At 70.4% G+C, this 55,836-nt stretch carries 56 protein-coding genes (2 of these 56 cut by a window edge); 31 read left to right on the top strand and 25 right to left on the bottom strand.

Annotation, left to right across the window (positions count from 1 at the left end; genetic code table 11):
* From AB0K10_RS10480 to AB0K10_RS10465, 4 genes are all read left to right on the top strand, one after another.
* A protein-coding gene (locus AB0K10_RS10480; protein ID WP_363681987.1) for a discoidin domain-containing protein crosses the window boundary here: on the top strand, positions 1-1,526 show its 3' portion. The gene continues 862 nt to the left of window position 1, outside the view; the window shows 1,526 of its 2,388 coding nt (coding positions 863-2,388); its start codon lies beyond the left edge, outside the window; it ends in the stop codon at positions 1,524-1,526.
* A gap of 116 nt (positions 1,527-1,642) precedes the next feature.
* The gene (locus tag AB0K10_RS10475; RefSeq protein WP_363681985.1) at positions 1,643-2,305 is read left to right on the top strand and encodes a tetratricopeptide repeat protein; all 663 of its coding nucleotides are present in this window, start codon (positions 1,643-1,645) and stop codon (positions 2,303-2,305) included.
* 16 nt (positions 2,306-2,321) lie between these two features.
* Positions 2,322-2,747 (top strand): NUDIX domain-containing protein, encoded by a 426-nt coding sequence (locus tag AB0K10_RS10470; RefSeq protein WP_363681983.1) that lies wholly within the window; start codon positions 2,322-2,324, stop codon positions 2,745-2,747.
* 160 nt (positions 2,748-2,907) lie between these two features.
* Entirely contained in the window at positions 2,908-3,657 is a 750-nt protein-coding gene (locus AB0K10_RS10465; RefSeq protein ID WP_363681981.1) for a DinB family protein, read from the top strand.
* Between the two features lie 584 nt (positions 3,658-4,241).
* On the opposite strand, the gene AB0K10_RS10460 is transcribed toward AB0K10_RS10465, so the two are convergent.
* Positions 4,242-4,658, bottom strand: coding sequence for a GyrI-like domain-containing protein (locus AB0K10_RS10460; protein WP_363681979.1), 417 nt, complete (start codon positions 4,656-4,658; stop codon positions 4,242-4,244).
* An 826-nt stretch (positions 4,659-5,484) separates the two neighbouring features.
* On the opposite strand from AB0K10_RS10460, the gene AB0K10_RS10455 reads away from it, so the two are divergent.
* On the top strand, positions 5,485-6,375 hold the full coding sequence (locus AB0K10_RS10455; protein WP_363681977.1) for a hypothetical protein: 891 nt from the start codon (positions 5,485-5,487) through the stop codon (positions 6,373-6,375).
* 638 nt (positions 6,376-7,013) lie between these two features.
* Here AB0K10_RS10455 and AB0K10_RS10450 read toward each other — a convergent pair.
* The 3 genes from AB0K10_RS10450 to AB0K10_RS10440 form a co-directional block, all read right to left on the bottom strand.
* Positions 7,014-9,641 carry an NACHT domain-containing protein gene (locus AB0K10_RS10450; protein ID WP_363681976.1) on the bottom strand — a complete coding sequence of 876 codons (2,628 nt, stop codon included), beginning with the start codon at positions 9,639-9,641 and terminating at the stop codon, positions 7,014-7,016.
* A 696-nt stretch (positions 9,642-10,337) separates the two neighbouring features.
* On the bottom strand, positions 10,338-10,850 hold the full coding sequence (locus tag AB0K10_RS10445; protein ID WP_363681974.1) for an NUDIX hydrolase: 513 nt from the start codon (positions 10,848-10,850) through the stop codon (positions 10,338-10,340).
* Between the two features lie 39 nt (positions 10,851-10,889).
* Positions 10,890-12,248 carry a hypothetical protein gene (locus AB0K10_RS10440; protein ID WP_363681972.1) on the bottom strand — a complete coding sequence of 453 codons (1,359 nt, stop codon included), beginning with the start codon at positions 12,246-12,248 and terminating at the stop codon, positions 10,890-10,892.
* 221 nt (positions 12,249-12,469) lie between these two features.
* Between AB0K10_RS10440 and AB0K10_RS10435 the strand changes: the two genes are divergently transcribed.
* Together AB0K10_RS10435 and AB0K10_RS10430 are read left to right on the top strand one after the other, a co-directional pair.
* Positions 12,470-12,631: a hypothetical protein gene (locus AB0K10_RS10435; RefSeq protein WP_363681970.1), complete on the top strand. Its 162-nt coding sequence runs from the start codon at positions 12,470-12,472 to the stop codon at positions 12,629-12,631.
* Positions 12,618-13,769 (top strand): helix-turn-helix domain-containing protein, encoded by a 1,152-nt coding sequence (locus AB0K10_RS10430; RefSeq protein ID WP_363681968.1) that lies wholly within the window; start codon positions 12,618-12,620, stop codon positions 13,767-13,769. Before AB0K10_RS10435 ends, AB0K10_RS10430 begins: the two co-directional genes overlap by 14 nt.
* Positions 13,770-13,887: 118 nt before the next feature.
* On the opposite strand, the gene AB0K10_RS10425 is transcribed toward AB0K10_RS10430, so the two are convergent.
* The 3 genes from AB0K10_RS10425 to AB0K10_RS10415 are packed head-to-tail and all read right to left on the bottom strand — an operon-like array spanning position 13,888 to position 15,431.
* Positions 13,888-14,784, bottom strand: coding sequence for an alpha/beta fold hydrolase (locus tag AB0K10_RS10425; protein ID WP_363681966.1), 897 nt, complete (start codon positions 14,782-14,784; stop codon positions 13,888-13,890).
* A 57-nt stretch (positions 14,785-14,841) separates the two neighbouring features.
* Positions 14,842-15,126 carry a hypothetical protein gene (locus tag AB0K10_RS10420; protein ID WP_363681964.1) on the bottom strand — a complete coding sequence of 95 codons (285 nt, stop codon included), beginning with the start codon at positions 15,124-15,126 and terminating at the stop codon, positions 14,842-14,844.
* A complete protein-coding gene (locus tag AB0K10_RS10415; RefSeq protein WP_363681962.1) occupies positions 15,120-15,431 on the bottom strand; it encodes a hypothetical protein in 312 nt (103 codons plus the stop codon). Before AB0K10_RS10415 ends, AB0K10_RS10420 begins: the two co-directional genes overlap by 7 nt.
* Before the next feature lie 178 nt (positions 15,432-15,609).
* Between AB0K10_RS10415 and AB0K10_RS10410 the strand changes: the two genes are divergently transcribed.
* Complete coding sequence (locus AB0K10_RS10410) at positions 15,610-16,461, top strand: alpha/beta hydrolase (protein WP_363681960.1); 852 nt, start codon at positions 15,610-15,612, stop codon at positions 16,459-16,461.
* 84 nt (positions 16,462-16,545) lie between these two features.
* Here AB0K10_RS10410 and AB0K10_RS10405 read toward each other — a convergent pair whose 3' ends face one another.
* From AB0K10_RS10405 to AB0K10_RS10380, 6 genes are read right to left on the bottom strand one after another with little or no spacing between them, the layout of a single operon-like run.
* On the bottom strand, positions 16,546-17,562 hold the full coding sequence (locus AB0K10_RS10405; protein WP_363681958.1) for a methyltransferase: 1,017 nt from the start codon (positions 17,560-17,562) through the stop codon (positions 16,546-16,548).
* 42 nt (positions 17,563-17,604) lie between these two features.
* On the bottom strand, positions 17,605-18,234 hold the full coding sequence (locus AB0K10_RS10400) for a hypothetical protein (RefSeq protein WP_363681956.1): 630 nt from the start codon (positions 18,232-18,234) through the stop codon (positions 17,605-17,607).
* Positions 18,231-19,637 (bottom strand): selenium-binding family protein, encoded by a 1,407-nt coding sequence (locus tag AB0K10_RS10395; RefSeq protein WP_363681954.1) that lies wholly within the window; start codon positions 19,635-19,637, stop codon positions 18,231-18,233. The genes AB0K10_RS10400 and AB0K10_RS10395 overlap by 4 nt, the downstream gene beginning before the upstream one ends.
* Before the next feature lie 15 nt (positions 19,638-19,652).
* Entirely contained in the window at positions 19,653-20,384 is a 732-nt protein-coding gene (locus tag AB0K10_RS10390) for an ABC transporter ATP-binding protein (RefSeq protein ID WP_363681952.1), read from the bottom strand.
* A complete protein-coding gene (locus AB0K10_RS10385) occupies positions 20,357-21,190 on the bottom strand; it encodes an ABC transporter permease subunit (RefSeq protein ID WP_363681950.1) in 834 nt (277 codons plus the stop codon). The genes AB0K10_RS10390 and AB0K10_RS10385 overlap by 28 nt, the downstream gene beginning before the upstream one ends.
* A complete protein-coding gene (locus tag AB0K10_RS10380; protein WP_363681948.1) occupies positions 21,187-22,164 on the bottom strand; it encodes an aliphatic sulfonate ABC transporter substrate-binding protein in 978 nt (325 codons plus the stop codon). The genes AB0K10_RS10385 and AB0K10_RS10380 overlap by 4 nt, the downstream gene beginning before the upstream one ends.
* A gap of 192 nt (positions 22,165-22,356) precedes the next feature.
* Here AB0K10_RS10380 and AB0K10_RS10375 point away from each other — a divergent pair, with 192 nt between their 5' ends.
* The 7 genes from AB0K10_RS10375 to AB0K10_RS10345 all read left to right on the top strand — a co-directional run bounded on the left by AB0K10_RS10375 (position 22,357) and on the right by AB0K10_RS10345 (position 28,633).
* Positions 22,357-23,547, top strand: a complete 1,191-nt coding sequence (locus AB0K10_RS10375; protein ID WP_363681946.1) for an LLM class flavin-dependent oxidoreductase — start codon at positions 22,357-22,359, stop codon at positions 23,545-23,547.
* Positions 23,548-23,899: 352 nt separating this feature from the next.
* A complete protein-coding gene (locus AB0K10_RS10370) occupies positions 23,900-24,202 on the top strand; it encodes an urease subunit gamma (protein WP_007461188.1) in 303 nt (100 codons plus the stop codon).
* Positions 24,199-24,564, top strand: coding sequence for an urease subunit beta (locus tag AB0K10_RS10365; protein ID WP_363681944.1), 366 nt, complete (start codon positions 24,199-24,201; stop codon positions 24,562-24,564). Before AB0K10_RS10370 ends, AB0K10_RS10365 begins: the two co-directional genes overlap by 4 nt.
* Positions 24,561-26,264 (top strand): urease subunit alpha, encoded by a 1,704-nt coding sequence (locus AB0K10_RS10360; RefSeq protein ID WP_363681943.1) that lies wholly within the window; start codon positions 24,561-24,563, stop codon positions 26,262-26,264. The genes AB0K10_RS10365 and AB0K10_RS10360 overlap by 4 nt, the downstream gene beginning before the upstream one ends.
* On the top strand, positions 26,264-27,139 hold the full coding sequence (locus AB0K10_RS10355) for an urease accessory UreF family protein (RefSeq protein WP_363681941.1): 876 nt from the start codon (positions 26,264-26,266) through the stop codon (positions 27,137-27,139). The genes AB0K10_RS10360 and AB0K10_RS10355 overlap by 1 nt, the downstream gene beginning before the upstream one ends.
* Positions 27,129-27,908, top strand: a complete 780-nt coding sequence (ureG, locus tag AB0K10_RS10350; protein ID WP_363681939.1) for an urease accessory protein UreG — start codon at positions 27,129-27,131, stop codon at positions 27,906-27,908. Before AB0K10_RS10355 ends, ureG begins: the two co-directional genes overlap by 11 nt.
* Positions 27,908-28,633 (top strand): urease accessory protein UreD, encoded by a 726-nt coding sequence (locus AB0K10_RS10345; protein WP_363681937.1) that lies wholly within the window; start codon positions 27,908-27,910, stop codon positions 28,631-28,633. Before ureG ends, AB0K10_RS10345 begins: the two co-directional genes overlap by 1 nt.
* Before the next feature lie 155 nt (positions 28,634-28,788).
* Here the strand turns inward: AB0K10_RS10345 and AB0K10_RS10340 are convergent, their stop codons facing one another.
* Positions 28,789-29,298, bottom strand: coding sequence for a GNAT family N-acetyltransferase (locus AB0K10_RS10340; RefSeq protein ID WP_363681935.1), 510 nt, complete (start codon positions 29,296-29,298; stop codon positions 28,789-28,791).
* Positions 29,299-29,352: 54 nt separating this feature from the next.
* On the opposite strand from AB0K10_RS10340, the gene AB0K10_RS10335 reads away from it, so the two are divergent.
* Complete coding sequence (locus AB0K10_RS10335; RefSeq protein ID WP_363681933.1) at positions 29,353-29,955, top strand: TetR/AcrR family transcriptional regulator; 603 nt, start codon at positions 29,353-29,355, stop codon at positions 29,953-29,955.
* Between the two features lie 260 nt (positions 29,956-30,215).
* Positions 30,216-30,590, top strand: coding sequence for a cupin domain-containing protein (locus AB0K10_RS10330; RefSeq protein ID WP_363681931.1), 375 nt, complete (start codon positions 30,216-30,218; stop codon positions 30,588-30,590).
* A gap of 14 nt (positions 30,591-30,604) precedes the next feature.
* Here the strand turns inward: AB0K10_RS10330 and AB0K10_RS10325 are convergent, their stop codons facing one another.
* Positions 30,605-31,069, bottom strand: coding sequence for a MarR family transcriptional regulator (locus tag AB0K10_RS10325; protein WP_363681929.1), 465 nt, complete (start codon positions 31,067-31,069; stop codon positions 30,605-30,607).
* A gap of 96 nt (positions 31,070-31,165) precedes the next feature.
* Between AB0K10_RS10325 and AB0K10_RS10320 the strand changes: the two genes are divergently transcribed.
* From AB0K10_RS10320 to AB0K10_RS10290, 7 genes are all read left to right on the top strand, one after another.
* Positions 31,166-32,248: a substrate-binding domain-containing protein gene (locus AB0K10_RS10320; RefSeq protein WP_363681927.1), complete on the top strand. Its 1,083-nt coding sequence runs from the start codon at positions 31,166-31,168 to the stop codon at positions 32,246-32,248.
* Between the two features lie 405 nt (positions 32,249-32,653).
* Positions 32,654-33,898, top strand: coding sequence for an urea ABC transporter substrate-binding protein (gene urtA, locus AB0K10_RS10315; RefSeq protein ID WP_363681925.1), 1,245 nt, complete (start codon positions 32,654-32,656; stop codon positions 33,896-33,898).
* Positions 33,899-33,973: 75 nt separating this feature from the next.
* A complete protein-coding gene (gene urtB / locus AB0K10_RS10310; RefSeq protein ID WP_363681923.1) occupies positions 33,974-34,861 on the top strand; it encodes an urea ABC transporter permease subunit UrtB in 888 nt (295 codons plus the stop codon).
* Complete coding sequence (gene urtC, locus AB0K10_RS10305) at positions 34,858-36,045, top strand: urea ABC transporter permease subunit UrtC (RefSeq protein ID WP_363681921.1); 1,188 nt, start codon at positions 34,858-34,860, stop codon at positions 36,043-36,045. The genes urtB and urtC overlap by 4 nt, the downstream gene beginning before the upstream one ends.
* Positions 36,042-36,875: an urea ABC transporter ATP-binding protein UrtD gene (urtD, locus tag AB0K10_RS10300; protein ID WP_363681919.1), complete on the top strand. Its 834-nt coding sequence runs from the start codon at positions 36,042-36,044 to the stop codon at positions 36,873-36,875. The genes urtC and urtD overlap by 4 nt, the downstream gene beginning before the upstream one ends.
* Positions 36,872-37,567: an urea ABC transporter ATP-binding subunit UrtE gene (gene urtE, locus AB0K10_RS10295; RefSeq protein ID WP_266243402.1), complete on the top strand. Its 696-nt coding sequence runs from the start codon at positions 36,872-36,874 to the stop codon at positions 37,565-37,567. Before urtD ends, urtE begins: the two co-directional genes overlap by 4 nt.
* 40 nt (positions 37,568-37,607) lie before the next feature.
* Positions 37,608-38,075: a molybdenum cofactor biosysynthesis protein gene (locus AB0K10_RS10290; RefSeq protein WP_363681917.1), complete on the top strand. Its 468-nt coding sequence runs from the start codon at positions 37,608-37,610 to the stop codon at positions 38,073-38,075.
* 23 nt (positions 38,076-38,098) lie between these two features.
* On the opposite strand, the gene AB0K10_RS10285 is transcribed toward AB0K10_RS10290, so the two are convergent.
* From AB0K10_RS10285 to AB0K10_RS10265, 5 genes are all read right to left on the bottom strand, one after another.
* Positions 38,099-38,476 carry a nuclear transport factor 2 family protein gene (locus AB0K10_RS10285; protein ID WP_363681915.1) on the bottom strand — a complete coding sequence of 126 codons (378 nt, stop codon included), beginning with the start codon at positions 38,474-38,476 and terminating at the stop codon, positions 38,099-38,101.
* A gap of 146 nt (positions 38,477-38,622) precedes the next feature.
* A complete protein-coding gene (locus tag AB0K10_RS10280; RefSeq protein ID WP_363681913.1) occupies positions 38,623-39,048 on the bottom strand; it encodes an ATP-binding protein in 426 nt (141 codons plus the stop codon).
* On the bottom strand, positions 39,048-39,380 hold the full coding sequence (locus AB0K10_RS10275) for an STAS domain-containing protein (RefSeq protein ID WP_363681911.1): 333 nt from the start codon (positions 39,378-39,380) through the stop codon (positions 39,048-39,050). Before AB0K10_RS10275 ends, AB0K10_RS10280 begins: the two co-directional genes overlap by 1 nt.
* A 158-nt stretch (positions 39,381-39,538) precedes the next feature.
* Entirely contained in the window at positions 39,539-40,375 is an 837-nt protein-coding gene (locus AB0K10_RS10270; RefSeq protein WP_363681909.1) for an SDR family NAD(P)-dependent oxidoreductase, read from the bottom strand.
* A gap of 50 nt (positions 40,376-40,425) precedes the next feature.
* Entirely contained in the window at positions 40,426-40,818 is a 393-nt protein-coding gene (locus tag AB0K10_RS10265) for a nuclear transport factor 2 family protein (RefSeq protein ID WP_363681907.1), read from the bottom strand.
* Positions 40,819-40,959: 141 nt separating this feature from the next.
* On the opposite strand from AB0K10_RS10265, the gene AB0K10_RS10260 reads away from it, so the two are divergent.
* Positions 40,960-41,346: a DUF2267 domain-containing protein gene (locus AB0K10_RS10260; protein WP_363681905.1), complete on the top strand. Its 387-nt coding sequence runs from the start codon at positions 40,960-40,962 to the stop codon at positions 41,344-41,346.
* Positions 41,347-41,517: 171 nt separating this feature from the next.
* Complete coding sequence (locus tag AB0K10_RS10255) at positions 41,518-42,498, top strand: hypothetical protein (protein WP_363681903.1); 981 nt, start codon at positions 41,518-41,520, stop codon at positions 42,496-42,498.
* Positions 42,499-42,552: 54 nt separating this feature from the next.
* On the opposite strand, the gene AB0K10_RS10250 is transcribed toward AB0K10_RS10255, so the two are convergent.
* On the bottom strand, positions 42,553-45,375 hold the full coding sequence (locus AB0K10_RS10250; protein WP_363681901.1) for a ricin-type beta-trefoil lectin domain protein: 2,823 nt from the start codon (positions 45,373-45,375) through the stop codon (positions 42,553-42,555).
* Positions 45,376-45,745: 370 nt separating this feature from the next.
* A complete protein-coding gene (locus tag AB0K10_RS10245) occupies positions 45,746-46,546 on the bottom strand; it encodes a copper resistance protein CopC (RefSeq protein ID WP_363681899.1) in 801 nt (266 codons plus the stop codon).
* A gap of 135 nt (positions 46,547-46,681) precedes the next feature.
* Here AB0K10_RS10245 and AB0K10_RS10240 point away from each other — a divergent pair, with 135 nt between their 5' ends.
* The 3 genes from AB0K10_RS10240 to AB0K10_RS10230 are packed head-to-tail and all read left to right on the top strand — an operon-like array spanning position 46,682 to position 49,359.
* Positions 46,682-47,164, top strand: a complete 483-nt coding sequence (locus AB0K10_RS10240) for a hypothetical protein (protein ID WP_363681897.1) — start codon at positions 46,682-46,684, stop codon at positions 47,162-47,164.
* A gap of 5 nt (positions 47,165-47,169) precedes the next feature.
* On the top strand, positions 47,170-48,537 hold the full coding sequence (locus AB0K10_RS10235; protein ID WP_363681895.1) for a hypothetical protein: 1,368 nt from the start codon (positions 47,170-47,172) through the stop codon (positions 48,535-48,537).
* Positions 48,538-48,591: 54 nt separating this feature from the next.
* Positions 48,592-49,359, top strand: a complete 768-nt coding sequence (locus AB0K10_RS10230) for a nucleotidyltransferase domain-containing protein (protein WP_363681893.1) — start codon at positions 48,592-48,594, stop codon at positions 49,357-49,359.
* A 39-nt stretch (positions 49,360-49,398) separates the two neighbouring features.
* Here the strand turns inward: AB0K10_RS10230 and AB0K10_RS10225 are convergent, their stop codons facing one another.
* From AB0K10_RS10225 to AB0K10_RS10215, 3 genes are all read right to left on the bottom strand, one after another.
* Complete coding sequence (locus AB0K10_RS10225) at positions 49,399-50,793, bottom strand: FAD-dependent oxidoreductase (protein WP_363681891.1); 1,395 nt, start codon at positions 50,791-50,793, stop codon at positions 49,399-49,401.
* A gap of 260 nt (positions 50,794-51,053) precedes the next feature.
* Positions 51,054-52,808 carry a hypothetical protein gene (locus AB0K10_RS10220; protein WP_363681889.1) on the bottom strand — a complete coding sequence of 585 codons (1,755 nt, stop codon included), beginning with the start codon at positions 52,806-52,808 and terminating at the stop codon, positions 51,054-51,056.
* 211 nt (positions 52,809-53,019) lie between these two features.
* Complete coding sequence (locus tag AB0K10_RS10215; RefSeq protein WP_363681887.1) at positions 53,020-54,582, bottom strand: bifunctional NAD(P)/FAD-dependent oxidoreductase/class I SAM-dependent methyltransferase; 1,563 nt, start codon at positions 54,580-54,582, stop codon at positions 53,020-53,022.
* A 74-nt stretch (positions 54,583-54,656) separates the two neighbouring features.
* Between AB0K10_RS10215 and AB0K10_RS10210 the strand changes: the two genes are divergently transcribed.
* Complete coding sequence (locus AB0K10_RS10210) at positions 54,657-55,259, top strand: XRE family transcriptional regulator (protein ID WP_363681885.1); 603 nt, start codon at positions 54,657-54,659, stop codon at positions 55,257-55,259.
* Between the two features lie 63 nt (positions 55,260-55,322).
* Positions 55,323-55,836, top strand: the 5' portion of a protein-coding gene (locus tag AB0K10_RS10205; RefSeq protein WP_363681883.1) for an alpha/beta hydrolase. The gene runs 326 nt beyond the window's last position; only the first 514 of its 840 coding nucleotides appear in the window; its start codon is at positions 55,323-55,325; its stop codon lies beyond the right edge, outside the window.

Genomic DNA, 55,836 nt, shown 5'->3' with positions numbered 1-55,836 from the left:
TCGACTCGTACTACAACAACGTCAACGTCGGCGACATGGCCGACTGCGCGGCGCGCGGCATCGACTACCTGCCCTGCGTGATGCCCGGTGACCTGGCCGGTGGGCACCGCAAGCACGGCGACTTCTACTGGCGGCACATCTACAACATGGTCCGGCTCGGCTCCCAGGGCCTCTACGTGTCCATGTTCGACGAGTACAACGAGGGCAACCAGATCGCCAAGACGTCCGAGACGCAGGCCACCACCCCGGCCGGCGCGAACATCCGGGCTCTGGACGAGGACGGCGTCGCCTGCTCCTCCGACTACTACCTGCGCATCACCGGCGACGGCGGCCGGATGCTCAAGGGTCAGCTCGCACTCACCGCCGTACGCCCGACGCCGCCGATGGTCGGCACCCCGCCCCCGGCCACCGGAAACCTCGCCGCCGGCCGGTCCACCTCGGCGAGCAGCCAGAACGGCTCGTTCGCGGCGTCCAACGCGGTGGACTCCGACGCCGGCAGCTACTGGGAGAGCGGCAGCGGCTCGTTCCCGCACTGGTGGCAGGTCGACCTCGGCGCCAGCTATCCGGTCAACAAGCTCGTGGTGCGGCTGCCCGCCGGCTGGGGCGCGCGCACCCAGACCATCACCGTGCAGGGCAGCGTCGACGGCAGCTCCTTCTCGACAATCGCCGGGGCCTCCGCGTTCGCCTTCGACCCGGCGACCGGCAACACCGTCACGCGCACGCTGACGACCACCACGGCCCGCCACATCCGGCTGAGCATCGCCGGCAACACCGGCTGGGCGGCGGGCCAGCTATCCCAGGTCGAGGTGTACGCCTCAAGCGGCACCACGGACAACCCGCCGACCGCCCCGAGTGGCCTCACGTCGACCGGCCGCACGTCGAGCAGCGTGTCCCTGGCCTGGACGGCGTCGACCGACGACAACGGCGTGACCGGCTACCAGGTGCGCCAGGGCGGCACGGTGGTCAGCACCGTCACGGGCACCACGGCGACCGTGAGCGGGCTCAACGCCTCCACCTCGTACACCTTCACTGTCACCGCCCGCGACGCCGCCGGCAACACCTCGGCGGCCTCGAACGCGGTCACGGTCACCACCGACGCCCCGGCCAACTCGGACCTCGCCCGCGGTCGCTCCACGAGCGAGAGCAGCCACGTCCAGAGCTACGGGTCGGGCAGCGTGGTCGACGGCGACGCGAACAGCTACTGGGAGAGCGCCAACAACGCGTTCCCGCAGTGGGTCCAGGTCGATCTGGGCGCGACGCGCACGGTCGGGCGGGTGGTGCTGAAGCTGCCGCCGTCGTCAGCCTGGGCGACCCGCACGCAGACCATCGCCGTGACGGGCAGCACCGACGGGAGCAGCTTCGGCACGCTTGTCTCCTCGGCGGCGCGGACCTTCAACCCGTCGATGGGCAACCAGGTGGCGCTGACGTTCAGCGCCGCGCAGACCCGCTACGTGCGTATCACCGTGACCGGTAACACCGGCTGGCCGGCCGGGCAACTGGCGGCACTGGAGGTGTACGCCAGCTGACCGGTTGTGGGGGCGGCCGCCGGACGCCGACCGGCGGCCGCCACCCATGCGGCGAACGGGCGCAGCACTAAACTGCTGACCCGGGACGCAGTGGCGATGCCGGGACGGGGGCGGCGATGAGCGCCGAAGATCGCAACGAACGGGCCAGGGTCCTCTATGAACACGCCGTGTTCAGCGGCGATGCCGGCGTGCTGGTCGACGCCGAACGGGACCTGGACGCGGTGGAGGCCGACGCCGCGCTGGCCCGGGGGCGGATCCTGCACGCGCGATTCCTCAATGAACGCGCCGTCAGCGGCTCGTCACCCGTCGAGGATCCGGCCGAACTGCGGTTGTTTGAGCGTGCGATCGAGCTGTACCAGGCGCTGGGCGACACGCGTGGCCAGGCCGAGACGCTGTTCTGGATCGGCTGCCTGCATCAGGTGATCCGGCGCGACAACGAGACCGCGGTTCCGTATCTGGCACGGTCCCACCGGATGGCGGCGCAGGTCGGCGACAAGCCCACTCAGGCCGAGGCACTGCGACACCTGGGCATCGCGGCGCACACGGCCGGTCGACTGGACGAAGCGCGCGAGCGGCTGGAGGAGTCGTCACGGCTGCGCCGAGAGGTGGGAGCGCTGCCTGGCGTGGCCGCCAACATGGTCGGCCTGGCCTACATCGCCGCTGCCCAGGACCGCCATGCGGACGCGCTCGCGACACTCGACGAGGCCAACGCCATCGCCCAGGCCCACGGCGCCCATGCCATCGTCCGGCAGATCGAGCAGGCAAGAACACAGATCTAGGCACTAGCCTCGACTGATGTCGTCAATCCGCCCGGTCGCCCTTGCCGTGCCACGTCGTGGTGAGGACCTGCTCGTGTTCGAGAGTCACGACTCCGCGAAGGACGAAACCTTCTACCGTCCCCTGGGCGGCGGGATCGAATTCGGCGAGACAGCCGAGGCCGCCGTACGTCGCGAACTGCGCGAGGAGCTCGACGCCGAACTTCTCGACGTACGCCTGCTGGGCGTTCTGGAAAACCTCTTTCACGCGTTCGACCGCGCCGGGCATGAGATCGTCTTCGTCTACGACTGCCGCCTCACCGACCAGTCGCTCTACGAGCGGGACACGGTAGGCGAAATACTCGACGAGCCGGGCACGAAAGTCGTGTGGCGTTCCCTGAGCAGCTTCACCGCAGGCGGCCCGCTCTATCCCGCAGGTCTCGCCGACATGCTTCGCGGCCGCTAGATCGTTGACCGGTATTTCTCCTCTTCACTCGTGCCACTACTATCTCCTCAGCTCCCGGTCAATGGTCCCGAATGGAACCCCTGTCCGGAAACCTCCGGGCAGCCCAATGCTGGGATCTTGATTTGGTGGTCTTGTCGTACCGGGCCCCTACGGTGTGCCGATGACGCGATTCGTGCAGCAGCCCGACTACGAGGGTGCGGAGTTCATCGACCTGTCAATGGCCAGCGCAACCTTCCGCGAGGTGGATCTCAGCGGCGCCCGGATGCGTGGCGTGCTGCTGTTGAACGCCGACATCGACGGGGCGATCGACGGCCTGCGCGTCAACGGCGTGGAGATCATGCCATTGATCGAGGCCGAGCTGGATCGCCTGCACCCCGAACGGCTTCGACTGCAGCCAACCACACCCGAGACGATGCGCGATGCGGTGGATGTCATCGAGGAGCTGTGGCAAGCGACGCTGCGACGCGCAAGCGTGCTGCCAGAGGAAGCCGTCCACAGATCAGTGAACGACGAATGGTCGCTCGCCCAAACCCTGCGCCACACGATCTTCGTCGTGGACGCCTGGTATGGCCACGCGGCGGCCCTTCGCCCGAACCCGTTCCATCCGATCGGCGTACCCGCATCGTTCACCACCAACGGCACCGAGTTCGGCATCGACGAGTCGGCCGCGCCCACCCTCGGCGAAATCCTCGCCGTGCGCGCCGAGCGGATCGCCGATCTGCGCGCATATCTGGCGCAGGTCACGCAGGAGGAGCTGGACCGCGTGCGGGGGCCGAACACCGCGATCGGCTGCCCGCCGCCCGCCGAACGTACGGCGGTCAAGTGCCTGCAAGTCATCTTCAGCGACCAGTGGGCGCACGTGCAGTTCGCCGACCGCGACCTGGCCATCCTGGAACAGGAGTATGCGTGATGCTCCGGGAGGCCCACTGCTGAGGCCGCGATCTGGCACAACTGGACGATCGACGCACCCGTCGAACGCTCCTTGATCGCCTACGACCATTGATGACCTGCCCGGAATTACCGGTCAACGATCTACGGGTCGCCGTCCACGACCCAGCTGTGGATACCTAGCCGCGGGACCACCCGATCGCTGGCGCACTGGCGTGGTCGGGCCGCACATCCCCACGGATGGCCCCGGTGTCAGGCAGCAGCCGCCTCGGCACCACCGGGCCGCGGGTGCAACTGGGCGTGTGTACGCACCCCGGCCCACCCACCGCTGCCACTCACGGTGGTCCGCCCACTCGGCCTGCGCCTGCTCGTCGGAGATCGCGTGCAGCACGTAGCAGCGCCGCTCCTGACCGACGGGTACGCCCCGGTCATCGCCAACGGCGATGAACCAGTACTCCTGCCGTCGAACAGCGCCAGACCATCGGATGGCCCGTCGTAGTAGTCGGCGAACCACAGCATCCGCACGCCGGTCAACTCCGCCAGGCCGTCCAAAACGGAAGCGTCATGCACTGGTGGAGGGTAGGCGATTGTGGAGTGGAGGAACGGTCAGTCTCCGTCTCGCAGGGGCATCAACACATCGATCCGGTCGTGGCGACGGTAGTACTCGATGCACGGGCGAGAGTCGTCCCGACCGCCCGTGCGCTGCAACTGCTCGAAGGTCGGCGTGAGCAGGGCATAGGCGGCAGGTTGCGGGCCACGCACGGTCGCGCTCAGGTATCGGCCGCCCGGAACGATGCCCGTTCGTAGGCCGAGGTGGTCGGGGGCGTCACCGGCTCGAATCCGTACGCAGCAGCGGTAGATGCCGCTGTCGTCGAACACGCCGAGGAAAGTGCGCCCGCGCATCGACCCCAGCACCGTCTCCAGATGGTCCCAGGCCGGCCCGATCTCGTCGGACCCGTCTCTTGCCTCGATGAACATGACAGGTGTCTCGGTGCGCTCGACTCGCCTGACCGGCAGGTGCATCCTCGGCCCTCCTCCGTCACGTGGTCCGCGTCGAAGAGAAGCTACTCGCGACCTCTGACGCTGTCTGTCCCGCGAACCCGGTCCGGCGGCACTGTTGAGCCGCCGGCGAGGTACACCGGCGCCTGTTGGTCACGGGCCCTCGTCGCCGCATGGATTCGTGTGGCGACGTTGGCGGGAAGACGCTGCTCAGGTCCCCGGCGGTGGTCATCACGACCGCGCCCCCGGCCGGTGGCACGGTTCGCCAGGCATAGCCCGCGCTACACGAGCCAGACTTGGTGGAGACCGAATACGGCTGCGGCACCTACGCACCCCCCGTCAACACGAGCGTGGGCTAGACGAGGGTGCCGAGCCGGAAACACGACAGCGCCGGGTCGCGCCGCGCAGAGCTTGCAGCCCTTTTTGCTGTCGAGGTTGGCGGAACCCTGGTGGAACGGCGGGAGCCTGTACCCGAACAACGGGGCCGTCGGGACAGTGGCCAGAACCTAGCGCCTGCATCAGACGAAGCAATGAAACAACAAAGAACTAGCTCGCATTTCCGACCCGCTCTGAAAAGTGGACGCATCGGCCGCACGCGCCCGCCGCTTGGGCACGCCGGGCCGCTGCCGCTTGACGGGCGTCATGCTGACGCCCGGTAGCAGGCGCAGACAGCGGGTAGCCCGGAGGGCCGCCGCAGCACAATGGAACGTTGACCGGTGGGTTGGTGGGCCGGCAGCCGGACAAGCTGTGCGGCGTGGGGGAGCGGACGCCGGTCGAGTCGGGCGAGCTGGGGGCGGCCCAGACGGCGTGTCGCGTTGGAGCCATCTCGAAGGTGAGGCAGGTTCGATATATGAGCATGAACATCCCGCAGGACGGCACGCCTGTATTGCAGGACTTTCTCTACGTTGACGTGCCGCGCGTGCGGTCGTTGCTTGGACAACTATATCAGGGCACTCCGGATAAGGTCGAAGAGGTTACCGAACGTCTTAATCGGTGGGGCGTTGGAGTATCCCTCGGCATGACAAAAGGCGAAGCTGGACGCCAGTCGATTTCCCGGAATCAAGAGACCAGAAGTTTCGGAGAACTTCATTTCACGATGTTCGAGCAGTCCGCCGAAGCGACGGGTTTCCTTACAGATATCTCCGACATTGCTGCCGAGCCTCGGAACTGGGAATCCGATGGGATGGCAGGAGCCGCGCCCGAGGGTGCCATCGTGCGAATCGAGGCACCGTCAAATATTACTGACGGACAGCACTTCTCCGAGATGGTTGGCCACATGCTGGAGTCGGGAGTCCTTAAGAAGAACCAAGCACAGGCTAAGACGATCTTTCACATGGCCAAGATGATGTACCCGAAGGGCGTGATGATTCGAATAATGCCCTGTGGCCCAGCTAAGCCAAACCATGGATTTGTCGGCACCCTGCTAGAGCGATCTGACTACATCGGACCGGAAAGAAGTGCGCTCTATGGTCGTTATGGCAACGAGGCCCGGCATTGGGTAACGGTTGGCGTCGTTGCACGGAGGGGTGAACGACGCGCGGGTCCCGTCCCCTCGCTCCCAGATAACGCCATCAGCTCTCAGCCCGGGTTTGAGCGGGATAAGCTTGACGCGCTAGTCCAGCATTTCTCAAGAATTATGGAGGCGCACGGCGCAAACGAATCCCCCATCTATCCAGGGATGGCCATCATTCCTCTCGCTGTTTATCGCCCGATAATTCCCCGCTCATGGGTGTGCCCCTAGGGTGAGTAACGTGGTCGGGCGGTAGCGCGAGTCGACAATCCCAACGCGTGGCTCGCGCTTTCTTGCGCTACCGCCATTCCGGCCAGAAGGGTAACCACTGCACAGAGTGGGACTTCGGTATGGCGGCCAACTCAGGCCTTCCGGTCTTTAGCATCACCTACTAGGCATTGGTGATGAAATGCGAATGACGCGGTGAATCTCTTAACGGGGCCTTTTGTCAGCCACGCCCGCAGGGCATCCCAAGGCATCTAGCCCATGCCCTGAATGGGAGCCGCCCTGTCTCGAATATAGACGTTATCCTCGACCGTGTCTCCTATTCCAAGGACCGTGTTAATAATGATCTGAGAATCGGAATGAGAGACGGAAGCAGGCCGAGGGCGGCCATTGATCCCACAATGGAATATACCTTGAACGCCCAATGGGGCCAACGATCGCCGCCAAAATTTCGGTAGACCTCAAGTCGACGGCAACAATAACCAGCACGGGTATGGACACCAACAGGATGCCGGCAAGGTGCCACTCGTCAAATTTTGAAACGCTTCCAGTCTTCGACAATGCAAGACTGACGATTTCGGCACACGCCAACAAGAGCATAACAAAGCCATAGATGCAGACGAAACCGAAAGCATCCACCCCGCTTAGGAAGAGGGCTCCGAAAGCTCAAGCGACTCGCCTGAACCAGGCGACGCCCTGATAAGTGGGTGAACGGTGACGCGGCGACGAACCCGCACGGCGAATCCGATCATAAGAATTCCGGCAGCATAAGACAACGATACCAGTATCGACCAAACAAGGCCAAATGATTCGACCGACGCTATCGATACCATTGAAATACTAAAAAGCATCAACACTAGCACTCTTAGCACAGACCAGATCGTCACGGTTGTTCGGTTGCGTAGAATTATCCAAGTGACCAAAATATGCACGGGAATCACGATCACCAACAAGGGTGCGAATATCATAGCAGTCAGTTGCGGAATATCGGGCATAAATTGCTCAGAACTGGAACTGGCAACATACACTGCGGGAATTGCGAGGAGCGTGCCGGCAAAGGCTGAGAAAGAGCGCAAAACTAGGCGCTTGTACCGAGGCTCCGTGTAGCAATCGACAGATTGTTCGGGGATTGGAGAGTCAAGGGAAGGCACAAGGTATTCTTGGAGCAGAACGTGTCGGAACTGATATCGGGCTCCAGCCTGCCGCAATACGCCACGGCGATGAGCATCGTCTAAAAAACTCATCAGCCTGATCGGTAGCATGCCGCGCGCAGCGAAAACTAGTCGCGCCAGTAGGAAGGTGCCCCAATGCCCCGAAAGTGCGGATGTCAACCCGCCCAAGAAACCCGCAGCGAAGCCCCGCGCCCCTCCAACAACTGGACCGCCGAAGAAGCCTAAGCCAATGCCCAACGCTAGTCCAACCAGGATCGCCGAGACCAAACAAACTTTGCGTTCTGCCCTCAAGGTGGCTATGGGGCTACTCGCTCGTGCCGCATCCACCGGAGCTGTTAGCGACTTGTTCAGCCCGACCACAGCCCCCGTGACTAGCCCCATTAGGGAGTAGATCCAGACCACCAGAAAGTCCGGCATTACAGGGAGCTTTAGAATTCCAAGACAGGTCATCCCCGCGAAAACCTTCGCAAATGGCCGAGGGAAGCGCTTGAAATTTACTGCGACAATCGAAGGATGTTCCAGCACCCTAAAAGCAAATAAAGCCGATGATCCCATGGTCGCTATAAAATAGATGACAGCAAGTCCAAAGTTTTCAATTACATAGAAAACGCCTGCAATGATGCCCATTATGGCAAAGTAAGTCCAGCCCGTAGCTTTTTCAGCCGCTTCATGCAGTCGCCACCAGGAAATTTCTAAAGAATCGCGCTCGCGCAAATAATGCGCCAAGAAGAGGAGCCACTTATTCGCTTCTTTGCTAGTGCAACCCGAATCCAATGGCGGGCCGGGGAAAACCGAGGGAATCAGGGACTCGATCAAGTGAGATGAAATCCGCTCCTGCGACTTCAAATCGGAGCCAAGCAGGGCAGAAGGGTTGGCATCAGCATGAGCGTAGTTCGTGCGGGCTAAGCTGACCATGAGTGGAGTAGAAAGCGCGCGAGCCAATGCTCCTTGCGGCCTCTGAGTCATCCGCTTGAAGACCCGCTCCCAATTCGCTTCCAGCCGTGGATGCGTGGATCTCCGGAGGTAGGCGCAAACTGTGGTTGCCGCCAAATGCTCTAACTCAATGACGGCTGCAGCTGTCACCACGTCAGAATTCCGCACCGTATCACGATATTCTTGAGGTCGTGACGTTAAAACCATTGAACAAGAGGTGCCAAGGTGATTAATCGAAGCGATGGCGAGAGCGCGATTTTCGTGTGGCATCTCGTCAAGTCCGTCGAGAATTGGAAGTATTCCTCCCGCCTTCAGTAATCGCTCCACACGTCCTTTCTGGTGCATTGCAGGGTAGTCGACGGCCAGTTGGCCAGAAATCCATCCATTTAGGTCCTGCCTCTTGGGATCCCAAGTAGCAAGCGTCAATAGTACCGGAACGGGCGCGAGCTCATCTCGATTCTTGACTAGATCAAGCAGTAGGCGCGTTGCAATCACTGTTTTCCCGGAACCAGCATCGCCGAGAATTACGAGCCGCTGCCTGTGTAAACGTTTGAGAAAGACCTCAGCAATTCCCCCTAGTCTACCGTCCACTGCAAGAGGGTGCTGCTTCCCATCCGTGCGAATATTGCCCCAATAGTCACTTACGGGTGGGCCCACAGCATGCCATTGGACGGGCAGCGGCTCAGGGTCATGAAGCTTCCGCAGTTGCTCTTCTCCGCTCCACTGCTCTGCCACTGACTCAGCTAGAACTTGAAGAGTCTTAGCAAGATCGTCCTCACCGCTTTTGTGACCCAGCAACGAAGGGCCAAACGTCGCGACCAGCGTAATTGTGGCGATAAGAAGCGCACCAACACTTGCGATCTGGTCAGCTCGGTCCAACCCCTGCTTCAGTAGCAGCCACATCAGCGACGCTACGGCCGGTACCGCAAGCGCGCTGACGATGATCCGGTTCCGCATCTGGGGTATAGGGCGCACGGAAACATCTTGCCCCAGTGCCGCTAGTCCCCGGGGGAGCCGCACCTGCCCCGCTTCGACTGCCGATTTGCTGCTGTTCTGAATCAAGGCACCGCGCTCCGCGCGGTGCAGGGCGGCAAGCCCGGTCGGTGGCTCACCGCCCCGGCCGCCTGCGGCGCCGGGGCGGTGAGCCACCGACAGCCGCCGGGACACCGCCCCACAGTCGGATCTCAGCTCAGCGCGAGTTCGTCTGGGAAGCGTTCGTGAAGCGCTGTGACCACATGCCGCAGGCAGTAATCGAGGCTGTGGCCGTCGACCCTTATCGCCGCACCATCGAGCCGCTGACCCGAGATCATCACGGTTCAGGGTTTGCGCTGCCGCTCGCCGTCAATCTTGACCAGCCCGACCAGACCCATCTCCCCCAGGTGCTCCAGCAGCTCCGGCATGTGCTCATCCCACCTCATCCACGGATGGGACCACCAAGACCGCTACGGAAGCCAGCGGGTCGGCCTGGTCGTGCGTCGGGGCTTCCGTCTCTGCCAAGCCAGTCCAACCCCGGGACTGGCTTGCACCGGAACACTGGGTCGCGGCACTAGCTCCACCACCAGGACGTGCCAAACACACACAGTCGCCGGCCCTAGCCGGAACGGTCGGGCGTGGACCGGAGACGGTCCAAGGCGGTACTGCCAGCCGACCCGAGAAGAGGTCAACTGAGCCAGCGCTCAGGGCGTCTCCAGGGCGTCAGGGCGTCGTCAGGGCGTCAAACGCCGCCCAATGTTGACCATGAACGACCATCGACACCCGAACATAGAACCAGCTTAGAGCCTTGATCGAGGCTCTGGGCTGGTGGGCGACGGACGAGTCGACCTGTACGCCGGATTTTGTCTCACTCAGTCTGCGACCAAGGCTCTACTTCGTATTCGGCCCATCCTCAGAGGATGCTGGAACGGCCGAACCGCCAGCGAAGTACACCGGCGCTTGTCGGTCACGGGCACTGGTCGCCGCACGGATTCGTGCGGCGACGTTGGCGGGAAGACGCCGCTCAGCTTCTCGATGCGTGAAGAAGGCGACGTCCTCCAACTCCTGCCTCGGCAACGTGACGCCGTCGAGGCTGTCAAGGGACCCGCAGCCGAAGGTGAAGCTGATGATCGCGCGTGGTCGCTCCCCAGCGGGCGGCGCCCAGTCGACTACGAGAAGGTCGCCCACCACGACCGAGATCCCCAACTCCTCTTGGATCTCGCGGGCGCAGGCATCGTGGGGATATTCGCCTTCGTCCACGTAGCCGCCGGGGAAGGCCCAGTGGTCGCGGTAGGTGGGTTTGACGAGCAGCACGTTGCCGTCCGGGTCGGTGATGAAGGCGGCCGCTGCGGCGTAGAAGGACGCCAGGTTGGCGTACCACGTTGCGGGCTCCGTCCAGGTCACCTGGGTGACGCTAGCGGACGGGTCCAGGTGGCTCCGTCCCTACGTGGCTGCCGGCATGGCCGCGAGAGTATGCAGGACTTCGCTGACCTGGGGCGACGCCTGCTGAGCGCTGAGCGTTGCGGTGAGTTCGTGGACGCGCTGCTGGACACGCGCTGACTGGATGCCCGCAGTGTGCTGTGCCAACTTCCGGCCCCAGGCGCAGGCGGCGTCGGTGTCCCCGGCGCGGGCATGAGTCATGGCAACGAGCGCGGTGTGCAGGGCACGCGTGCGGGTGTTCTGGCTGGCCAGGGTGAGCGCGTCGGGAGCGTATCGAAGGGCCTGCGAGTAGAGATGCAGATCGCCCAGGCACCGCAGTGCGGCTCCGGCGAGGTGGGCGGGGCTGAAGTAGGCGACCCAGCGTGGGCCAGGGTCGGTGCCTGTGCGGTCGAGCGCGCGTTCGGCTCTGGCGAGCGCGAGCTGGCAGGCACGTCGTTCGCCTGACTGCCCGTACGCCGTGGCGGCGGTGGCGTGCAGTCGAGCGAGCACACTGGCTGGTGCACGGCCAGCTCCGTCGATGGCAGCCTGGGCGAGCAGGGCCGCTTCGCGGGAGTGGCCAAGCTGCACGGCCTGGGTGGCGAGGTTGGCCAGCAGGTGAGCGCCGTACAGGCGGTCATCGGCGGCCTTGGCGAGTCGCAGGGCGACGGTCATGTGTCGTTGGGCGGAAGCGTGATCTCCGGCGTCGTACGACATGAAAGCGAGCTGTCCGCAGAGTGTCGCGGCTGCGCGCATGAGGTTGCGTCCCACGGCTTCGGTGTAGGTGCCGTGCAGCATGAGGGTGACCTGGCGTACGAGGAAGTCGGCCATCAGCGACCGGGTGCTCGGAGAGCCGCTGCCGTGACGTCGGTCGAGATCGGTGAAGTGATCCGCCAGCGCGTACAGCGACTGGACGTCGGTGGAGGTGACTTGCTGCCGGCCGTTCCTGCTGACCGACGTGTCGGGCAGGTCATACCGCCACCCGAGCGCCGCTTGCAGGGCTTGTCCGCTGTCGAATACACCGGCGGCTTGCTGATTGAGGTGCTTGGTCAGCGTCGCCCAGATCCGCTCGGCGGTGTCGATCGCCTGATCGACGGTTGGCGGGTAGACGCACGGTCCGATGCTGTCGACGGTGCCAAATCCCAGCTCTGCGATGGCGACAGGGCGGTCGAGTTTGCGGGCAAGTGTTTCGGCCATGGCGGCCTGCACGTGCTCGCCTGGCCGGCGACCGCGCAACCACCAGTAGACGCTGGCGGCGTCGTAGCGCCAAGCGCCCTGGTCGCGGCCCGCGTGATTGAGCTGGCGAGCGAAGGCAGCGTGAGCGTTGCCGTAGCCGGCGGCAAGCAGCAGCCCCTCGAACGCTGCGTTCGTCACCGGTCGCGCCATGGTCAACCTCCAGGCATCAGTCAACTACAACTAGTGACGAGCCTATGGCCTTAGCCGGTCCTATGGGGACCGGCGCAACCCCGCGCAACCCACGTCCTGAGCAGCGCAATGGCACGCATCGCTTGCCATCTGGCCCGTATTCGCGCAGCGGGCTTCGCTGATCCCAGGAGTCGTGGGTGGCGGCGCAATCTGAGCGTCGTGCCCCGGGTGACGGAGGTGGCATGCGCGGCGACGAGACGGCGAGCAAGAGCGAGCAGGCCGAGGCGGCCGAGCGCGAGGCTGCCAAGCAGCGCCTGCTGGCACAGGCCGAGGCGGACCGCGTACCGGTGGAGGACACGACTCGTGCGGTCCCGGACCGGCGGTGGCGGCGTGACAAGCGATGACCTGCCGATCGGCCGCCGGGTCGCCCGCTGGCGGGTGCGGCGGTCGATGATACAGCAGCAGCTCGCCGATCGTCTCCGCAGGTCGAAGAGCTGGGTCGACAAGGTCGAGCGGGGAGTGCGGGCCCTGGACCGGTACTCGGTGATCCAGGAGTTGGCCGACGTGCTGCGGGTCGACCCGGAGGTGCTGCTCGGCCAGCAGCCGCAGCGAACGCCGGTCGGCGCTCTCGACGGGGTGGACGACATCCGCGCCGCTCTCGCCCGCTACGACACCCCGCATGCCACGCAGCAGACGACGGAGGAGGCGAGGAGGCAGGTCGGGTACGCCTGGTTGACCTACCAGCACGCGCACTACGCGCAGTTGATGCGGGTGTTGCCGAGTCTGCTCGATGTCGTGCAGGGCGCGCGGTCACCGGAGGTGCGGGTGCAGACGTACCGGATCACCTCCGCCTTGCTGGTGAAACTGGGCGAGGCCGACCTCGGCTGGCTGGCCGCCGATCGGGCGATGGCTGCCGCCGGTGACGATCCGGCGCTCGCGGCGACGGCGGCCGTGTCGGTCGGGCAGGCGCTGCGTGCGTCGGGCCGCGACCGCCTCGCCTTGGCCGCGACGCTCGCCGTCGCGAACCGCGTCCGGCCGCAGCGGTCGGCGGGGGAGTGGGCCGTGGGCGGGACGCTGCTGCTCCAGGCCGCCCTGGCCGCCGCCGGCTGCGGCGAGCACCGCCGCGCCGACGAGCTGACCGACCGGGCCGCGGGCGTCGCCGCACACCTTCCGGGGTACGACGATCAGCACCGCACCAGCTTTGGGCCGGTCGCCGTGGAGCTGGCTCGGGTGCTCGTGGCGGCGCAGCGGGGTGACGCCGACGAGGCGGTGCGACGGCATGTGAGCGTCGTTCGGCGGGACGGGTGGCGGCGGTTGCCGGCCGAGCATCGGGGCGCCTACCTGCTCGACGCCGCTGGGGCGTACCTCCACATCGGTGACCTGCGCGGGGCGGCACGCGCCCTGGTCGACGCGGACAGCGTCTCGCCCGCTGAGGTCCGGTGTCGGCCGTTGGCGCGTACTCTCATCGCCGATGTCGCCCGCGCGCAGCCGGCGCCGGCCGGCGTGACGCGACTGGCGACGCTTGTCGGCCTCACCCGTTGACGGACGCGCGCCGGGCCGTCGAGCAGTGCCAGACCATCCAGCGGGGCCTTCGTAGTAGTTGGCGAACCGCAGCATCGCACGCCGGCCAACTCTGCCAGGCCCTCCAACACGCTACGGGTCAGCCGGCCAGTGCCGCGCCGATCGCCCGCACCTGCGCCGGGGCGACCGACGCCCAGTAGTCGGCGTCGTGGCAGCCCACCCCGATGGTCACCATCCCCGGGTCGGGCAGCCGGTCCCGCAGTGTCTGGACCGCGTCCGCGAACGGGTCGGCCGCGCCGATCGCGATCCGCACCGGCAGGCCGGCGAACTGCGCGGCGCGGGCCGTCACGTCGTACCGGGCCCACTCGTCGGGATCGTCGAACGCGCCGGCGTTGACCCCCTCCGCGTCGGCGTACGAGCGGAAGATCGCCGGTGAGGTGGCCACCACCGCCCGGAACCGGTCCGGATGGGTCAGCGCGGCGAGCAGCGCGCCGTACCCGCCCATCGACCAGCCGGCCACCGCGACCCGGTCGGTGCGCAGGCCGCGCCCCTCCAGCAGCGGCAGGAACTCCCCGACGAGCATGCCGAGCGGGTCGTCCGTGGCGTGCGGATGCCAGTAGCCGTCGCCGCCTTCCGGTGCGGCCAGCGCGAACGGGGGCACCCCTGCCGCGAGCGCGCCAGCCAGGAACTCCGGATACCGGGCGGCGGTGACGGCGGAGCGGGCGTCGGCCCCGTACCCGTGCAGGGCCAGGCAGACGGGCAGCCGAGCGCCCGGGGCGTACCCGGGTGGGTAGGAGATGGCGAAGCCGACCTCCCGGCGGCGTGCCGTCGAGCGGAAGCTGCCGATGACCGGCGGCTGGGGCGTGCCCTGCGGTGCGGTCGGCGGCGCGGCATCGCAGCGGCCCAGCGCGTGGTCGAGCACCGACCGGCCGGGCAGCACCTCGGCGTCGACCAGGGCGATGCCGCCCGCGCCGAGCGCGGTGACGCCGCCAGCGGCGGCCACCAACTGGAGGAATCGGCGTCGACTGATCGGCATCCGGTCACCGTAGTCGCTGCGTTCGGGTCACCCCGATCCGGCCGCAGCGCCGGCCGGTCAGCAGAACCAGCCGTCCTGCACCCAGCCGCGCCTGTTGATGTGCCCGTAGGCGAAGCCGTAGATGTAGCCGCCGCTGCGGGGACCTTCGACCAGGAACGTCTGACCCTGGGAGAGGGTGCCCATCCAGGCGCCGTTGGGTTGCGTGCGGACGAACAGGTCGCTGGCGCACACCGTCTCCCGCTCGCCGACCGTGCCGTTGGCGGCCAGCGCGGGCGTCGGCGCGGCGAGCGCCGCGGCGGCGACACCGGCCAGCAGGCCGGCGACCACCCGGGCGCTCACCATGAGTCGTACCCGCCGATGCACTCGGCGCGCAGGTAACCCCAGTCGTTCGGGCCGAAGTCGAAGGACGCGGCCCACCCGTTGTAGACCGGGTGCGCGCCCGGGGTGTGACCGATCTTGTTGCCGTAGACGAGCGTGCGCTTCAGGCCGGTGGGGCCGCCCGCGGAGTCGTAGTTGGCGTAGAAGCTGGCGCTCTGGCAGACCACGATGGCGTGCCGTGGCACCACCGGGTCGGCCTGGGCCGGCGTGGCGCCCAGGGCGGCCACGGCCGCTCCGACGGCCAGCGTCGCGGGGATTCTTCGAAGCATGCCCACCTCCGGTACGCCGAAACTTTCCTACCGGCGACACTACCGAAGGTGTCGATAATTGTCGATGTTGGGCGCGGTTTTGCGGCCTGACCTGGGCAACGGCGGTCGGCCGCATATCCGGCGACCCGACGGGAAAGCGCGGGGCGTCCGACAGCCCACACCGGAGCAGGAGAAAAACATGCCTTTCATCACCGTGGGGACGGAAAACTCCGCACCCATCGACCTGTACTACGAGGACCACGGATCCGGTCAGCCGGTCGTGCTGATCGCAGGCTTCCCGTTCAACGGGGCGACCTTCGAAAAGGCGACAAACGCCCTGCTCAACGCCGGATACCGGACGATCACCTACGATCGACGCGGCTACGGTAACTCCGCCCAGCCGGCGTTCGGATACGACTACAACACGTTCGCCGCAGACCTGGACGTGCTGATGACCGAGCTGGACCTTCACGACGCGACACTCGTGGGTCACTCGATGGGCACCGGCGAGGTGGTCCGCTACCTGGCCAACTACGGCTCCCAGCGAGTGAGTCGCGGTGTGCTGCTCAGCCCGCTGCAACCCATGCTGGCCAAGGCGAAGGACAACCCGGAGGGCGTCGACACGAACCTCTTCAAGGGGTTCCAGCAGGCCATCATCAAGGACCGTTACGCCTACCTGACGTCGTTCTGCGACGCGTTCTTCAACCCGGACCAGAACATGGGCAAGCGGGTTAGCGAGGACGCGTACCGGGGGCACTGGCAGATCGGTGCGATGGCCTCCGCCAGGGCCACTCACGACAGCGTGGACGCCTGGCAGGAGGACTTCCGCCCCGACCTGCCGAAGATCGACGTGCCGATCTTGATCATGCAGGGTGACCAGGACCGGGTGCTGCCCTACCCGGTGACCGGTCAGCGGCTCGGGCCGATGATGCCGACCGCCAATCTGATCACGCTCAAGGGCGCGCCGCACGGCATCCCGTGGACGCACGCCGACGAGGTCAACAAGGCGATCATGGACTTCATGAAGCAGCCGGCCAAGGCTCGCGCCTGACGAGTACCGGTAGCCGATCGGACGCCAGCGTCACGATGACGCTGCGGCACCCGACCCCTTCCCGGGTCGGGTGCCGTCGGCGTTTCACGGTCGGCGGGCCACCACCGCGCCGTTCGCGCCGGGGGCGTCGAACGGCACGGTACGGACGTCGACGAACCCGGCGTCGGTGAGCCACGCGCCGTACTCGGCGGCCGAGTAGTTCCGGCCACCCTCGGTCTCGACAAGCATGTTCATGCCCATCAGAGCCGCCTCCGGTGGCCCGGTGCGCTCGTCGTTGAGCAGCAGCTCGCAGACGACTATCGCCCCGCCGGGCGGCAGCGCCTCATGACACCTCGCCAGCAGCGCCCGGTTCGTCGGCTCGTCCCAGTCGTGCAGGATCATGCTGAGCAGGACGACATCGTGCCCGTCCGGCAACGCGGGATCGGCGAGGAAGTCGCCGGCCACCGCGTCGATCCGATCGATCAGACCCGCCTCCGCGATCCGCTCCCGCGCCCGCACGCACACGTGCGGCAGGTCCAGGACCGTCGCCCGCAGCTCGGGCAGGCGGCGGCAGAACTCGATCGGGAACGCGCCGGCCCCGCCACCCACGTCGAGCAGCCGACGGTACGCGGAGAAGTCGTACGCGTCGGCAAGCGCGCTCGCCGTGAAGCTGGACGTCGAATACATGGCGTCCCAGAACTGCGCCAGCATCAGCGGGTCCTCGGTGTCGAACATGGACTGCTGCGACTCGGGGTCCCAGGTCAACGGTCTATCCGTGCGCAGCGCGTCGCCGATCCGGTGCCACGGCAGGTAGGTGCGCAGGTCGGAGTAGCGGATCTGGGCGCCGAAGTAGTAGGGGCGGCCCTCGACCAGGAACTGCTCGGCCAACTCGGTGTTGCGGTAGGCGTCGCCGGCCTTCTCGAGCAGGCCGAGCGAGGCGCACGCGGCGAGCAGCAGGTCCGCCGGCCGGTCGGGCAGCCCGAACTCGGCGGAGGCCTGTTCGACTGTCATCGTCCGCCCGCCGGCTAGCCGGGTGAACAGACCGAGGTCGACGCCGGCCGCGAGGGTCTTGAACCCCCACACGCCGGCCACGAGCTGCATGAGCGGAGTCGGAGTGACCATGGCGACATGAGATCACACATCACACGTTTCCACGATGGACGGTCACGCCCGGATCAGCGTCACCAACCCCGCGGCCACCAGCACCCCGGCCCAGAGCCTGTCGACGTTGAACCAGGCCCGACGCAGCACCCCGACCCCGAGCACCTGGTAGACGAGCATCGCCACGACGAACGCGGTGCCCAGCATTGCCACGGTGTGCACGCCCGCCGCCGCCAATCCGGTCAGCGCGCCGACCGGCGCGGCGGCCAGGTGCCCGGAGTGACCTCCGGGCACCGGCTCGGCGACCAGCACCGGCAGCAGCATCAGCCCCGCGCCGTGCGCCGACGACATGAGGAACGACCAGCCGGCGAGCTGTGCCGAGGACAGCCGCATCCCCGCCCAGCGGAAGTGCCGCTCGGAGAGCAGCCGCCACAACCCGAACCCGACCAGCAGCACGCCGCCGACCACCGCCAGGGCGGTGCTCGCCGTCACCGACCTGGTCGCGGTGACCAGGGCGGCGACGATCGCCACCGACGCGAGGTGCCCCGCCGCGATCGGTGGCAGCGCGCGCAGCAGTGCCGCCCGGTTGCGTTCCTGCAGGCCCCGGGCCACCGCGAACAGCCAGCCCATCGCCGGGTTCAGGCCGTGGAACGCGCCGAGCGCCGCGAGCGTGGCGAGGGTCCCGACGGTCACGGGAAGCAGTACGAGTCGGAGGACGCGTCCCCGCCCTGCAGGCGGGTCTGGTGCACCCGCCGGCCCCGGAACTCCTCACCGTGCGGGAAGAACCTCTCGTCGGGCGTGAGGCCGCCGGCGTCCACGTCGACGTCGAGCTTCGCCAGCCAGGCGCCGACCCCGTCCGGATAGAACTGGTCGTCCCACGCGCCGTAGAGGGAGTTGCTGACGTAGACCCGCCGCCCGTCCCTGCTCACCTCGACCATCTGCGGACCACCCGCGAGGGCCTCGTCCGGTGCGGACGGATGCGCGGTGCGGCGGACGATCCCGCCGAGGTGCACCGAACCGGTCTGCACCGGGTGCAGCGGGTCGCTGACGTCGTACTGGCGCAGCTCCCCGGTGCCCCAACAGGAGACGTAGAGGAACCGGTCGTCCACCGACAGGTCGATGTCGGTCACCAGCGGCGGCACCGCGCCGAACGGCTTGAGCAGATCGGGCAGATCCGCCGGGTCGGCCGGCTCGGCCGGGATGTCGATCACCTTGGTGACCGCCCAGGCGTCCCCGTCGCGGTGCCACAGCCAGACCGAGGCGGACAGGTCCTCGACGCTGATCACCACCCCGACGAACCCGTACGACTTCCTCGGATCGTGCGCCGGGCGCAGCTCCAGCGGCATCTGGTACTGGTCACCCAGGTCCACCCGCTGCACGTGCCGACGTTTCGCGAGGTCCCAGAAGTGGATGGCGTGGCCGTAGCGTCGGCCCAGCAGCAGCTCGCCGATGATCCCGTCCTCGATCATCGACGGGGTGCCCCACTCGCTGGTGACCAGCACGTCCTGGGTGAGGTGCCACCACACGTCGTACGCCAGGAACTGCGGGCCCCGGTCGGCCTCCCACGCCCCACGGACGTCGAACGTGGTGTGGTCCAGGATCGCGATGCCACCCGGGCCCTCGGCGCCGTCCGCGCCGCCGAGGGCGGACAGGTAGATGCCGTCCGGGCCGCAGTGCACGGTGTGCGGCCGGGAGTAGCCGGCCCGCTTCGACAGCTCTTCCGGCCCGATCACCTTGACGACCTGCGGTTGGCGCGGATCGGGCTGGGTGTCGAGCACGTGGATGCGCGACGAGCGCAGGCCGGGCACGATCAGGTAGCGCCGTTCGACGTGCGGGTGTGGGGCGGTCGGGCAGAGCGCGCTGCTGCACGCGTTCCACCCGAAGTGGTGCACCTCGTCGCCGAGGTGCGGCAGGTCGGTCCAGCCGACGACCCGGCCGTAGTCGGGGGAGTCGGGGTTGGTGTCCAGCACCGCGATGGCGTCCGGGCGGCTGGCCGTCCGGTCGAAGGCCGCCACGTAGGCGAGCTTCTCCGCCGGCGCGGTCGCCGCCTCACTGGGCGACGGGTAGAAGGTGGGGTCGGGCGTCCAGCGGGTCATCGGGTCTCCGCTCGTTCAGGTGGTGGGAACGCCGAGTCGGTCGAGCAGGTGGCGGCGCAGCGCGCCGAAGCCCGGGTCGTCAGGCGTACGGGTGGGGCCGAGGTCGACGGGCAGCTCCGCGGCGATACGGCCGTCGTCGAGGAGCAGGATCCGGTCGGCGAGCAGCAGCGCCTCCTCCACGTCGTGGGTGACAAGCAGGGCGGCGAAGCCGTGCTCGGCGCGAAGCCGGCGCAGCAGCACCTGCATCCGCAGCCGGGTGAGCGCGTCCAGGGCCCCGAACGGTTCGTCGAGCAGCAGCAGGTCCGGTTCGCGGACCAGGGCGCGCGCGACGGCCACCCGCTGCGCCTGCCCGCCGGACAGCTCGGCCGGCCAGGCCCGGTGCCGCTCGGCAAGCCCGACCTCCCGCAACGCCCTGTCGACGCGACCGGCGGTGTCCGGGCCGGACAGGCCGAGCCCGACATTCGCCGCCACCCGCTTCCAGGGCAGGAGCCGGTGTTCCTGGAAGACCACGGCAGCGGTGCCGTGCACGACCGTCTCGCCGCTGGCGTCGCCGTCCAGGCCGGCGAGGACCCGCAGGAGGGTGCTCTTGCCGGAACCGCTGGAGCCCAGCAGGGCCACCACCTCACCCCGCGCGATGGTCAGGTCGACCCCGGCCAGCACGACCGCCGGCCCGAAGGCCCGGTGGATCGCGTGGGCGGTCAGCACCGGCGTCGCGCCGGTCAGCTGGCTCGCAGTCCGCGTCGCCATGTCAACATCCTCCTCTCCGCAACGCGCAGGGCAAGGTCGGATATCAGCCCGAGCAGCGCGTAGACGAGCAGGCCGAGGACCACGACGTCGGTCTGACTGAACTCCCGCGCCTCCATCATCAGGAAACCGATGCCGGTCTGGGCATTGACCTGCTCACCGACGACGAGGCTGAGCCAGGCCGCCCCGATCGCGAGGCGCAGGCCGAGAAAGAGCGACGGCAGCGCGCCGGGCAGCACCACGTGGCGCAGCCGGGCGGCCTGCCCGAGACCGCAGGCGCGGGCCGCCTCCACCAACCGTTCGTCGATGTCCCGGATTCCGGCGTAGGTGTTGAAGTAGATCGGGAAGAACGCGCCCAGGGCCACCAGGCTGATCTTCAACGACTCGCCGATGCCGACCCAGATGATCAGCAGCGGCACGAGGCCCAGGTGCGGCAGCATCCGGGCCATCTGCACCGGCGGGTCGACCAGGTCGTCGCCGAGGCGCAACAGCCCGGCCACCGTACCCAGGACCAGCGCCAGGACGCCGCCGATGAGCAGCCCCGCGCCGGCCCGGGTGAGCGAGTCCAGGAGGTGGACGGCGAGCGTTCCGTCGCGGGACAGTCGCCAACCGGTGGCGAGCACGTCGCTCGGCGCGGGCAGCTTCTCCGGCGCCAGCACCCCGGTGCGGGCGGCCAGTTCCCAGCCCAGCACCAGCACGACCGGGCTGACCAGCCGTCGCCACCGCCGGGTCGGCCGGGGTCGTCGGAGGTCGGGCGCCGCGACGGCCGCGGCCTCCGGTGGCGTTTCCAACAGAGGTGTACGGCTCACTGGAACACCGCGCTGAAGCGGTCGTCCACCCGGCTTCTGATGTCCACCGGGCCCGGAATGAGGTCCAGCGCGATGAAGCTGTCGGTGATGGCCTGGAGTTCGTCGCCGATGGCCGGGGTGACCGGGGCGAGCGGCTTGGCGCTGCGGTCCAGGGCGCGGCTGGTGACGTCCTCCGGGATCTTCAGCTCCGGCGCGAGCGTGCGGGCCCGCTCCTGCGGGTTCGCGATGCCCCAGTCGGTCACCTCGCGGTAGCGCTGCAGGAACGCCCGGATGTCGTCCGTGCGCTTGGCGACCGCGTCGGGGGCGGCCAGCACGTACTCGCGGTTGCTGGCCAGGCCGGTCGCGTCCGCGAGCACCCGCACGCCCGGCTGCTCGGCCAGCGCGAAGTACGGGTCCCAGATCACCCAGGCATCGACCTGCCCACTGTCGAACGCGGGTCGCCCCTCGGCCGGCTTGAGGTACTTGACCTTGATGTCCTGCAACGTCATCTTGTTGGCCTCCAGCAGCCGGACCAGCAGCCAGTGCACGTTGGAGCCCTTGTTGAGGGCGATGGTTTTGCCCTTGAGGTCGGCGAAGCTGCGGTAGCCGCTGTCGGCCTTGACGAGCACCGCCTCACCCTGCGGAATCGGCGCCGAGGTGCCGATGATGGAGAACGGGATCTTTCCGGCGGCGGCGAAGACGGGTGGGGCCTCGCCGACCTGTCCGATGTCGATCGAACCGGCCTTGAGCGCCTCGGTGAGCGCCGGCCCGCTCTCGAACAGCGACCACTCGACGCCCGGGGTCTCGCCGCGCGCCTTGACCAGGCTGAGCCCTCCGAAGCGCTGGTAGCCGATCCGCAGCTTGCCCGCCTTGCCTTCGGCGTCGGCGGACTCGCCGCAGGCGCTCACGGCGGCGCCGGCGAGCAGGACCACTGCGGTGAACGCCGCCGTCAGCAGGCGGCGACGCGGGGGATGACTCGGCGAGGGGGTACGCATGGCGGCTCCTTGGATCGGGCAGGTGCGCCGGGCCGCATCGACCGGCGTGGGGTGGCGTGGGCGGTAGCCTACTAACCCGATAGGTTTTATGGGTAGGCTGTCGCCGGGATCGTCCCACCCCTCAGGAGGTGCCCGCCTCACCGCGCGCGCCGCCCGCACCCGCACCGCCGCGCACTGGAGGAAAGAGCCCCGATGACCCTCACCTTCCACTGGTTCCTGCCCACCAACGGCGACAGCCGGGACGTCGTCGGCGGCGGCCACGGCGTGCCGACGGGGGCCGCCGGAGGCGCCCGACCGGCCAGCGTGGCCTACCTGGGTCAGATCGCCCGCACCGCCGAGCAGCTCGGCTTCGTCGGCGCGCTCACCCCCACCGGCGCGTGGTGCGAGGACGCCTGGTTGAGCACGGCGATGCTCACCGAGGTCACCGAACGCCTCAAGTTCCTGGTGGCCTTCCGGCCCGGCCTGACCTCACCCACCCTCGCGGCTCAGATGGCCTCGACGTTCCAGCGACTGTCCCGGGGCCGTCTGCTGCTCAACGTGGTCACCGGCGGAGAGTCCTCGGAGCAGCGGGCGTACGGCGACTTCCTGGACAAGGACGCCAGGTACGCGCGGGCCGACGAGTTCCTGCACGTCGTCCGCGCGCTGTGGCGTGGTGAGACGGTCGACCACCACGGCGACCACCTGCGCGTCGAGCAGGCGCGGCTGCACCGGCTGCCCGACCCGACGCCGCCTGTCTACTTCGGCGGCTCGTCCGCCGCCGCCCTGCCGGTGGCGGTGCGGCACAGCGACGTCTACCTCACCTGGGGCGAGCCCCCGGCCCAGGTCGCCGACAAACTGGACCGGGTGCGGGCGCTGGCCGCCGACGCCGGCCGGGCCCTGCGGTTCGGCATCCGACTGCACGTCATCGCCCGGGACACCGCCGACGAGGCGTGGGCACAGGCCCGCCGCCTGCTCAGCGGCATCTCCGAGGCCGACATCCAGGCGGTGCAGGACGGCCTGCGCCGCAGCGAGTCCGAGGGGCAGCGCCGGATGCTCGACCTGCACGGCGGCTCCCGCGACAGCCTGGAGGTCTCGCCCAACCTGTGGGCCGGTGTCGGGCTGGTCCGCGGCGGCGCGGGCACCGCACTCGTCGGCAGTCACCGCGAGATCGCCGACCGGATCGCCGAGTACCACGCGCTGGGCATCGACGAGTTCATCCTCTCCGGCTATCCGCACCTGGAGGAGGCGTACTGGTTCGGCGAGGGCGTCCTGCCGATCCTGCGCGAGCGCGGCCTGTGGCGGCACCCCGACGGCCAGCCGGGGTCGGCGGACCACGTCGACGTCCCGTTCGCCGGGACGTCGACACCTCGCCCGCGACCCGCGTCCCTGATCGGTGGCAGCTGAGCAACTCGACACACCGCGCACCGCCCTGCTGAACTGCCACCGATCGCCGCGCCGGTTCGTCTGCGCGGATGGACCGGGGCGGTGTCGCCGTCGATCCCGAACGGACTGTTGCCCCGGCCGGTGACGATCCTCTACGGTCTGCTGAAGCGGTGGGCGGTGCGGTCCGCATCCGACCGAACACCGCCGGATGCTCGTCGCGCGGGCCGGGATGGTGGAGTCCCGGGCCACCCCGTGGGCGGGAGTTCCGGCGGACGTGTGACTCCAGCTCGTACCCCGGGTGACTGCTGCCCGGCGAGGCTCCACGCGGAGCCGACGGCGAGCCGGACACGCCGATCACCACCGGAGAGTCCCCGTGTTCCTCAGCCCCCACGAGCAGGACCGCCTGCTCGTCCACGTCGCGGCCGATGTCGCCCGGCGCCGCCGCGAACGCGGCCTGCGCCTCAACTATCCCGAAGCCGTCGCGATGATCACCGCCTTCCTGCTCGAAGGGGCCCGCGACGGCCGGTCGGTGGTCGACCTCATGTCGGCCGGCCGGACCGTGCTCGGCCGCGACGACGTCCAGGACGGCATCCCCGAGCTGCTGAGGGAGGTGCAGGTGGAGGCCACGTTCCCGGACGGCACCAAGCTCGTGACGGTGCACCACCCGATCCCGTGATCCCCGGAGAGATCCTGCCGGCGGCCAGCCCGGTGGAGATCAACGTGGGCCGGCCGGTGACCACACTGGTCGTGGTCAACACCGCCGACCGGCCGGTGCAGGTGGGCTCGCACTACCACTTCGCCGAGACCAACCCGGCCCTGAACTTCGACCGGGACGCCGCCTGGGGGCAGCGCCTCGCCGTACCGGCGGGCACCTCGGTCCGTTTCGAGCCGGGCGTGAGCCGCAGCGTGGACCTGGTCCCGCTCGGCGGCGCGCGCATCGTGCCGGGCCTGCGCGGGGAGTGCGCCGGCCCGCTGGACGACGCATCCCGGGCCATGTTGGCGAGCGACGTGCCGGCGAGCGACGGGCCGGCGCGGTGAGCGCCGTGCGGCGGGACCGCTACATCGACCTGTACGGACCCACCACCGGCGACCGCATCCGGCTGGCCGACACGAGCCTGCTGATCGAGGTGGAGACCGACCACTGCGTCGGCGGCGACGAGGCCGTCTTCGGCGGTGGGAAGGTGATCCGCGAGTCGATGGGACAGTCGCGGGCCACCCGCGCCGAGGGAGCCCTCGACACCGTCATCACCGGCGCCGTGGTGCTCGACCACTGGGGTGTGGTCAAGGCCGACGTGGGGCTGCGGGACGGGCGGATCGTCGCCCTCGGCCGGGCCGGCAACCCGGACACCATGCCCGGCGTCCACCCCGACCTGGTCATCGGCCCGGCCACCGAGGTGATCGCCGGCAACGGCCGGATCCTCACCGCCGGCGCGGTCGACACCCACGTGCACTTCATCTGCCCGCAGATCGTCACCGAGGCGCTCGCCAGCGGCATCACCACGCTCGTCGGCGGCGGCACCGGTCCCGCCGAGGGCACCCGGGCCACCACTGTCACCCCGAACGCCTGGCACCTGGCCCGGATGCACGAGGCGCTGGACACGCTGCCGGTCAACGTGCTGCTGCTCGGCAAGGGCAACACCGTCTCCACCGAGGCGCTCTGGGAACAGCTGCGGGCCGGCGCGGGCGGTTTCAAACTGCACGAGGACTGGGGCACCACACCGGCGGCGATCGACGCCTGCCTGCGGGTGGCGGACGCCTCCGGGGTGCAGGTGTCGATCCACACCGACACCCTCAACGAGGCCGGGTTCGTGGCCGACACGCTGCGCGCGATCGCTGGACGGGCGATCCACTCGTACCACACCGAGGGAGCGGGAGGCGGGCACGCGCCGGACATCATCACGGTGGCCAGCGAGCCGAACGTGTTGCCGTCGTCGACGAACCCGACCCGCCCGTACACCCGGAACACCCTCGCCGAGCACCTGGACATGCTGATGGTCTGCCACCATCTCAACCCGTCGGTGCCGGAGGACCTGGCCTTCGCCGAGAGCCGGATCCGACCGTCCACAATGGCCGCCGAGGATCTCCTGCACGACCTGGGCGCGATCTCCATCATCGGCTCCGACGCGCAGGCGATGGGCCGGGTGGGCGAGGTGATCCTGCGGACCTGGCAGAGCGCCCACGTCATGAAGGAGCGGGTGGGCGCGCTGCCGGGCGACGGTGCGGCCGACAACCACCGCGCGCGACGGTACGTGGCGAAGTACACGATCTGCGCGGCGATGGCCAACGGGTTGGAGCGGGAGATCGGCTCGGTCGAGCCCGGCAAGCTCGCCGACCTGGTGCTCTGGGACCCGGCGTTCTTCGGCGTACGACCGCACCTCGTGCTCAAGGGCGGCATGATCGCGTACGCCCAGATGGGTGACGCCAACGCGTCGATCCCGACGCCGCAGCCGATGCTGCCGCGCCCGATGTTCGGGGCGTACGGCGCTGCGGCGGCCGCGACCAGCCTGACGTTCGTGGCACCGGCCGCCCTGGACGCCGGTCTACGCCTGGACGTGCGGCGGCGGGTCGTGCCGGTCGCCGACGTGCGGTCCCGGGGCAAGGCGGACCTGCCGGAGAACAACGCCATGCCGCACATCGAGGTGGACCCGGACACCTTCACCGTGCGGATCGACGGCGAGGTGGTGGAGCCGGACCCGGTGCCTCAGCTGCCGATGGCCCAGCGGTACTTCCTGTTCTGATGGCGACGTCGAGCCTGCTCCTGTTGCTGGCCGACGGCCGCTTCCCGGCCGGCGCGCACGCGCACTCCGGCGGCCTGGAGGCGGCCGTCGCCGCCGGCCGGGTCACCGACCTGGCCTCGTTGGAGTCGTTCCTGGTCGGCCGGCTGACCACCGCCGGGCTGGTCGGCGCGGCGTTCGCGGCGGCGGCGCACCGGGTAGCGCTGCCGGTCGGTGGCGCCGCCGCCGACCCAGCCCAGCCCGGCGCGCGACCGCTCGGACGCGGCCATCCCGCCGGACGGGGTCCCACGCCGGCCGATTCCGGCGGACGGTCGGGTGCGCCGGCCGATTCCGGCGGGACCGCCGCTGCGCGCGACGCGTTCGCCGAGAACGGCGGGCGGTCGGGTGCGCCGGACGGTTCCGCCGTGCGGTCACGTGCGCTGGCCCAGCTCGACGCGGAGCTGGACGCGCGGACGGCCGCCCCGGCGCTGCGGGCGGTGTCCCGCCGCCAGGGGCGGGCGCTGCTGCGCGCCGGACGGACCATCTGGCCGCAGGCGTCGTTCGGTGACCTGCCCGTCACACCCGGGGGAGCGCACCAGCCGTTGGTGCTCGGGCTGCTCTGCGCCGCCGCCGGGTTGAGCCGCACCGAGACCGCCACGGTCGCCGTGTACGGGACGGTGACCGGTGCGGCCAGTGCCGGCGTACGTCTGCTCGGCCTCGACCCCTACCAGGTCCAGGCCCTGCTGGTCGGCCTCGCCGACCTGTGCGACGGCACGGCCGCCGACGCGGCACGCGCCGCCGACGATCCACCCGAGCGGCTGCCGGCCGCCGCCGCCCCGCTCGCCGACATCCATGCCGAAGCCCACGCCACCTGGGAGGTGCGTCTCTTTGCGTCCTGACACTGTTGAGCCGACCGCTGTATCCGCCGCTGTGCCCGCCGCCGGGCCGATCCCACCGCACGACGAGACCGTCCCGCACACCCATCCCGAACCGGGGGTGGACCCACACCCGCCGCTGGCCCGGTCGGGCCGAGCGCTGCGGGTCGGCATCGGCGGACCTGTCGGATCCGGTAAGACCGCCCTGGTGGCAGCCCTCTGCCGGGCGTTCGCCGACGAGTTGCGGCTCGGCGTGGTGACCAACGACATCTACACCACCGAGGACGCCGACTTCCTCAAGCGGGCCGGCGTCCTGGACCCGAGCCGGATCCGCGCGGTGGAGACCGGCTGCTGCCCGCACACCGCCATCCGCGACGACATCGGCGCCAACCTCGACGCCGTGGACGAGCTTGCCGAGGCGCTCGGCCCGCTGGACCTGGTGCTGGTGGAGAGCGGCGGGGACAACCTGACCGCCACGTTCAGCCGGGGCCTGGTCGACCGGCAGATCTTCGTGGTCGACGTGGCCGGCGGGGACAAGGTGCCGCGCAAGGGCGGGCCCGGAGTCACGTCCGCGGACCTGCTCGTGATCAACAAGACCGATCTGGCGCCCATGGTGGGCGCCGACCTCGCGGTGATGGACCGGGACGCGCGTGCCCGCCGCGGCGACCTCCCGACCCTCTTCCTGTCGATCGTCGGCGACCCGACGGCGGGTGGGGTCGCCGACTGGATCCGGCACGAGTTGGCCCACCACGCGGCCCTGCACCCCGTCGCCACGCCGGCCGGCCCCTCCTGATGCGAGCGCTCGCCCGGCTGGTGGCCCGCGCCGACGGCCGGGGCGGCACGGTCCTGACCGAGCTGCACGGCGAGACGCCGCTGCTGCTACGGCAGACGCCGGGCGATGGTGGCGTCGCGACAGTGCACGTCGTGGGCGGGGCCGCCGGCCCGCTCGCCGGCGACGACCTCCGCCTGGAGATCGACGTGGGACCGGGAGCGGCGGTACGGGTGCACAGCGTCGCCGCTTCGGTGGCCCTGCCCGGCCGACCCGGCGCGGTGTCACGGATGGCGGTGCGGGCGGTGGTGCACGACGGCGCGGCACTGCACTGGCTGCCCGAGCAACTGGTCGCGGCGGCCGGCTGCGCCCACCTCGCCGAATCCCGGATCGAGCTGGCCGCCGGGGCGAGGCTGAGCTGGCGGGACGAGTTGATCTGCGGCCGGTACGGCGAGGCGCCCGGGAGTGCCGTCGTGCACACCCAGGTCGACTACGACGGCCTGCCGCTGCTGCGTCAGTCGCTGGCAGTGGGCCCGCAGGCACCCGGCTGGGCCGGCCCCGCCGTGCTCGGCGGGGCCCCGGCCACCGGCTCGCTGCTGGTGGTGGACCCGTCGCGGCCCGCCCAGCCCGCGACGGCTGAAGGCACCGTCGCCCGGCTGCCGTTGGCCGGTGGCCCGGCGACCCTGTGGACGGCCACCGCCCCCGACGCGCACACCCTGCGCGCTCACCTCACCGTGTGCGAGGAGTGATCGAGCCCGACAGTCGATCCCCTCGAAAATCCGGTATCGCCCTCGATCCGGGCAGGACTGTGGTGCGGAAGTGCTTCTCGTACCAGCGGGCGCCGTCCGCGGTGGCGGTGGCCCGCCGGCTTCGCGCGATCATGGGTCGTTCTCCGGGCGACATGCTAGAGCGTCAGGGTCCACGTCTGGCCGACCAGGTCATGGCCGAAGCTGTGGTGCGGCTTCTCCTCGGTGAGCGTGAATCCGGCGCCCTGGTAGATCCGGCGCGCGGAGGTGAGCACGTCGTTGGTCCACAGGACGACTTGCCGGTAGCCGACCTGTCGGGCGAAGGAGAGGCACTCCTCGACGAGGCGGGTGCCGGCACCGAGACCGCGGGCGGCCGGGGTGACCAGGAGGAGGCGCAGCCTAGCCGTGTCGGGTTGATCACCGGTCAACAGGAAGACACATCCGACGCGTTCGCCCTCGGCTTCGGCGATCCACGCGGCCTCGCGAGACTCGTCATGGCCGAGGGCGTAGTCGGCGACGATCTTCGCGACTAACGCCTCGAAGTCGGTATTCCAACGGAACTGCAGGTCGTAGACCTCGCCATGGGCCATCACCACCCAGCCAACATCACCGGGACGGTCGGCCGGGCGCACGGTGATGCTGACCGACGGCTGCTGGTCTCGCTTCATGATCAGCTTCCCAACTAGTGAAACGACTGTTTCAGTAGAAGTTAGACTACGACGGTGACCACAGAGACGACGATCCCCTCGGCGCGCAAGGTCGAACTACTGGAAGCGACCTACCGGTACGTGCTCGAGAACGGCCTGGCGCGTTTGTCTCTGCGCCCCCTGGCTACGGCGATCGGTTCCAGCCCGCGCGTCCTGGTCTTCCTCTTCGGCAACAAGGACGGCCTGGTAAGGGCAGTATTGGCCCGGGCCCGCGCCGACGAGCTCGCGATCCTCGACCAGATCGGGATGTCAGGTGACCGCGCGGTCGTCGACCTGGCCGCCGCGGTCGAGCGCCTGTGGACGTGGCTGGCCGCCGCACAGCATCAGCAGTTGCTGAAGCTGTGGGCCGAGACCTACGCCAGCTCGCTTGTTGAACCCGACGGCGCGTGGGGCGGCTTCGCCGCGGCGACGGTGAGTGACTGGCTCACCGTCTTGGCCGCCCACCAGCCGCCCCAGGAGAGGGAAAGCGCGGAAGGCGCCGCCCGGCGCACCCTCGCCCTCGCAGTGCTCAGAGGCGCCCTGCTCGACCTGCTGGCCACCGACGATCATCAGCGAGTGTCAGCCGCGGTCCACTACCAACTCAACCTGCTTCGAGGCGGCCGCATCACGGCATCCTGAGATGGTGACGGTGGAGAACGTCGACGTCGACGCGTACGCCCATCGGATCCTCGGGCCCAGGGCTTCGCCAGGTCGAGCTGGCTGATCCCTCGGCGTCGTCGTCGCCACTGCCGCAGGAGCTCCCCGACCGTGTACACGATCGTGGGAGTCTGCCCCGTTCGCGCATCCCCGCACCTGACGGTCCCGCGGCTTCTTATCCTCGAAAGGATGTGCCAACCGGAGCGACTGCCGTTCGGAATGACGGCTCACAGGAGGCCGTGATGAGTGGGAAAGATCGACCCGCGGGCATCAGTCCGACAGCCGTGGAGGGCGCTCCTGGGCTGTGGCGTGTCGACCTCCAGAGACACGATCTCAGCATCGAGGGCCGTGAGGTCATCCAGAGTCGGGTGGAATTCACGCCGGACTCACCGCCATTCAAGCACTTCCACCCCGGCGAAGAGATCATCTGCGTGCTTCAGGGATCGCTGGAATACACCCTCGAGGGCCAGTCACCGGTGGTGTGCAACGTCGGTGACGCTCTCACCGTGCCGTACGGCGTCCACCACCAGGCACGCAACGTGGGCACTGGCGTCGCCGTCGAACTGGCCACGTACGTCGTCGAGAAGGGTAAGCCGCTTCTCACCAAGGTGGAGTGACCGCAGGGACCGGGTCAGTGGCGCGAGCCGGTCGCGTCGGCGTGATCGCGAGGACGGGCCGGGTCGAGGCGGTCAATCAGGTCGTCGAGGTGGCCGATGAGGGCGGAGTCGGCCGGTACGCCCAGGTCGGCGAGGCTCGCCCGGACCCGCTCGTCGAGGCGGGCGTGTTCGCGGCGGCCCCGGGCGGTCAGGTAGGCGCGGATCCGTCGGCGGTCCAGGGGGTCGATCCGCCGGAAGACGAGGTTACGGTCGACGAGCTGGTCGACCAGCTTGGTGAGGGTGCCCGGCGGCAGCGACGCCTCGGCGGACACCTCGCTCATCGGATGACCCTGACCGTCGGCGAGCAGGCAGAGCACCCGCCACGCCTCGGTGGTCAGCTCATCGTCGGCAAGGACGGCGCCCAGCCGGCGGGAGAGCAGCCGTTCGGCGCGGGTGAGCGAGCGCAGCAGGTCGGCTGGCGCCCCGGGCACGTCTGACATGGATCTCCCTGGTCCGGTGGCCCTGCCATGTTACCGAGTCGTCCCGGTCCGTGGTGAGCTCTGGTCTTCCGACGTGGGCCGGGCAATCATGTGCTCATGTCCGCGCCGGCACCGCCGTGGCTCACCGTCGATCGGGCCGTGGTCAGCATCGCGCTGGTCTATCCGATGCGCGGGCCGGCGGGAATGTTCGGCCCGACCTGCGAGCTCTGCGCCCAGCTCGCGGTCGAGGAGATCAACAGGTGTGGTGGGGTGCTGGGCCGCGAGGTGCGGCTGGTGCCTGTCGACGGCGGCGCCCCGCCGGCCGAGGTGGCCGCGGAGGTCGAGGCGCTGGTGTCGGTGGGCGCCGTGCAGGGCGTGACCGGTTGGCACATCTCCTCGGTGCGGCAGGCGCTGGCGCCCCGCGTCGCACACCGGGTGCCGTACGTCTACACCGCCCTGTACGAGGGCGGTGAGCGTACCGAGGGGGTGTTCCTGACCAGCGAGACGCCGGACGCCCAACTGTGGCCCGCGATGCGGCTGCTCGCCGGAGAGCAGGGCGTACGACGCTGGTTCGTGGTCGGCAACGACTACGTGTGGCCGCGGCGCACCGCGCGGGCCGCCCAGCGGTACGCGCTGCGCGGCGGTGGGCGGGTGGTGGGGCAGGCGTTCCTGCCGTTGGAGGCGCACGACTTCGACGACGTGTTGCGCCACATCGAGCGCAGCGAGGCCGACGCGGTGGTGATGTTGCTCGTCGGCGCCGACGCGGTGCGGTTCAACCGGGCGTTCGCCCGCGCCGGGATGGATCAGCGCTGCCTGCGGCTGAGCACCCTGATGGACGAGAACATGCTCCTGGCGAGCGGCGTCGGCGCGACGCGGCGGCTCTACAGCACGGCGGGGTTCTTCGCGGGCCTCGTGACGCAGGAGAATCTCGACTTCCACGGCGAGTTCGCCCGCCGGTTCGGGGTGGAGGCGCCGCCGTTGGGCAGCCTGGGGGAGTCCTGCTACGAGGGCGTGATGCTGCTCGCCGCCCTGATCGGGCAGGCCCGCACCCTCGACGTGCGGGCGATCGAGACGGCGGCCGACACGGTGGCGTACCACGGGCCGCGCGGTCGGCTGCGACTGCGGCGGCGGCACGTACGCCAGCGGATCTACCTCGCCGAGGCCGACGGTCTCGACTTCACGGTGCTCGCCCAGCTCTGACCGCCGTTCCCGGCCCTTGACAGCCCCACCCGGCTCGACCCTAAGATGCTTCCTGCGTGAAGGATCTGGCCGAGGGCCGGATGCCGCGAATGTGTGTCCACCGTCGGCGGAATCTGTTCGCCGGCCTTTGTGGTGGCAATTTTATCGCAGGATTCTCCCTGGCCGGCACCGTCTTCGACTGACGGTACCGGCCATTGTGGTGGGCGCCTCAACAAGGTCGTGGGAAACAGTCAATTAAGGACTGGGAAACACTCACGCAATCAAGTCGGTCGACGCTTTCCCTGCCCGTACCCGATGCGATGGCCAGAGGCGGCGTCCACCCGTCGACCTCGGCATCGCCGACGCAGCTCCACCGGACCGCACCGACCGTCCATTCGCCACTTGAGTGCACCGCAGGGAGAATAGATGTCACTTCTTTGGAGCCGCCGCATCCTGGCGGGCGCCCTGACCCTCGTCACCGCGGCCGCGCTGACCGCCTGCGGCAGCAAGACATCCGACGAGGGCGGCGCGGCCGGCGTCACCGCCGACGTCTCCGGCGACACCGTCAAGGTGGGCCTGCTCAACTCGCTCTCCGGCACCATGGCGATCAGTGAGGTCACCGTCCGCGACTCCATCATGCTCGCCGTCGAGGAGATCAACGCGGCCGGCGGCGTGCTCGGCAAGAAGATCCAGCCGGTCGGGGAGGACGGCGCCTCGGACTGGCCGACCTTCGCGGAGAAGGCCGAGAAGCTCATCTCCGAGGATCGGGTGGCCGCCGTCTTCGGCTGCTGGACGTCGGCGAGCCGCAAGGCGGTCAAGCCGGTGTTCGAGAAGAACAAGGCGCTGCTGTTCTACCCCGTGCAGTACGAGGGTCTGGAACAGTCGCCCTACATCTTCTACACCGGGGCGACGACCAACCAGCAGATCGTTCCCGGCCTCGACTACCTCAAGGCGCAGGGGGCGAAGTCGGTCTATCTGGTCGGCAGTGACTACGTCTTTCCCCGTACCGCCAACAAAATCATCAAGGCGTACGCGGCCGCCAACGGGATGACAGTGCTCGGCGAGGACTACGCGCCGCTCGGGTCCACCGAATTCGGCACGATCGTCAACAAGGTCAAGTCCTCCGGGGCGGACGCCGTGTTCAACACCCTCAACGGTGACAGCAACGTGGCCTTCTTCAAGGAGTACAAGTCCGCCGGCCTGACCGCCGCGGTGATGCCTGTGGTGTCGGTGTCGATCGCCGAGGAGGAGGTCAAGGGCATCGGCACCCAGTACCTGGAGGGCCAGTTGACCGCCTGGAACTACTACCAGACCACGCCCGGCGCGGCGAACACGAAGTTCGTGGCCGCGTACAAGGCGAAGTACGGCGCGGACAAGCCGACGAGCGACCCGATGGAGGCCGCCTACGTCAGCGTGTACCTGTGGAAGGCGATGGTCGAGAAGGCCGGCGCGTTCGACGTCGAGAAGGTCCGCACCGCCTCCGACGGGATCACCTTCGACGCGCCGGAGGGTCTTGTCACCGTCGACGGGAAGACCCAGCACATCGCCAAGACCGCCCGGGTCGGCAAGGTCGGCGCCGACGGTCTGATCACCGAGGTGTGGAACTCCGGCAAGCCCGTCGCTCCGGACCCGTACCTCAAGACCTACCCGTGGGCGAGCGGCCTGAGCTGACGACGCCGGCCCGGGCGGGGCGCGTTGCCGCGGGGCTCGCCCGGGCCACCCGACCAGCAGTACGGAGTACCCACCGTGACAGTCCTCTTCGGTCAACTCTTCACGGGCATCAGCATCGGCGCTGTGCTCCTGCTCATCGCGCTCGGGCTGGCGCTGACCTTCGGCCAGATGAACGTCATCAACATGGCGCACGGCGAGTTCATCATGGCCGGCGCGTACACCACGTACGTCCTGCAGCAGAGCATCACCGGCGCGGGCCTGTCGCTTGTGGTCGCGCTGCCGGTGGCGTTCGTGGTCGCCGGCACGATGGGTGTGCTGCTGGAGGTCCTGCTGATCCGCCGGCTCTACGCCCGCCCGCTGGACACCCTGCTGGTCACCTGGGGTGTGTCGCTGATGCTGCAACAGCTCGCCCGCGACGTCTTCGGCAGCCCGAACGTGCAGACCCGCGCGCCGGACCTGCTCACCGGCAACGTCGCGTTGCCCGGCGGGCTGACCGTCGCCAACAACCGGCTGTTCATCCTGGCGCTGGCCCTGGCCGCCGTCGCGGCGCTCACCCTGGCGCTGCGGGTCACCCCGTTGGGTCGCCGGATCCGCGCGGTGGTGCAGAACCGCGACCTCGCCGCGGTGTCCGGAATCCCCACCGCCCGGGTCGACCGGACGACGTTCTTCCTCGGCTCCGGCCTGGCCGGGCTCGCCGGGGTGGCGCTGACCCTGCTCGGCCCGATCGGCCCGACCATGGGCACCAACCTGATCATCGACGCCTTCCTGGTCGTCGTGGTCGGCGGGATCGGCCAGCTCAAGGGCAGCGTGATCGTCGCCTTCGCCCTCGGCGTCCTCCAGGCCACCGGGGAGTACCTGACGACCCTCAGCGTCGCCAAGGTGATCGTGTTCGTGGCGATCGTCGCATTCCTCCAGTGGCGGCCACAGGGCCTGTTCACCCTGCGGACGAGGAGCCTCGCATGACCGCCGTGACGCCCGCGCCTCCGAGCACCGCCACCGCGCCGGCCCCGGCCTCGGCCGGCGCTGCGCCCCCGGCCCGGTCCGGCGGCCGTTCGCGGCTGCGGACGGTTGCCGGCTTCGCGTTCGGCGCGGCGCTGCTGTTCGCCGTGGCGCCGCTGCTCCTGTCGGACTTCCGGCTGGCGCTGCTCGCCAAATACCTCTGCGTCGCCATGGTCGCGGTAGGCATCGGGATCGCCTGGGGTCGGGGCGGCATGCTCACCCTCGGCCAGGGCGTCTTCTTCGGCCTGGGCGGCTACGCGATGGCCATGCACCTCAAGCTCGCCGACGCGGGTCCCGGTGGGATGCCCGACTTCATGCAGCTGTACGGGCAGCTCGACGAGTTGCCGCTGTGGTGGCGGCCGTTCGCCAGCCCCTGGTTCGCGCTGCCCGCCACGGTGCTGCTGCCGATGGTTGTCGCCTTCGGGCTCGGTTCGCTCGTGTTCCGCCGCCGGGTCCGCGGCGCGTACTTCGCCATCCTCAGCCAGGCCCTCGCCGCCGCGATGGTGATCCTGCTGATCGGGCAGCAGGGCACCACGGGCGGCACCAACGGGCTCACCGACATCAAGGGCTTCTTCGGGTACGACCTGGACGACCCGGTCAACCAGCGGATGGTGTACTTCATCATCGCCGGCGTCCTGCTGGCGTTGCTCGCGCTGACCCGTCAGCTCATTCAGAGCCGCTACGGCGAGCTGCTGGTGGCGGTCCGCGACGGCGAGGAGCGGGTCCGCTTCCTCGGCTACGACCCGGCGTCGGTCAAGCTGGTGGCGTACGTGGTCGCGGCCGGCATGGCGGGGCTGGCCGGTGCGCTGTTCGTGCCGGCGGTGGGCATCATCTCGCCCGCGCTGATCGGGATCGTCCCGTCGATCGAGTTCGTCATCGGGGTAGCGGTGGGCGGCCGGGCCACGCTGCTGGGCCCGGTGCTCGGCGCGGTGGCGGTGGCCTGGGCGCGTACCGCCCTGTCGGAGCGTTTCCCGGGCACCTGGACGTACCTGCAGGGTCTGCTCTTCGTGGTCGTGGTGGCGTTCCTTCCCGGCGGCCTGGCGTCGCTGTGGGCGCTGGCCCGCCGTCGCGACGTCGGCGCGCAGCCGGCGCGGCGCGGGTGGTCACCGCTGGGTCGACGTCGCGCCGAACGGACGGAGGCGGCATGAGCGATCGCACCGAGCGAAGCGAGGGCCGTGAGCGCATGCCCAGCCGGCACGGCATGAGCGGCGAGCGGTTGGACGGGTTGTCCGTCCGTGACGTGCGGGTCAGCTTCGACGGTTTCACCGCCGTCGACGGCGTCTCGCTGGAGGTGCCCGCCGGCGACATCCGGTTCCTGATCGGCCCGAACGGCGCCGGGAAGACCACACTCGTCGACGCGATCACCGGCCTGGTGCGGGCCACCGGCTCGGTGCGGTTCGGTGACCAGGAACTGCTCGGTCGGTCGGTGCACCGGATCAGCCGACTCGGCATCGGGCGGACCTTCCAGACGTCGACGATCTTCGAGGAGCTGTCGGTCGTGCAGAACCTCGACATCGCGGCCGGCGCCCGGCGCAGCTGGGTGACCCTGGCCCGCCGGCGGCGTGGGATCCCCGACGAGGTGGCGGCCGCGTTGGAGACCATCGGTCTGACCGGGCGGGCCGACCAGCTCGCCGGGACGCTCGCGCACGGCCAGAAGCAGTGGCTGGAGATCGGCATGCTGCTGGTGCAGGACGCGCGGCTGCTGCTGCTCGACGAGCCGGTCGCCGGGATGAGCCACGAGGAGCGCGACGCCACCGGGGCGCTGCTGGAGACGGTGAGCCGGGACCGCACGGTGGTGGTGATCGAGCACGACATGGACTTCCTGCGTCGGTTCGCGCGCAGCGTCACCGTGCTGCACGCGGGGAAGGTGCTCAGTGAGGGCACGGTGGCGCAGGTCCAGGCGGACCCGCGTGTGCAGGAGGTCTACCTTGGCCACCCGGTCGCCGCCGGGTCGGCCCCCAGCGGTCTGGAGGCATGATGCTGACCCTGCGCGGGGTGCACGCCGGATACGGGCGTTCAAGGGTGCTGCACGGGGTGGACCTCGCCGTCCCGCCCGACGGGGTGGCCGCGGTGCTCGGGCACAACGGCGCCGGCAAGAGCACCCTGCTGCGGGTCGCGGCGGGCCTGCTGCGTCCCAGCGCCGGCACCGTCGAGCTGGACGGCGAGGACGTCACCCGTCTCGCGCCGCACGAGCGGGTGCAGCGCGGAATGGCGTACGTCCCGCAGGGCCAGCAGTGCTTCCCGCACCTGACCGCCGCGGAGAACCTGCGGCTGGTCGCCGACGGCCGGCGCGACGGCGCGGTGGCCACGGCGGAGGTGCTGGACCTGTTTCCGGCGCTGCGCCCGCTGCTGCGCCGGCGGGCCGGGCTGCTCTCCGGCGGCCAGCGCCAACAGTTGGCCATCGCCCGTGCGCTGATCACCCGGCCGCGGCTCCTGATGCTCGACGAGCCGACCGAGGGCATCCAGCCGTCGGTGGTCGCGGAGATCCAGGAGCGGATCGTCGAGCTGACCCGGCAGTCCGGGTTCAGTGTGCTGCTGGTCGAGCAGCACCTGGGTTTCGCGCTGCGGGTGGCGGACCGCTACCACGTGCTGGAGTCCGGCCGGGTCACCTCGGACGGCGACGGCGGTGTCACAGCGGAGCGGGACGTCCGGGCGGCCCTGGCGGTCTGACCGCGCCCGGAGGCGTCCTCCGGTTCGTAGAATCCGTGCCATGCAGATCGTCGAGTTGCTGGCCTCGCCCGTGCACCGGTTCCGGGGCCGGCCCTCCGACGGTCCGACGCCGGCCCCGCCCGGTGAGCTGGTCGACGCCGTCCAGATCCGGGCCGGCCTCGGCATCGTCGGCGACCGCTACTTCGGCAAACCGGCGCACCGCGACGCCAGCGTGACAGTGATCGCCCAGGAGTCCCTGCCGGCGGGCATCGGCCTGGCGGAGGTCCGCCGCAACATCCTCACCACAGGCATCGCCGTGGACGAGCTGATCGGCAAGGTCCTGATCCTGGACTCCGGCGACGGCCCGGTCAGCCTGCGGGTCAACCGCGCGGCCCGGCCGTGCGCCTGGATGGACGTCACGGTCGGGCCGGGCGCCTGGAAGGCGCTGCGCACCACGGGCGGCATCCGCTGTACGCCCCTCGACGACGGCGTGCTGCGCATCGGCCCGCTCGACGCCACCGTGAGCTGAGCGGGACAGCCCAGTCGTGTGGGTCAGACCGGGCTGATGTGGGCGGCGAGGATCCGCCAGCCGTGCGGGTCGTCGTGGACCCAGGTCCGCGTGTAGCGCAGGCGGGCCGCGAACGGCTGACCGTCGAACACCCCGGCGACCCGGCCCAGGAAGAACGTCACACCCGTCCGGCCGACGACGAGCAGGTCCAGCTCCTCCTCGACCAGCTCCTCGATGATCGAGGTGCGGTCCCGGTGCGCGGCCAGGTCCTCGGCCTTGCCGTGCTGGCGGCCGTCGGGGCCGATCGCGATGAGCTGGTCGACGAGCAACTGGTCGAGGGCCGCGACGTCACCAGCCCGCTGCGCGGCCTGCAGGGTGCGTTCGGCGTCGAGCAGCTCCGCCTCGCGTGCGCTGTCCGGCATGGCCGTCCTCCTGGTCTGCTGCGCCCGGCGCCACCGTCCGGACTGACCGCATTGTGGCAGCCGGCGCCGCCTCGACGTGGGCGCATCGGCGCGGTGGCGCGTTCCGTGCACCCTGGCCGTGCGCGTGCTGCCCAGAGCCGCTCGACTCACAGTGCCAGTCGGATGCGGACCACGGTGCCCTCACCGGCTGCCAACACGGCCACCTCGTCACAGATCTGCTCGACGATGGCCAGCCCGCGGCCTCGTACCGCGTCGGCGGCCGGCATGCCCCGGCCGAACGCCCGCGTCGGGCCCTGGTCGACGACGTCGCAGAACAACTGGTCACCCTCGGCCCAGAGCCGGACCCGTCCACCCTCGGCGGTGTGTTGCAACGTGTTGGTGGCCAGCTCGCTGACCGCAAGCGCCAGCAGCTCCACCCGCTCGGCCGGCAGGCCCCGGGCGGTGGCGCCGGCACAGACGAACGCCCGCAGTTCCCGCAGGTCGGTCGCCACCTCGTACGCCATGGTGTCCGTCGGCAGGGCGGGCGCGAGCTGTTCGGCGACGGCGCGGGTCTCCCGCTGGTTGGCCGCCATCAGCCCGCCAGCCGCGGGTCGTCGGCGGGCGGGCGCAGCAGGTTACCGATGCCGGTGATGTCGAGGACTGTCGCGACCGGGCCGGCGGCGTTCACCGCGTACAGGTGGCGGCCGTTGGCGCGGGCCTCCTGGTGGGCGGTCACCAGGCCGTGCAGGCCTGTGGAGTCGAGGAAGCGCAACCCGCCGACGTCGACCACCACCACCGGCGCGGCGCGCACCGCCGCGGACAGCACGACCGTCAGCTCAGGCTGGGCCGCCAGGTCGCACTCACCAGTCAGCGTGACCACGATCCGCCCGGGTGTCGTGGACGTGCGGGCCTCGAAGTGCGCCATCGGACAGCAGCACCCTTCCTCGTAGCGTCAGCTGTTGTCGGCACATCATGTCATCCGTCGGCGGACCGGCCACGTCGTCCGTTCGGCGGTTGATCACGAACAGCCGTTCCGCCGCGCGGTCGAGCCCGGACGCGTGCGGTATCGGCAGGCGCGACGGGTCAGGGCGTCGCGTCGAACGCGACGGACTCGCTCAGCTCGCGCCACCGGGCGTCGGACGTGGCGAGCGCCTCGGCGACCGTCGAGGCGGCCGCCACGGCGTCGGCGCCGAGGAGCAACCGTGCGGGCGGGTCGTCGACGCGGGTGATCCGGATGATCGCCTGGGCGGCCCGGCCGGGATCGCCGGGCTGGTTGCCGCTGGTGCGGCGCATCCGTTCCACCACCGGCTCGATGACCGGCCGGTACGGCTCGCTGACCGGCAACATGCTCATCGAGGCGCCCGCCCAGTCGGTGCGCAGCGCGCCCGGCTCGACAGTCGTGATCCGGATCCCGAACGACCCGACCTCCGTGGCGAGCACCGCCGAGAAGCCGGCGACCGCCCACTTGGCGGACTGGTACGCGCCCAGCCCGGTGCTGGCGACCCGGTCGCCGACGCTGGAGATCTGCACGATGTGCCCACGCCCCTGCTCCCGCAGCACCGGCAGGGCGGCGCGGGTCAGGTTGACCACCCCGAAGAAGTTCGCCTCGATCTGCGCCCGGAAGGCGTCCTCGGACATGTCCTCGATCGCGGCCACGTCGGCGTACCCGGCGTTGTTGACCAGGACGTCCAGGCTTCCGTAGGCGTCCACCGCCCCGCGTACGGCGCTCCGGGCGGCGGCGGGGTCGGTGACGTCGAGCGCGACCGTCCGGACCTGGTCGCCGTACCGGTCGGTGAGGTCGGCGAGCTGTGCCGGGTTGCGGGCCGTGGCGACGAGCCGGTCGCCGTCGGCCAGCACGGCCTCGGCGAGCGCCCGGCCGAGCCCTCGGGAGCAACCGGTGACGAGCCAGACTCGGGGCACGACGTCTCCTCCTGGCGGGCGGCTCGCGCTGTCGCTGCTGCCGGTGGTGGCTACGGGCGGATGTCCAGCGCGCCGATCAGGTCGTCGCGCAGGGTGAACCGGTGCCGCAGCTCGATCGGGCTGCCCGCGAACTCGCCCGACACCCGCGTGCGGACCAGGTACGAGTCACCCGCCTGGGGCGTCACCCCCACCGGTTCGGCGGTGTACGAGGTGGCAGCCGTCGTCCGCTGCGCCCACGAGCGGATCGAGGGCCTGCCGTCGTACAGCCGGTCCTCGTCGGCCACGCTCGCGGTGTCCGCGAAGCAGGCGACGAGAGCGTCGACGTCGCCGTCGCCGACGGCCCGGAAGTACCGGTCGATCACGTCGGGTAGGTCGACCGCCATCTGCTCCTCCTGCGGCACGGGCCGCCGTCGGGCGGCCGGCGTGTACCGGTCCGACCTCACCGTACGAGACGGGGTCGGCCGGGCGCGGAGCAACCACAGAACCGATGCCGACGTGAAGTGGATGCCCGCGCCCTGCGGCGCAAGGGTTTGTCGCCGATGGCCCGGGGTAGCCACGCGTCTCGGCAACGGAAGGGCGGGACCATGGCCGATCTCGGATTCGTCGACAAGGTCGCGGCACGGGCGGGCGTCTCACCGACGCAGGCACGCCCGCTGACCGAGGCCGTGCTGCGGACGCTCACCGAACGTCTCAGCGGCGGCGAGGCCGCCGCGCTCGCCCCCCATCTCGCCGACGAGCTGAGCCCCCTGCTGGTCAAGGCCGCCGAACCGCCGGAAACCTTCGGGTACGACGAGTTCCTGCGCCGTGTGGCCGAGCGCGCCGGGACGGACCGGCCCGGGGCCGAACGGGGCGTGCGGGCGGTTCTTCAGACCATGCACCGGGTGGTCGGTCACCGGGAGTTCACCGATGCCCTGGCCCAACTCCCGGCGGACCTGCGGGCACTGGCCCAACCCCTGCCGCACGGTCCCTGACCGAAAGCCGCGTCACCCGGCTTCCGGACGACAGGCATCGATGGCCGTTCGGTCCCTGGCGTCCCGGTGCGTCGGCGTATCTACTGTGCGTGACTGATCGAACGCGCAGTGGTGGCGACCGGCCGCTCCCGCCCGCCGGAGCTCCGCCGCTCCGAGCCGAGGAGCGCCCCCTTGACGTCCCTGCTGTCCCCGCGCACCCTGCTGACCGCCGCGACGACCGCCATCGTCGCGTCGACAGTTCTCACCCCGACCTCCGCCCTCGCATCCCCGCCCTCCTACCGCGTCGTCGATCTCGGCACCCTGAGCGGCGGGGCCGGCGCCGCGACAGCGATGAACGACCGTGGCGACATCGTCGGGTGGAGCACCGTCGCCAGCGGCGCCCGGCACGCCGTGCGCTGGCGCGACGGTGTCCTCACCGACCTCGGCGTGCTGCCCGGTGACACCGACTCCGCCGCCGTGGACGTCAACGAGTTCGGGGACGTGGCCATCACCTCGTACGGCGCGGACTACCTGACCCGCGCGGTGCTCTGGCGCGACGGCCGGCTCATCGACCTGGGCACCCTGGGCGGCGAGAACAGCGAGGCGATAGGCGTCAACGACCGGCGGCAGGTCCTCGGCACCAGCGAACCCGCAGGCGAAATGCCGCACCGCTTCCTCTGGCGCGACGGCGTCTTCACCGACCTGGGACTGCAGTACTTCTACGAGTTCACCGCCGACGTCAACAACCGGGGCGACGTGGTGGGTGGGTTCAACGTGCCACCGCGGGACTACCCCTGCACCTGCGTGGGCGGCCTGTTGCGCGACGGGGTGTTCACCCGGATCGGCAGCGCGGCCCTCGGAATCAACAACCGCGGTCAGGTGGTGGGCGAGGCCAACGGTCACGCGTTCCGGTGGCAGAACGGGAGGCTCACCGATCTGGGCACCCTCGGCGGCAGCCGTAGTTGGGCCACGGCGATCAACGACCGGGGCGTGGTGCTGGGCCTCAGCAGTCTCAGTCTCCCGAACGAGGAATGGCACCCGTTCCTGTGGCGCGACGGGGTGCTGACCGACCTCACCGACCGGGGCGTACGGGTGAACGACTCGATCGAGGACATCAACAGCCGGGGCTGGCTGGTGGGCGGCCGGGAGGGGCGGCCGCTCCTGTTCCGCTGACCGGCGCGGAGCGCGATCCGACCGGCCGTCGGTCGGACCGCGCCCCGCCGGGTGTCAGCCGGCGCTGACCACCCACTTCTGGTGCGCGCCACCGGTGTACGTGCCGATCTGGATCGGGGTGCCGTCGGCCGTGGCGCCCCCGGCGGCCTGCAGCACCTTGCCCGACTGCGGGTTGCGGATCGACCCGTCGGTCTGCGGCTGCCACACCTGCGACCCGGTGCCGTTGCAGGTCCACAACTGCACCTTCGTGCCGTCGGCGGTGCCGGCGTTGTCCACGTCGAGGCACTTGCCCAGCGCCCGGTACGTGTCGCCGCTGCGGCTCCACGACTGCGCGCCGGTGCCGTTGCAGGTCCACAACTGCACCTTCGTGCCGTCGGCGGTGCCCGCGTTGTCCACGTCCAGGCACTTGCCGCCGACGCCTGTGATGCTGCCCGAACCGCTTGTGGCGCTGCCGTACACCTCCAACTCGTAGATGCGCGCCGCGGTGTCGCTGGTGCTTGTCGGCGCGGCGACGGCCAGGCGGACGTAGCGGGCGCCGGGCGCGCTGACGTCGTGGGTCGTGGTGCTCGCCGTGTTGCCGGTCACCGTGGCCCGGGTGGTCCAGTTCGTGCCGTCGGGGCTGGACGCGAGCGTGAAGTCGCGGGTGTTCCAGGCGGTGTCCTCACCACCTGCGCCGGCGTGCTTCACCACCACGCGGTTGAGCGCGTAGCTGCCCCCCAGGTCCACCTGGAGATACTTCGAGGTGCCCTTCGAGCACCACTTGTCGCCGTTGCCGCCGGTGACGCTGCCGTTGACGGCCTTGGCCGGCGCCTCGGTCGTCGAGCAGGAGCTGTCCGCGGTGGCCGGCTTGTTGAGGGCCAGGTTGGTCCCGCCGGTGACGCCCGGGATGGCGTTGAGCGTGTACCACGCCTCGGTACTCCACAACGACTGGCCGCTGGTGGAGGTGAACGGTTGCGGTGACCGCAGGTAGACCACCCGGCCGGCCTTGCGGCCGTCGACGGCCAGGGTGACCTTCTTGCCGTCGGCCGAGAGGGTCGCCCCGCTGACGGTCAACGTCTCCTCGTCGATCTTCGGGCCGCCGTAGTTGGACGTCGCCTCGTACCGCCACTGCTTGACCTTGTAGTGGGCGGCCAGGTTGGCGGCGGTCGCCGCCGAGACCGGCTGGGTGTACTCCACCTCGAAACCGGCGGTGGTGGCCCGCATGGCCAGCATCTCGAAGGTGCTGGCGCTGTTCGGGGTGAGCTTCTGTAACCCGTACGTCAGCTTGCCGCTCTGCCCCCAGTTGCCGCCCGCGCCGAGCCCGCCGACGTAGATCGCGCCGTCCGGGCCGAGGTTGACCTCGGAGACGCCCGCCTCCAGGCCCTGGGTGAGCCGGAACAGCGCGCCCTGGTACTCGCCGTTCACCTTCTCCACCGAAGCGCGCTGGAGGCCGCCGTAGGTGACGTCGCCGATGACGAACTGGCCCGCGTACCGCCCGGTGGTGAGGTAGAGCGGCGTGCTGGGGGAGTTGGCGATCTCGTTCTGCGGCATCCAGAGCACCGGCGGGGTGACCGGGTTGGCGTCGAACGGGCCCGCCGGGGTCGTGTAGTGGTTGAAGAAGCGGCCCTGCTTGATGTGCACCAGCTTCGACGACGGCAGCCAGCCGCCCTGGTTGTCGGTGACGAAGATGCCACCCTCCGGGCCCCAGCCGATGCCGTGCGGCGTGCGCAGACCGCCGGCGACGTAGCTGACCGCGCCGGTGTCCTTGTTGACCTTGATGGTGGTTCCCCGGTTGGCGGCGGGCTGCGGCACCGTGGTCGCGCCGCCGTAGTCGATCGACACCGACAGGTTCACGTAGAAGAAGCCGTCCTGGTAGAGCAGGCCGAACGCGAATTCGTGGAACTTGCCCCCGTACGGCCAGGTGGCGACGGTGTCGAGGCGGTCGGCCACCTCGTCTGAGGTGGTGTCCACGAGCCGGGTCAGCCGCTGCTTCTCCGACACGTAGATCACGCCGTCGACGACCTTGAGCCCCATCGGCTCCTTGAGACCACCGGCGATCTTCTTGGTGGTCACCGATCCGGGACCGGTCGCGCCGCCGGTGTTGCCCAGGACGTACACCTCGCCGTCCTGGGACGTGCCGGACTGGTCGCTGCCGCCCCAGGTGCTGATGACGAGCCGGCCGTCGGCCAACCAGTCCATCCCGGTGACCTTCGGCTGGAAGCCTGAGGGCCGCAGGTTGGTGAGCGTGTAGCCGGGGTGCACACCGATGAGAGGCAGCCCGTCGCCGGGGGAGTCGGTGATGCCCTCGCACTCCTTGCGGCCCGGCGCGGTCACCCGCACCACGCCGGCGTCGGTGCTCAGCGCCGAGGTCGGCACGACCACGAACGACGACGAGCCGGGCGTACGCCACTCCAGGGTGATCTGCTGGCCACCGGCGCGCTCGAAGTGGTCGATGCGCAGCGGGTGCAGCCCGGCGGTGAGGGTGACGCCGCCCTCCTTGGGCGGTGTTGCGCCGTGCAGGCCGTCGTGGTTGATGACGACTGTGTTGTCGATCGCCAGCTTGGACCCGTCGTCGCTGCTGAGTCGGAAGGTGTAGCTCCCGGCCTGGGTGATGGTGATGTTGCCGAGCACCTGCGAGACGAAGTTGTCCTCGAAGCCGAAGTCGGCGGCCGAGGTCCAGTTGATTGTGGACATCAGCTTGTCCACGTTCGGGGTCTGTGCGGGCTTGAGCGTGCAGATCTCGGAGAGCGGCACCTGGACGTCGTAGACGCGCAGCGTGACGCCCGGTTCCTGCTCGGGGGCGGCGTCGGCCGGGTCGGCCCAGAAGCCAACGGCGAGGACGAGCGCGAGCGCGCCCAGGACGGGACTGCGGGATCGGCGCAGCAGCGGTGTGCCCATCGTTCCTCCACAGAGGATAGGAGTGATCGACGGCCGACGTGCAGCGATGGTGAGGCGATGGCCGCCGACCCGGTCCGTAACGTCCTCGACGCCGACGAGTGACGATCCGGAAACACCGGGTTGATGGGTCGAGACATTAAGGGGTTTCGATGACAGTGTCCATGCCTTTGCATCGATACATCAAAAGTTCCCGATGTCCGTGCGAAAGGTCGTGGCCCTGATCCCTGGATGTCGGAAATGTGCGCGCGACGGACGGCGCTTCAGGTGCCGGCCAGGGGCGAGCGCGCCGGGCGATACGAACGCCCTCTGGCGGTCGTTGTTGGACAAAAGGTGGCGCGCGCCCCGGCCCGGGGCGTCACACCGATGAGACTCAGCGGCGGCCGCGTCGCGCCGGCCGACCGTTCGTTCCGCCGCGCGGACGAGAGGCCCCGCCTCGTGGACGCGGGACCGCGCCGCGCGAAGTGGTGGCGCCGCGGGATGGGCGTGCTGTCGGCCGGCGGCGGGCCGCCACCACGACGATCGTGCCGACGATCAGCACGACGGCGGCGGGCACCAGCCAGGGCGGAAGCCCTCCGGCCGGCGGGGACGCCGGCGGCGCGGCCGCGGGGGTGACGGCCGGGTCGAGTGTCGCCAACGGCACGGCCGAGGCCGAGGGGGTGCCCTCGGCCCGGGCGAGCAGGGCGGGATCGGGACCGTTCGTCGGTGCCGTCCAGCCGGCCGGGGCCGCGGTGCTCGGGCCCTGGTAGTCGAAGGTGACGGTGCCCCGCACCGCTTCGCCGTCCGAGGCGACAGTGAGGTAGGTGGCGGTGTAGCGGCCCTTTGCCGGCCAGTGCGCGACGCTGACCATGGCGGGGAAGCCTGTGTGGTAGACCCGCGGCTCGAAGGTGCCGTTGACCAGGAAGTACTCCTGCACCGGCTTGTCCAGCCGCTTCGGCTCGCCGTGTGACCAGCCGCTGTCCACCCGTGACCCGTTCGGGCCGGTGACTGTGAAGTGCGCGTTGGTGGCCGGCTTCTCGGTGAAGTACAGGCCGATCTGGGCCAGGGGCCTGCGGACCACGGTGCCGGTCAGCGGCGTGGAGGTCGCCAACTGTCCGTGCGCCGACGCCGGGGCGGCGGGCAGCGCCAGCGACACCACCAGCAGCGCCGCCAGAACGGCGACGGTGCGGCGCACAACGTGACAGACAGTGACCAACCTCGATCGCATTCGTTCATCATGGTCATTTCCCCGCCGCCGAACAAGACGTAGAGTTCACCCTCCGACGATCAGCTCGACACCCCGTCCCCCCGCGTCGTTCGGAGTCCGCCCGTGTACGTCCGCGCCCCCGGTGCCCGCCGCACCGCCATCCCCACCACCCTCCTCGTGACCGGTCTGTTCGGCGCCCTGCTCATCGCCGGCTGCGGGCACGACGACGATCCGTCCGTGGCCACCCCCGCGACGCCGCCGACGTCGGCCGCCGCACCCACCACCGCCGCTCCGGCCTCGGCGGACAGTCCCACTCCCTCCGCGACCGCCAGCACGCCCGCGGTCGACCGGGAGATCACCGTTACCATCGCCAAGAAGCGGATCAATCCACCGACCGGCCGGGTGACGGTGTCCAAGGGCCAACTGGTCCGGATCACGGTCACCTCGGACGTCGCCGACGAACTGCACGTGCACGGCTACGACCTGGGCGCCCGACTGCCCGCCGCCAAGCCTGCCTCGGTGGAGTTCCGGGCCGACAAGACCGGGCTGTTCGAGGTGGAGACGCACGAGACCGAGCTGGTGCTGTTCCAGCTCCTCGTCCGCTGAGCCCGATGACCGGCGGTCCCGCGCTGCTGGCGCACGGCGTCGGCGGCCGTCAGGACCTGCCGATCACGCTTCCCGAACTGGTCGTCGCCGCCGCCCTCACCCTTGTCGTCACGTTCGTCGCCCTGGGCCTGCTCTGGCGCGAGCCACGCCTCGACCGGGACGCCGCCGGTGGCCGGCCGGTGCCCGACCGGCTGGCCGGCCTCGTCGACGCCCCCGCGTTCCGGTGGACGCTGCGTGGACTGGGACTGCTCGCCGCCGGCTGGTTCTGCGTGGGCCTGCTCGCCGGGCCGGACACCCCGGACAATCCGACGGCCGGCGCGCTCTACGTGCTCCTCTGGGTGGGGCTGGTTCCCGTCTCGCTGCTGTTCGGTCCGGTCTGGCGGGCGGTCAGCCCACTGCGTACGGTGCATCTGCTCGTCGCCCTGGCGGCGCGGCGCGATCCGGCGCGCGGCGTCCGGGAGTTGCCCGCCGGCCTGGGGCTCTGGCCGGCCGCGCTCACCCTGTTCGGGTTCGTGTGGCTGGAACTGGTCGCGCCGGAGCGTGCCACCCTGCCGGTCATCACCGCGTGGCTGGCCGGGTACGCCGTGGTCATGCTGGGTGGGGCCGCGCTGTTCGGCGCGGACTGGTTCGACAGGGCCGACCCGTTCGAGGTCTACAGCGCGCTCGTCGGCCGGCTCGCCCCGATCGGCAGGGCCGCCGACGGTGTGCTGGTGTGGCGCAACCCGCTCGACGGGATAGCCGGGCTGCGACCCCGCCCCGGACTCGTCGCCGTGGTGATCGTGCTGCTCGGCTCGACCCTCTTCGACAGCCTCTCCAACGCGCCGGCGTGGCTGCGCTTCTCCCAGGAGAACGGCCTGCACCCGGCGGTCACCGGCAGCGCCGGACTGGTGGGGGTCATCGGCGTCGTCGCCGTGGCGTACCTCGTCGCCACCGGCGCGGCCGCCCGCGTCGGCCGCGCGGGATCGGCCGGTGCCGCGGACCTGGCGGTCAGCGTCGAGTCCCGACGGGTGCCGGGCGAACTCGCGCACTCGATAATGCCGATCGCCGTGGGTTACGTGGTGGCGCACTACTACTCGCTGCTGATCCTGGAGGGTCAGCGCACCGTCGCCCTGCTGTCCGACCCCCGCGACACCGGAGCGGACTGGTTGGGCACGGCGGGTTGGCAACCGCACACCGCGCTCGTCACCCCGTCCGGGGTGGCCAACCTGCAGATCACCGTCATCATCGTCGGGCACCTGCTCGGCACGCTGCTCGCCCACGACCGCGCCCTGTACCTGTTCCCCCGGGCGCGGGCGGTGGCCGGTCAGCTCCCGCTGCTCGCGCTGATGGTCGCGTACACCGTCGCCGGACTGCTGCTGCTCTACGCCGGCTAGGGCGGCGCACCGGCCCGGTGCCGACGCGTCCGTGAACACGGGTGAGGATGGGGTGTGGACTCCGCACTTCGACGCTACCTCGACGACCTCGTGGACACCGCCCGGGACGTGCTCGGCGGCGACCTCGTCGGCGCGTACGCGGCCGGCTCGGTGGGTCTCGGCGCGTACCAGGCCGGCCGCAGCGACGTGGACGTGGCTCTGGTCAGCGCCGGCCCGCTGACCGAGGCCGCCAAGGTGACGCTTGTGGCGCGGCTGCGGCACGAGACGCTGCCCTGCCCGGCACGCGGGCTGGAACTGGTCGTGTACCAGCGGGCGGTGGCCGCCGCCGGCAGCCCCGAGCCCGGCTTCGAGGTCGAGTTGAACACCGGGCAGGCCATGCCGTTCCGCCGCACCCTCGACCCGGCCGACCGCCCGCCGAGGGACGGCCGGTTCTGGTACGGGCTGGACCGCAGCATCCTGCACCAGAGCGGGCTGGCGCTGGTCGGGCCGCCGGCCGCGGAGGTCTTCGCCGACCTCACCCCGGCCGACAGGCGCCGCCTGCTGATCGAGGCGCTGACCTGGTGGCTGGCCCTGCCGACGCCGCCGGGCGACCGGCCCGCGCCCGGCGCGGAGGACGCGGTGCTCGGCGCCTGCCGTTCCCTGGTGCGCCACCGCGACGGTGCGTGGCTGTCCAAGGTGGCCGCCGGCCGGCGACTCGTCGACACCGGCGACCCGGCCGAGGTGATCCGCCGGGCGATCGCCGCGCGGCACGGCGGGCCACCGCCCACGGGTACCGAGGCGCGCGCCTTCCAGGAGCGGGTACGCGCCGAGATCGCCGGCTGACCTCACCCGGCGGGACGTGCTCAGCGTTGTCGGGCCGGCTCAGCGCACCGGGCGGGACTTCAGCGACGCGAAGAGCAGGTTGAGGCCCTCGGTCATCGTCGGATGCGTGATGACCGCGTCCCGCAGCGCGGTCCACGGCATGGAGCCGAGCATGGCCAACTGCACCGAGGTGATCACCTCGCCCGCCTCCGGGCCGAGCAGCGCCGCACCCAGGATCAGGTCGGTGCGGGCGTCGATCACCGCCTTCCACATGCCGCGCGTCTGGCGCAGGGTGCGGGCCCGGGGGATCGCGGCGACGGGCAGATGGGCCACCTGGACGTCGTACCCGGCGCGGCGCGCGTCGCTCTCGCTGAGACCGACCCGTGCCAGCTCCGGGGTGGTGAAGACGGTGTACGGGATGAGCCGGCCCGCCGTGCTGCGTTGCTCACCGGCCAGGTTCGCCCGGATGATCCGGTAGTCGTCGAGCGAGGCGTGGGTGAACTGCGGGCTGCCGGCGACGTCCCCGGCCGCCCACGTCCGCTCGGCGCTGGTACGCAGGTACTCGTCGACCACCACGAAGCCCCGGTCGTTGAGTCGGACACCTGCCGAGTCCAGCCCCAGCCCGTCGGTGACCGGTGCCCGGCCGGCCGCCACGAGCACCTCGTCCCCGGTCACCACGCTGCCGTCGTCGAGGGTGATCCGGGCCGTACCGTCGGCGTCGCGGTCGACCCGGGCGACAGTCACCCCGACGCGTACGTCGATGCCGTCGTCGAGGAAGACCCGCATCATCGCGTCGCCGATGTCCGGGTCCTCGCGGGTGAGCAGTTGGGGACCGCCCTCGATCACCGTCACCACGCTGCCGAACGACGCGAACATCTGCGCGAACTCCACCCCGACCGTGCCGCCGCCGAGCACCACCAGCCGTGCCGGCAGCCGATCCAGGCGCAGCAGATCGTCGCTTGTCAGCACCCCGGCCTCGGCCATCCCGGGTACGGACGGCAGATACGGGCGGGTGCCCGTGTTGATGACCACGTCGTCGCCGCGCAGCAGTCGTTCGCCGCCGTCGGCCAGCGACACCCGCACGGTCCGCGCGCCCACGAACCGGGCCTGACCGATCACCAGGTGCAGACCCGAGTCGAGGAACTGCTGCCGGTTGGCGGCGACCATCCCCTCGACGACGTCCTGCTTGTGCGCCCGCAGCAGGTCCACGTCGACCCGGCCGCCCTCGACCACGAGGCCGAGCGCGGCGGCGTCGCGGAGTTGGCGGGCCGCCCGCGCGCTCGTCACCAGCGCCTTCGTGGGGATGCACGCGACGTTTATGCAGCTGCCGCCGATCATGCCGCGTTCCACCATCGCCACCCGACGACCGGACCGGGCGACGTCCATGCTGAGTGTCTTGCCGGCCTTGCCGCCACCCACGACGAGCAGGTCGAAGTCCTCCGGTTGGTCGGTCACGGGCGCTCCTCTCGGCCGCGCGGCGCTCCTGGGTCGCCGGTCCGGCCGGCGGCCGTCGGTGCGTGTCGGCCAACCCAGCCTGCCAGCTCCGACGGGACGTTCGGGACGATTCCGTGCACAACCGCCTTGGCGTACGTCGTCCCCGACCGTCGGGACCCGCCCACCGCGCGCAGGTCGATCCTCGGCCGGCCTCCCGTCGTCACCGGCAGACCGTTACCCGGGCCCGCGCGCAGGCGTACGGACCCGGGTGCAGGGCGAGGTCAGTGCCGGGCGGTGCCGTTGTCGCTGACCGGCTGCCCGAAGGCCAGGAACGGTACGGGCGTGGGAGGCTCGGGCCGCGTGAAGATCGGCTCGGGGTGGTTGGCCCGCATCCCCGACGTGGCCGTCCGATCGGCCGGCTCCACCGGGTACCGCAGGGGCACCCCAGCCGGGCGCTCGCCGTCGGCCTGGTCACCACCGGTGCGCTCGCCGTCGGCGTGCTCGGCCCCGGCGTGCTCGGCCCCGGCGTGCTCGGCCCCGGCGTGCTCGGCCCCGGGGTGCTCGGCCTCGGCCCGGGTCTGGTCGGCCCGGCTGTCGTCGGCGTCGCCCCGCTCGGCGTCGCCCCGCTCGGCGTCGCCCCGCTCGGCGTCGCCCCGCTCGGCATCGCCCCGGTCTGCGTCGCCCCGGTCGGTGTCGGCCCGGTCGCTCGCGGGCCGGTCGACGGGGAGCAGGTCGACACCGCTGCGGGCCGCGCTCGACCGGGAACCGACCATCGGGTACTCGGCGGTCTCCGTACCGCCGGCCGCGGCGGCCATCACGGCGGCGGCGGCCAGGTCGGCCACCCGCTTCGCCTCCCGCTGCACCCGGGCGCGGACGTCCTTGGCGTGCCGCTCGGCGGAATCGCCGGCCCGCCGGGCCTCGTCCAGTCGGATCGCCTCGGCGGTCAGGTCCCGCCGCACCTCACTCAACCGCTGCTGCACGCGGGACAGCTCGTTCTCCAGGGTCTCGCCTTCCCGGCGGACCTCGGCGAGCTGCTGCTCGGCGGTCTCCAACTCGGCGTGCAGTTCGGCCGACTCCTCCCGACGCTCAGCGATCTCCTGCTGAAGCGCGGTCAGCTGCTCCCGGTGGCTGGCCGCCTGCTCGTCGGCCCGGTTCCGCAGCTCGGTCACGTGCTGCTGCGCCTCGGCCAGCAGCGCGGCGATCTGCTGCTCGGTGGAGCTGCGCTGCTCGGCCAGCTCCTCCTCCGCGGCCGCCTGCAACTCGGCGATCTCCTGCTCGGCGGCGCTGCGCCGCTCGGCGACCTCGCGCTCCACACCGGCCTGCCACTGGGCCATCTCCTGCTGGTTCTTGGCCCGCGCCGCCTGGACCTCCTGCTGGATCTGGGTGCGGGCCGACTTCATCAGGGCGTCGGCGGCGACCCGGGTCTGGTTGAGCTGCTGCGCGCTCTGCTCGGTGATGCGCTTCGACTCGTGTTGGGCACGCTCGTGCGCGGCCTCGCCGTCGGCGCGCAACTGCTCGGCGCGCTCCCGGATCGCGGTCAGCTCCGCCTCGGCCACCGCGCGTCGCTCCTCGTACGCGTGCTCCTGCTCGGTGCGCCGCGCGGCCAGCTCCTCCGACAGGTCCTGGCGTGCCTGCGCGGCCCGCTCGCGGGTGTCGGCGAGGATCCGCTCCGCCTCGGTGCGCAGCTCGTTGGCCAGGTCGCTTGCCGACTCGGTGATGAGGGCGGCCTGCTTCTCGGCGAGGGTCAGGATCTCGCCGACCATCGGGCCCAGGTCCTGGAATGAGGCGCGGTCCACCTGCACCGGCTGCTCGTGCAGCTCGGCCAGCTCGGCGCGCAGCCGCTGCACCTCGGCGGTCAGCTCACGAACCCGCACCGCCGAGCGCCCGTGCTCGCCGCTGAGCATCGCGATCTGGCCGTCGAGCTGCTCCAGGTGCCGGTCCACCTGGCGTTTGTCGTAGCCGCGCAGGGCGAGCTCGAAGCTCGGCCGCGAGGCCGCGTCGTCGCGTGCTGCGAGCGGCTCAGCGCCGATGGACATGCACCATCCTCCGTACGATCGGGGGCGTCAGGGCCGGCGGTCGACCGCCCCTGCGGGCCGTGAGTGTGGCGCAACGCTACCGCCGAGCCCACCCCGGTGCGAAGGCCCGCCCCGTCTCGATACCGCACGCTTGTCGATCGTGGAGCCGCAGTGCCCGGAAGGCCCTGATCCGCGGCTCTTGTCATCCACCACGACTCCACGATCGACAGGTTCAGCGGCGGCGAGCCAGCAGGACCGCGTCGTGGTGGACGACGTCGTGCGGGCCGGGACGGGCGCGGGTGTCGGTGGTGAGCACGTCCCACCGGGTCGGGTCCAGCGAGGCCGCCACGTCCTCGGCGGTGTACATCATGTCCGGCATGTGCATCCGGTGCCCCGACGTCCACAGGTCCGACGGGTGGTGCCCGACGATCAGCAGCACGCCGCCCGGGGCCACCGCGTCGGCCAGCCGGGCGAACAGCTCCCGCCGTGGCGTCGGGGGCAGGTGCATGAACTGCGCCGACACCAGGTCGTACGCCTGCTCGGCGGGCGGCTTGTCGCGCAGGTCGACGTGTGTGAACTCGATCCGGTCCGCGACACCGGCGGCCTCGGCGTGCTCGGCGGCCCGGGTCAGCGCGGTGGTCGAGATGTCCACCGCCGTCACCCGCCAGCCGCGCTCGGCCAGCCACACGGCGTCGGCGCCCTCACCGCTGCCCACGTCCAGAGCCCGCCCCGGGGCCAGGTCCGTGGCCTCGGCGACGAGTTGAGGGTTCGGGCGGCCACTCCACACCGCAGGCTTGGACTGGTACCGCTCCTCCCACGCCGGCTCCTCGAATGTCGTGGCCACCAACTGCCGGTACGCGGTCACCGCGTCGCGGGTGTCCTCGGCGATGAGGTCGGCGTTGATCGCCGCGCCGGCCATCAGCCCGGCCGCGGCGGAGGTGATGACCTGGCCTCGCAGGTCGGCCACGTTGCCGGCCACCCAGACACCCGGCACTGTCGTCGCGCCTGTCGCGTCGGCCGGGATCTGGGTGCCGATCACGTGCCCGCCCATCGTCACCTCCTCGGGGGCCAGGCCCAGCCCCACCAGCAGGTCGGCGCGGGGCACCGTGCGGGTTCCGACCACGACCACGTCGAGGGCCACCACCCGGCCGTCGGCGAGCCGTACTCCACTCAGCGCGTCCCCGGCCACCTCCAGCGCCGCGACCGGGCCGGGCACCACCGCGATGCCCCGCGCGGCGAGTCGCTCGGCCGTCTCCTCGTCCGGGGTCGGGGCGTCGTGCAGCAGGAGCAGCACGTCGGAGGTCCACTGCCGCCACATCTCGGCCTGGTGCACGGACATCGGCCCGGTCGCCAGCACGCCGACCCGCCGGTCCCGCGCCTCCCAGCCGTGGCAGTACGGGCAGTGCAGCACGTCACGGCCCCACCGCTGCGCCACTCCGGGCACGTCGGGCAACTGGTCGGTGAGCCCGGTGGCCACCAGCAGGCGACGGGCCCGCACCGAAGCACCGTCGTCGAGGGCGAGGCGGAAGCCGTCGCCGTCCCGGCTGACTGTTTGCACCCGGCCGGCGCGGAACTGCCCGCCGTACCCGGCCACCTCGGCGCGTCCGGCCGCGAGCAGCTCACCCGGCGGCGTGCCCTCCCGGCCCAGGTAGTTGTGCACGTGGTCGGCCGGCGCGTTGCGCGGCTCGCCGGAGTCGATCACCAGCACCGACCGCCGGGCCCGGCTCAGCGCCAGTGCCCCGCTGAGCCCGGCCGCGCCGCCGCCCACCACCACCACGTCGTATGTCTCGTCCACCGGATCGTCCCCCTACTTGTCGGCTGAGCCCACCATCCGTCGCCGTCGCCCCGGTGGCAAGTATCGTTGCCGTTATGGCAAACGAGGACAGCGCCGCGCTGGCGGCCGTCGGCCCCCGACTACGTGCCCTGCGCCACCAGCGCGGCACCACGCTGACCCAGCTCGCCGAGCTGACCGGCATCTCGGTGAGCACCCTGTCCCGGCTGGAGTCCGGCACCCGCCGGCCCACCCTGGAGCTGCTGCTCCCGCTCGCGAGGGCGTACCAGGTGGCGCTGGACGAGCTGGTGGACGCCCCGGCCACCGGCGACCCTCGCGTACGCCCCAAGCCGATAGTCATGCACGGCGTGACGTACCTGCCGCTGACCCGCCGACCGGGCGGCCTCCAGGCGTTCAAGCAGATCCTCCCGCCGGACCCGACCGCCGGGGGGCGTACCCCACAAACCCATGAGGGGTACGAGTGGCTCTACGTGCTCTCGGGCCGGCTGCGCCTGCTGCTCGGGGACCGCGACATCATCCTGACGCCCGGGGAGGTGGCCGAATTCGACACCCGCGTCCCGCACCTGATCCTGAATCCGGGCCCCGGCACCGCCGAGGCGCTCAGCCTCTTCGGACCGCAGGGGGAGCGGCTGCACGTCCGCGCCCGCCCCGCCACCGCAGACAAGGCAGGCGACTCGTGATCACCATGGGATTGCCGACGCCGGGGCACTCGGGCGAGCGATCCCCGGTGCGAGGATGGCGCGGTGACTGAGGTGGCGTACCGGCGGCAGAGCGACCGGATCGAGTACCGGGACATCGTCGTGCACGAGGTCGCGGGTTTCCGCCCGCTGACACTGGACCTCGTCGTGCCGGTGGACGCCCCCGAGCCGGTCCCGGTCCTGGTGTGGATCCACGGCGGTGCGTGGTTGTTCGGCTCACCCAAGCAGCCGGCGGCCTGGCTCATGGAAGCGGATCCGTTCACCGCCGCGATCCGTGCCGGATTCGCGGTCGCGTCAGCGCAGTACCGGCTCAGCGGCGAGGCGCCCTTTCCCGCTCAGCTCGACGACGTCAAGGCGGTCGTGCGCTGGCTGCGCCGCGAGGGCGGCACGGTGGGCGTCGACCGTGATCGGATCGGGGTGTGGGGCGAGTCGGCCGGCGGGCACCTGGCCTCGCTTGTCGCCCTGACGGGGGACGACCGGGACGACAGCGTCGTCGGCGCGGCGGTGTGCTGGTACGCGCCGTCGAACCTGCTGACGATGCAGGTGCAGGCGCACGAGT

Origin of the sequence: Micromonospora sp. NPDC049274 (assembly GCF_040678875.1) — a bacterium.
Taxonomy (GTDB): Bacteria; Actinomycetota; Actinomycetes; order Mycobacteriales; family Micromonosporaceae; genus Micromonospora.
This window is presented reverse-complemented; position numbering and strand designations above follow the sequence as displayed.

What these genes read in the sequence shown, in the direction of transcription:
- AB0K10_RS10210 (WP_363681885.1), top strand. Translation starts at nt 54,657, where the DNA reads ATGGCAAACGAGGACAGCGCCGCGCTGGCGGCCGTCGGCCCCCGACTA.
- AB0K10_RS10355 (WP_363681941.1), top strand. Translation starts at nt 26,264, where the DNA reads ATGGCGACGTCGAGCCTGCTCCTGTTGCTGGCCGACGGCCGCTTCCCG.
- AB0K10_RS10235 (WP_363681895.1), top strand. Translation starts at nt 47,170, where the DNA reads ATGACCGGCGGTCCCGCGCTGCTGGCGCACGGCGTCGGCGGCCGTCAG.
- AB0K10_RS10250 (WP_363681901.1), bottom strand. Translation starts at nt 45,375, where the DNA reads ATGGGCACACCGCTGCTGCGCCGATCCCGCAGTCCCGTCCTGGGCGCG.
- AB0K10_RS10220 (WP_363681889.1), bottom strand. Translation starts at nt 52,808, where the DNA reads ATGTCCATCGGCGCTGAGCCGCTCGCAGCACGCGACGACGCGGCCTCG.
- AB0K10_RS10380 (WP_363681948.1), bottom strand. Translation starts at nt 22,164, where the DNA reads ATGCGTACCCCCTCGCCGAGTCATCCCCCGCGTCGCCGCCTGCTGACG.
- AB0K10_RS10425 (WP_363681966.1), bottom strand. Translation starts at nt 14,784, where the DNA reads ATGCCGATCAGTCGACGCCGATTCCTCCAGTTGGTGGCCGCCGCTGGC.
- AB0K10_RS10280 (WP_363681913.1), bottom strand. Translation starts at nt 39,048, where the DNA reads ATGGCGGCCAACCAGCGGGAGACCCGCGCCGTCGCCGAACAGCTCGCG.
- AB0K10_RS10330 (WP_363681931.1), top strand. Translation starts at nt 30,216, where the DNA reads ATGAGTGGGAAAGATCGACCCGCGGGCATCAGTCCGACAGCCGTGGAG.
- AB0K10_RS10465 (WP_363681981.1), top strand. Translation starts at nt 2,908, where the DNA reads ATGACGCGATTCGTGCAGCAGCCCGACTACGAGGGTGCGGAGTTCATC.
- AB0K10_RS10455 (WP_363681977.1), top strand. Translation starts at nt 5,485, where the DNA reads ATGAGCATGAACATCCCGCAGGACGGCACGCCTGTATTGCAGGACTTT.
- AB0K10_RS10390 (WP_363681952.1), bottom strand. Translation starts at nt 20,384, where the DNA reads ATGGCGACGCGGACTGCGAGCCAGCTGACCGGCGCGACGCCGGTGCTG.
- AB0K10_RS10415 (WP_363681962.1), bottom strand. Translation starts at nt 15,431, where the DNA reads ATGCTTCGAAGAATCCCCGCGACGCTGGCCGTCGGAGCGGCCGTGGCC.
- AB0K10_RS10475 (WP_363681985.1), top strand. Translation starts at nt 1,643, where the DNA reads ATGAGCGCCGAAGATCGCAACGAACGGGCCAGGGTCCTCTATGAACAC.
- AB0K10_RS10440 (WP_363681972.1), bottom strand. Translation starts at nt 12,248, where the DNA reads ATGGCGCGACCGGTGACGAACGCAGCGTTCGAGGGGCTGCTGCTTGCC.
- AB0K10_RS10405 (WP_363681958.1), bottom strand. Translation starts at nt 17,562, where the DNA reads ATGGTCACTCCGACTCCGCTCATGCAGCTCGTGGCCGGCGTGTGGGGG.
- AB0K10_RS10275 (WP_363681911.1), bottom strand. Translation starts at nt 39,380, where the DNA reads ATGGCGCACTTCGAGGCCCGCACGTCCACGACACCCGGGCGGATCGTG.
- AB0K10_RS10260 (WP_363681905.1), top strand. Translation starts at nt 40,960, where the DNA reads ATGGCCGATCTCGGATTCGTCGACAAGGTCGCGGCACGGGCGGGCGTC.
- AB0K10_RS10345 (WP_363681937.1), top strand. Translation starts at nt 27,908, where the DNA reads ATGCGAGCGCTCGCCCGGCTGGTGGCCCGCGCCGACGGCCGGGGCGGC.
- AB0K10_RS10435 (WP_363681970.1), top strand. Translation starts at nt 12,470, where the DNA reads ATGCGCGGCGACGAGACGGCGAGCAAGAGCGAGCAGGCCGAGGCGGCC.
- AB0K10_RS10320 (WP_363681927.1), top strand. Translation starts at nt 31,166, where the DNA reads ATGTCCGCGCCGGCACCGCCGTGGCTCACCGTCGATCGGGCCGTGGTC.
- AB0K10_RS10375 (WP_363681946.1), top strand. Translation starts at nt 22,357, where the DNA reads ATGACCCTCACCTTCCACTGGTTCCTGCCCACCAACGGCGACAGCCGG.
- urtA (WP_363681925.1), top strand. Translation starts at nt 32,654, where the DNA reads ATGTCACTTCTTTGGAGCCGCCGCATCCTGGCGGGCGCCCTGACCCTC.
- AB0K10_RS10470 (WP_363681983.1), top strand. Translation starts at nt 2,322, where the DNA reads ATGTCGTCAATCCGCCCGGTCGCCCTTGCCGTGCCACGTCGTGGTGAG.
- AB0K10_RS10340 (WP_363681935.1), bottom strand. Translation starts at nt 29,298, where the DNA reads ATGAAGCGAGACCAGCAGCCGTCGGTCAGCATCACCGTGCGCCCGGCC.
- urtC (WP_363681921.1), top strand. Translation starts at nt 34,858, where the DNA reads ATGACCGCCGTGACGCCCGCGCCTCCGAGCACCGCCACCGCGCCGGCC.
- AB0K10_RS10410 (WP_363681960.1), top strand. Translation starts at nt 15,610, where the DNA reads ATGCCTTTCATCACCGTGGGGACGGAAAACTCCGCACCCATCGACCTG.
- AB0K10_RS10460 (WP_363681979.1), bottom strand. Translation starts at nt 4,658, where the DNA reads ATGCACCTGCCGGTCAGGCGAGTCGAGCGCACCGAGACACCTGTCATG.
- AB0K10_RS10395 (WP_363681954.1), bottom strand. Translation starts at nt 19,637, where the DNA reads ATGACCCGCTGGACGCCCGACCCCACCTTCTACCCGTCGCCCAGTGAG.
- AB0K10_RS10285 (WP_363681915.1), bottom strand. Translation starts at nt 38,476, where the DNA reads ATGCCGGACAGCGCACGCGAGGCGGAGCTGCTCGACGCCGAACGCACC.
- AB0K10_RS10420 (WP_363681964.1), bottom strand. Translation starts at nt 15,126, where the DNA reads ATGGTGAGCGCCCGGGTGGTCGCCGGCCTGCTGGCCGGTGTCGCCGCC.
- AB0K10_RS10325 (WP_363681929.1), bottom strand. Translation starts at nt 31,069, where the DNA reads ATGTCAGACGTGCCCGGGGCGCCAGCCGACCTGCTGCGCTCGCTCACC.
- urtD (WP_363681919.1), top strand. Translation starts at nt 36,042, where the DNA reads ATGAGCGATCGCACCGAGCGAAGCGAGGGCCGTGAGCGCATGCCCAGC.
- urtE (WP_266243402.1), top strand. Translation starts at nt 36,872, where the DNA reads ATGATGCTGACCCTGCGCGGGGTGCACGCCGGATACGGGCGTTCAAGG.
- AB0K10_RS10290 (WP_363681917.1), top strand. Translation starts at nt 37,608, where the DNA reads ATGCAGATCGTCGAGTTGCTGGCCTCGCCCGTGCACCGGTTCCGGGGC.